A 56,158-nucleotide genomic window follows, 5' to 3' on the forward strand; every position below is an offset into this window, starting at 1 on the left:
CAATGAATTTTTGTGTTTTCTGTAATAGGTTAGGGGTTCGGTTAGGCAATATGCGGTTTTAGATTTTTTTATGATGTTGATAAAAAGGCTCCAGTCCTGTCTCTTTCTTATATTTTGCATATATATTTTTCCAAGGACTCCGGCATTATACATAACTGTTGAAGTTAATATATAATTGTTCTTAAGTAAATCTTGTTGGGTGACTTTATTCATGCACTTTATTTGGATCTCATTACCTTCTGACAAGCGCATATAATCCGTATAGGTAAACAAATAGTTATTGTCAACCATAAATTTGAGTTGTTTTTCCAGTTTTTCAGGAACCCAAAAATCATCATTGTCCAAAAACGCTATAAATTCACCGTTTGCTGCTTTAATCCCGGTATTTCGGGTAACAGCGGCTCCCATGTTTTTCTCAAGTTCAATTGGTCTCAGTATCCTTGAATCCTTAAACTCTTCAATCAGCATTATACTGCTGTCAGTGGATTTATCATCAACAATAACAAGCTGCCAATGAGTGTAAGTTTGATTTATGACTGAAGTGATACTTTTTTCTAAAAAATCTACGCCGTTATAGTTTGGCATTATAATGGAAACTAAAGGACGGTACTCATTTTTCATTTGAATAGGATTTTTTTTGTGCAAAAAAGAAAGAGAAAAAAAGGACAAAGAGCACAATGCCCCTATGCCTGATCAGGACAGACTCCATTAACAATACAAGGGCAAAAAAAGTCCAAAAAAAGGCAACCCAGTTTAAATTAAGAAAATATGTGGTCTTGATAATAAGAATAACAATGAAAACCGTAAGTAGAACTCCCAGCACACCCCAATCAATAAAATTGTTGATGTATTGATTATGTGCATTGTAAGTTATGGTTTTTAAATTGAAATCATCTTTGAATGTTGTACTGTATTTATGTTGTATTTCAGTACTCGCCAACCCTGAACCTGTAATCCCATAACGCCAAGAGTCCGTGAACATGGAGTATCCAACAATATAGATTTTGATTCTATTATTGACTGAATAACTGCGCTTTAATAGCAAATCCCTGTTTTCATACCATTCAAATACCTGCGAATATCTGTTAAAAACTAATGTGTCCCTATAAAAATACACTATAGAAGTTGATAAACTTAAGACCGTCAAAAACGCGACCAAATATTTAATAAACTTTCTGTTACGGAAAGAGGTGAATACCAAAAACGACAATGCAGCTAAAAGAACAGCAATTATTACAGCCCTAGACCCAAGCAGAACAATGTGTAGTAATAGGTAAGAGACAAAAACCAAGCGTAGTCCGTTGCTTTTTATGAGTTTATATTGTTGTAGTAGGACAATTGACAGCAATGAGTATATTCCCAAATATATATGATTAAAATAACCTAGGGTGTACCTTGTATAAAGAAAACGATAATAAAGCCTTCCTTCACTTTCAACATATAAAGACCTTGATGCCATCATGTCATTGATTGCCAACATATCTAAAAAAAGTAAGAAGAGGATGTTTGCAAAAACAAAAGTTTTTAATGTGTAGCCTTGATTGCCTTTAAAAGAATGGAAGTAATAAAGAAAAAGTGGAGACAAACAGAATGGAAGTAATCTGAGAACATAATTTGAATTTGAACTTGGATTTATTATAAGCCCAAATACTGCCAAAAAAAAGTAAATCAATAAAGGGGTACAGAACAACAACCCCCTTTTAATATTTTTTTTTCTATCCTTAAAAAGAATATAGAAAGCCATAACAATTGAAAAGGCAACAATAAATAAGGAGTTAAAGTTTTCTTTTAAAAAGAGGGAAGCCATGACTCCACACCCTAAAAATAAAAGCAAGTTCTGTATATTAAGCTGTTTGAACATTCTTTAAGCGTAAAAGAGGTATTATTAAAAGAAAAAATAGATTAAATATTGCCAACCCCATTCTGAGGACACTTGTAGTGGAAAATTCGGCCATTCCTGTTAAGAAAAAGAAAATAAATAGGTTCCACCATATATAGAGGTAACGCTTTTTCATATTATCTGTTCCTTTGATTATTGGAAATAATAGAATCAAATAAAACAGATAAGAAATAATGGTTAAGTAAAAGCCATACCGTACATGCAAATCTCCCAAAAACATGGTTGGTGCAGCCCCTCGGTCATTTGTGCCCGGGTATATGGCCTGAAATGTCTCTCTTTTTATCAGTTGATATTCATGCACGTTTCCAACATACAAATCCCTTCGGTCCATTGAAATTCTTGTAATAAATGCTGATCCTTGAGTGACAAAAAACCTCCTTGGCGGGGATTCAAGTAAATAATAGAAAGTTTCTTTATTGAACTCTTTGCCCTTAGTAAGGGTATAGATGCTCAACAATCCAATTAAAGCTATAAAAGAAATTAATAACCGTTTAAAATTAAACTTATATCCAGAGAATAACAAAGCGAAAATAATAAAGAAAGTCACTAACCCTTTATGTCCGCCCGATATAAGTATAAAAACTACAAGAAGGAGCAGCAAAAACTTTGAAAAATTGGATTTTAGATATTGTATGAAAAAAAAATATCCAGACGGGACAAATACCATGAAAAAGGAAGAAAAAGTATAGAATAATTTAACAGAGTCCGATTGATCTAATCTGTCTGGAAGGCTGCCGGTCAGGATGAAATTAACCAATGGAAGATGATTAAAATAAAAGATTAGGTATGCTAAAACCAGAACAAACCAAAAAATGAAATAAACAAAGGTTAAATTATCATTTCGATTGTGATATGACTCAAAGTATTTGTTAAAAACAGACTTCTTTTTATGGGCTAATAGATAAAGGAAGATTAGGTTAATACAAAAAACAATTACACCATATTTTTCGAAAAAAATCACATCTTCCCACTCAAAAGTATGTGCATATGTTGTGAAACCTAACTCATAATATATTGCTGGGCCAATGAAAATTATTGAAATAAAGAAAAAGTGAATAAAAAAGGAACTTTTGTATAAAGACCGTTTCTTTATGTAATAAAGATTTAACAAATATATGGACAGCAAGAGATATATCATACCTACTATTAGAAGAAGGATTCAGAGGCAACCAAAGACTTATAGTGTGATTCATTTCTATGTGAAAAAACCCTCGCAGGATGTCCGCCAGCTATACTTAACCTTTCAATATCACCTACAACAACACTACCCGCTTGTATAATAGCACCATCTCCTATAGTTACCCCTCCAAGAATTGTTACATCCATTCCCAACCACACATTATCCCCAATAAATACATCTTTAACTATATAAGTTTCATCATAAGGCAATTTGTTACCTTCATAGTTATGTACATCAGTTATAATCTTGCAATTTTTACCAGAATGGAAATTACTTCCAAAAAACACTTTTCCTTTACCATAAACACGCAGGCCATTAAAATGAATATTTTTACCAAAGACTACATTTTTCGTTAGAATTGTGGGACCATTAACTTTTATTCCTGCTTTGAAATTTCTACATGAAATTTTGGCAAAAAAAGTAAAAAACACAGAAAAGAGTCTCTTTAATGATTTACGAAGCAAATTCATTTTTTTTTAGGGTTGACAATTGTTTTTCCAGCAGTAGGTATAGCAACAGATATGAAATCAAAGTCGACAAAGCGGCGCCTAAAATTCCCAAAAACCTAATACAAATGTAATTTAATATAAGATTAATTAGTGCCGTAATCATAGATAACTTGGCCACAAGCAGCGTCTTTTCTCTATAAAACAACTGATTTACCTTAAAGCGATATAAACCATTGAATATATATGCGACCAATAGAGAGACATAAACAGAACGGTCAACTAAATAATCTGCACCTACATAATAGGTATAAATTAAAGGCATAAACAAAAACAGAAAAAGCCCAAACAACAATAGCCCACCGATATAGTATCTGAATGTTTTTTCCACAATTAAATTAAAGTTGTTCATGTGTGTATCCATCATGTTTTTCATATAATATGGTGCCCAGGCCATGTTAAAGGAATTAATCACTAAACTCATCACCATGCACAACTGATAGGCTACAGCATATTTGCCAAGCATTGAAGTTCCTTCAAATACATTAATAAAAAACCGATCTGCATAATTTAAAATACTAGCAAAAAAAGTATGGAATATTAATGGGTAAGAATATTGGAAAACTCTTGTTACAATACTTTTGTCATACTCAAACCTAATACCAGAAGTGCGAGTTAAAATAACCACTACAACAATTGAACTTATTACCGCAGATGACAAAATTGCACATATTCTCGCCCAATAGTCTTTAAAATAATATATCAGCACAACAGTCAGGATTATTTCAAGAAAAGACTTTAGCAAGCGTATAAAGGCAAATTGCTTGAGATTTTCTTGGTTTCTGTTAAGCAACAAAAACCCCTCAATTAAAAGATTGATGAAAACATAGAAAACAATAGAAAGAACCAGTAATCGTTTTTCATCTGTTATAGTTACTAGATTGGTTGCATAAAGGACAAAAAGGGTTAATAAGAATGCTAAGCACCCAAGGCTAAACACACATGTAAATAATACAGATATGTATTTTTCTTTATCCTTAAAAACAAAATATAATTTGCTAATTGATTGAATTAGGGACAAACCAATGATTGGCATTAAAAAAATCGTAGAAGAATTAAAAAGATCTAGTAGGCCAATGTCATAGGAAGATAAATTATGGGTCAATATTGGTAGGACAATAAAAGGGGTAAGGGAATTGAATAGGTTAATGATGGTGTAGCCGCTAAAATTGAGCAGCAATGATTTATTCTGAATTTTCATCTTCTTTTTGTTTGCCTAAACTCTTAGTGGCATATAGCGTGTAAAAATAGGGACATTTGACAGCTATTTTGTTTCTTTGCCAAGAATATCGTTAGTGGCAACCCATAATTATATATGTCTGCAAATCAAAGAAAATTTTTTGGAATAAGAAGAACACTTGAATATGTGTTGGATTTGTTGACCATTAACCTATTGGCTTATTCGTTGCCCGTATATTTCCACAACCCAATTTTTTTCTACCCTTATATATCATTGGTTTGGATTATTATATCCCAGAGGTGTAGGTTTTATGAGGTTTATAGGTATACGAAGGTAACCTATATCTTAGGGCTTGTTTTTAGACAATTTGTTTACATGTTTCTTGCGCTCTACGCCTATTTAGGGTTTTTTAAGCAGCCTAATGTAAGTAGATTGTATTTGGGGATATTTTTTCTTTTAATGGTGATTGTCATTACAACACTTAAGATTTCAAAGTATTTTTTCCTTAGGCACTATAGGAAAACGGGCAAGAGTGATTTACGGAATGTGGTCGTTATTGGCAAAAATCAAAAAATAAACCAGTTGGTTGAAGTATTTAATAATGAGAAAAGTTACGGGTATCGGGTTTTTAGGCAATTTTCAACCTTGAAAGGAGAGTTTGTCTTAGAGGAGTGTCTAAACTATGTGGTTGAAAATAAAATTGATGAAATCTATTGTTCGATTGAAGGGTTGAAGGATAGTCAGATATTTAAACTAATAGATTTTGCGGACAAAAATTTCAAAACAGTAAAATTTGTTCCAGATAACAAACAAATTTTTTCTAAGAAATTGAATTTTGAATACTATGATTACGTACCAGTTGTATCATTAAAGGAAATACCTTTGAAAATAAGAACCAATTATATTCTTAAGAGGACTTTTGACGTTGTTTTTTCTACACTAGTGATTGTTTTTCTTTTGTCTTGGTTTACCCCCTTAATGGCCATTATTATAAGGTTGGAGTCCAAGGGGCCAATATTTTTTAGGCAATATCGAAAAGGAAATGATTTTAACTTGTTTGCATGCTATAAGTTTAGGTCAATGGCCATGAACAAACAAAGCGACCAACAACAAGCGACAAAAAATGACATGAGGATTACAAAAGTTGGAAGGTTTATCAGGAAGACCAGTATAGATGAACTACCGCAATTCTACAACGTCTTGATGGGAAATATGTCTGTTGTGGGGCCAAGGCCTTTGTTGTTAAAACACACCAATGATTACATGAACAAAGTAAGTAGGTTTATGCTAAGGCACCATGTTAAACCAGGGATAACAGGCTTGGCACAAGTAAAAGGGTATAGGGGTGAAATAGAAAAGGATTTGGATATGAAGAATAGGGTTCGGTTCGATATTTTTTATGTTGAAAACTGGTCTTTTTTTTTAGATTTTAAAATAATAGTTCAAACTGTTATAAACGTAATTAAAGGAGAGGAAAAAGCGTATTGAGTCGAGAATTTGATGTCAGTTGACCAGAAAAGTTTTTGGTCTGGATCTATATGGCCTATGTTTGCTTTGCTTGAAGAAAACAATTTATATAAAGAATAAATGAAAAGAATCCTTATCACCGGGGCAGCAGGTTTTTTGGGCTCCCATCTTTGTGACAGGTTTATTGCCGAAGGCTTTGATGTCATTGCAATGGACAACCTTATCACCGGAGACCTTAAAAACATAGAGCACTTGTTCCCATTGGAGCGATTTACATTCTATAATCACGATGTGACCAATTTTGTCCATGTTCCGGGAGAACTGGATTACATTCTTCATTTTGCTTCACCGGCAAGTCCTATCGACTATCTTAAAATCCCAATACAAACCCTTAAGGTAGGTGCTTTGGGAACCCATAACTTGCTTGGTCTTGCCAAAGAGAAGAAGGCACGCTTTATGATAGCCTCCACCTCTGAAATTTATGGTGATCCTTTGGTACACCCTCAAACAGAGGAGTACTATGGCAATGTAAACACTATAGGACCAAGAGGGGTGTATGACGAGGCCAAACGTTTTCAGGAGTCCATAACCATGGCGTATCACCGTTTCCACGGTTTGGATACACGGATTGTGCGGATATTCAATACCTATGGTCCGCGAATGAGACTGAATGATGGCCGTGTGATCCCTGCTTTTATGGGACAAGCACTTCGTGGAGAAGACTTGACTGTTTTCGGGGATGGTTCACAGACCCGATCGTTCTGCTTTGTGGATGATGAAATAGAAGGCATCTACCGTTTGTTGATGAGTGATTATACTTTACCGGTAAACATTGGAAACCCCAATGAGATTTCCATTAAGGATTTTGCCGAAGAAATCATTAAACTTACCGGCACCGACCAGAAAATCATATACAAGCCATTGCCTAAAGATGACCCAATGCAACGTCAACCCGACATCACCAAAGCAAGGGAAATTTTAGGTTGGGAACCCAAAGTGGGACGTGAAGAGGGAATGCGAAAAACATTCGAGTTTTTCAAAGGGTTAACTAAGGAAGAACTTAAAAAAACCGAACACAGGGATTTTACGACCCATAACAAAAAGTAATTCATTTGCAATTTCGAAGAAGCGCAGTAATTGAGAAATCTATTGTATGTTTTTCAGATACCTGCCCGTTCCTGTCTCGCTTGCAAGTGTGTCAACTAGAAAGCACCAGATCATTTGTAAATAACCCTCAAATTAAATTTGAATTGAGTTATTTTTGCCAAAATTCAGATTCATGAACATTTTGGTCCTGGGTTCTGGTGGACGAGAACATGCCATTGCCCTTAAAGTCTCACAAAGCCCTAAGACAAAACAACTGTTTGTAGCACCTGGCAATGCCGGAACTTCCACAATCGCCACCAATGTTGAGGTGGGCGTCAATGATTTTCCAGCCATCAAACAATTGGTGCTCAAGGAGAATGTCGATTTGGTGGTTGTTGGACCAGAAGACCCTTTGGTGAATGGCGTTCATGATTTTTTCCTGAATGATGCAGAGCTCAAGAACATTCCAGTAATTGGCCCACAAAAAGCCGCCGCCGCTTTGGAAGGTAGTAAGGAGTTTGCCAAGGAGTTCATGATGCGCCACCATATTCCCACAGCAGCGTATGAAAGTTTTACAGCTGAAACTTTGGAAAAAGGGTATGCTTTTTTGGAAACGCTCAATCCACCGTATGTCCTCAAAGCAGATGGACTGGCAGCTGGAAAAGGCGTGCTGATCCTTCAAGATTTACAAGAAGCCAAGGATGAGTTGAAATCCATGCTGGTCGATTCCAAATTCGGAAACGCAAGTGCCACAGTGGTCATTGAAGAGTTTTTGGATGGCATCGAATTGAGCTGTTTTGTGCTTACGGATGGATCTAACTATAAAATCCTTCCCACCGCAAAAGACTACAAACGTATCGGTGAGGGAGACACTGGGCTCAATACAGGGGGCATGGGAGCCATTTCTCCCGTTCCGTTTGCCGATTCCGCATTTCTGGAGAAGATAGAGCGGCAAATTGTGAAACCTACGGTAGACGGCCTTAAAAAGGATAAGCTGCCCTATGTTGGTTTTATTTTTATCGGGTTGATAAAAGTTGGTGATGAACCCAAGGTAATCGAGTACAACGTGCGGATGGGCGACCCAGAGACCGAAGTGGTCATGCCAAGACTGAAAAGTGATTTGGTAGAAGTGCTTGTGGCGATGGCGAATGGTACTTTGGATCAAATCGACCTTGACATCGATGAAAGGACAGCGACAACCGTTATGGCGGTTTCAGGAGGCTACCCAGAAGCCTATGAAAAGGGAAAAGAGATAACCGGAGCCGAAAACATTGAAGATTCCCTAGTGTTCCATGCAGGAACAAAACTTTCCAATGGAAAAGTGGTCACCAATGGAGGGCGTGTCATAGCCGTTACGTCCTTTGGTAAAGACTTTAAGGAAGCCCTACAAAAATCCTATCAAAATATGGAAAAGCTCCATTTTGACGGGATGTACTACAGAAAAGATCTTGGTTTTGATCTATAGGTAAGAGTGGGAGCTAATGCTCTTGTCCTCTTCGCCGTTGTCGTTGAAAATTTTCAACTGCTTCATCCAGTATACTGCGGCCACCAAACCTATGACAAAGAAAATCCAATTCAGGGTGTTGGAAGCCCACCAACTCTCCATAAAGCGGAAAAAATCGTAGGGGGCAAAAAGGTAGTTTACAAATAAGTCTTCTATACCGTAAAAAAACTTGCTCATCTTGGCTATATTTACTTTGCAAAAGTAGCAAAAGATAGGATGATTTCAAGCTTTTTCGGAAAAACAAAACCCATAAATTACATTGTCCTTGGCATTTTTTTGTTCCTTTTCCATTCCATCAACGTCTTTTTTGGTTTTGGAGAGCAAGATGTAGATCAGATTATACCATTTGAATTACTGGCTTTTGCGGTTTTACTGTTGGCCCTATTTATCATCAACCAAATTGTACGGACAGAGAAGGTAACGGACTTCAACTCCTACGCCATGCTGTTTTTTGTGCTGTTGTTGGTGGCCTTCTCCGAAACCTTGTTCAACAAAAATGTCATTTTCACCAACTTTTTTCTGTTGTTGGCCTTTTGGCGATTGTTGTCCGTTAAATCCATCCGATTTGTAAAACACAAGATTTTTGATGCTTCCCTTTTGATCGGTATTGCCAGTCTCTTTTATGATTGGTCGCTTGTTTATTTACTGCTTGTCTTTGCGGTCATCAACGTGTATGACAGAAAGAACTATAAGAACTGGCTCGTCCCTTTCGTGGGCATTGCCACGGTCTTTATTATTGCATTCGCCACACTTAGGCTAACGGGGTCAACGGAATTTTTTGGCAATCACTATATATTTTCAACAGGATTTCGCACAATGGAAACCCTGGGCCAGGTCATCAACATAAAGGCAATGATCTTTATACTGCTCATATTGTTGATCATGGCTGGTGTTTTTGTGAGGGTCCGGAATATGGGGGGAGGCAAGTTGGTATTACTGCGAATTGTACTTTTTATTTTTATCCTTGGAGTGGCCCTAGCACTTTTCACCCCGGCAGGTTCTTCCCCGCTTCTGTTTACCTTTTTCCCGGCAGCGGTTTTTATGGCCAATTATCTGGAGGGGATTAAAAAGAACAAGTTGCAGGAATTGTTTTTGGGCCTTTGTATAGCAGTTCCGCTCCTGCTTTTTATCATAGAGGTCAATCAATAAGCCATAAAGCAATATCTTTGCCCAAAATGTATAGCGATGTTCAGCGAATTTGCCTTCAACATATTTCAAAAAAGTATAGACACCTACCACATCAAGGATGATGTGTACCAAGAATTTGTGAATCCCTATCCGAAGGAAAAAGTGGAACATTTGCTCTACAGAAAAAATTGGATCGATACCGTTCAGTGGCATTATGAAGACATTATCCGTGACCCGGACATTGAGCCCGTGGCCGCACTGGACCTGAAACGAAAGATTGATGCCAGCAACCAGGACCGTACCGATTTGGTGGAATATATCGATAGCTATTTCTTGAACAAATACAAGTCCGTAGAGGTTAAGGACAATGCCACCATCAATACAGAAAGCCCAGCTTGGGCCATTGACCGACTTTCCATTTTGGCCCTGAAGATCTATCACATGCAGGAAGAGGTCAACCGTACCGATGCTTCACCAGAGCACATCAAAAAATGCAGTGAGAAGTTGGCCGTGCTTTTGGAGCAGAAAAAGGACCTGTCCATGGCCATAGATCAGTTGCTAGCCGATATTGAAGCCGGAAACAAGTACATGAAAGTCTACAAACAGATGAAAATGTACAACGACGACGAATTAAACCCGGTACTCCGTGAACAAAAAGGGTAAACCCACCCATATCCTTATCATTCGGTTCTCCGCCATGGGCGATGTGGCCATGACCGTTCCTGTGATTGGCACATTGATCAAAAAGTATCCCGATGTACAGCTGACCGTACTCACCAAGAAACACTTTATCCCCATTTTTCATGGACTGGACAGGGTAACCGTGGTTGAGGCCGATGTAAAAAAAAGGCATAAAGGCCTTATGGGGCTTTGGCGGTTGTACCAAGAGTTGAAACCACTGCAATTTGATGCGGTAGCCGACCTCCACAATGTGTTGCGCAGCCGGGTGCTGAAGAAGTATTTTGCACTGGATAGGATTCCCTTTGTGCAAATTGATAAAGGACGAAGGGAGAAAAAGGCACTTACCCGTTCCAAGAACAAAAAGTTTCAACAGCTCAAGACCACCCACCAGCGTTATGCTGATGTTTTTGGGGAACTCGGTTTTCCGATTGATTTATCCCATACCAAACCCCTAGAACGAGTTGAACTTTCGGAAAAAGTGCTGGACTTGGTGCAGCAGGATACCAAAAAATGGGTAGGCATTGCTCCTTTTGCTGCCCACGAAGGTAAAATGTATCCGTTGGAATCCATGGAAGCGGTGATCAAGACCCTGAACGATACCGATAAGTATAAAATATTGCTTTTTGGCGGCGGGGATAAGGAAGTGGAAGCGTTGGAGCGTCTTTCGAATACCTATGAAAATGCTTTGTGCATGGCCGGAAAGCTAAATCTGGCCGAAGAACTGCAATTGATTTCCAACTTGGATGTGATGCTGTCCATGGACAGTGGCAATGCCCACTTGGCAGCCAATTACGGAATTCCGGTGGTAACGTTGTGGGGCGTTACCCATCCGTTTGCTGGGTTTTATCCGTTCCATCAACCTTCAGAAAATGCATTGCTGGCCAATCGGGAGGAGTATCCGCTGATACCCACATCAATCTATGGAAACAAGCTGCCCCCGGGATATGAATCAGCCATGAAGAGCATTCAACCCCAACACATCTTGGAGAAACTCACTGAAGTTTTAGACGGCTAGGCTGTTTGAGTTGCCGAAATCGACTTAAAGTATTGCTTTAATTGTTGGATGTATTGGTATTTTAACTGGCGGTTACTACTGTCCGTCATTAAAGAGCGCATTCCCAAATACGAAGCGATGATATAGGTGGCCGTTCCCTCACAATCCACATGGCGGGCAATATGGCCATCCAATTTCCCTCTTTTCAATACAGCGACCAGGTTGACCTCCCAAACACTGATAATGTTTTTAAGGTAGCCGCAGATTTCTTCGTTGCGCTTATTGAATTCGGTCAAGAAATCGTTGAGCATAAAACCGTAGGCCATTTCATTCTTCTTGCCGGGCTCCAAGGCGTTTTCCAAGCTTTCGATGATTACGGGCAGGGGATTCTCATCCGTGTCCAGTGGCTCAATCAAAAGTGCGTAGACTTTTTGCACAATAAGGTTCTGCACAATATTGATAAAGTAGTCTTCCTTGGATTTAAAGTGATGGTAAAAGGCACCTTTGGATAGGGACAGTTCGGTGAGGATATCATCCAAACTGGTGTTGTAATAGCCTTTTTCACTGAAGATTTCGAGGCCTTTCCCGCACAAGCGGTGCATGGTCTCCCTTCGTTTGAGGGTCATTTCCATAAGATTTGGGTTTAGACTGTTGGGTCTGTAACAAAGATTGATCGGAAAAGGGCCAAACCAAAGAATTCAAGATGTACTTCCCTATAAAATCGGTAAAGTGTTTAAAAATCGGTGAACCGCCAAAATCACAAAATCCAAACCGACTCGTGGGTCGGTCAAACGATAGGATGGACTCGTCAAAAGGAGAGGGCAGGGCGTAAATTGTGGATGGATTTTTAAGCTAAAAATCGTTAACTTCACTCCTGTCTGCCGACAGGCAGGTACCTGTGCTGAACGCAGTTGAAGTATTAAAAACGAATCATATCTTTAAACGTTAGCGGTCATATAGACCAAAAAAATCTGAAATAAATGAAAAAATATCTCTCCAAAATAATTTTCCTGCAAGTCCTCTTCACATATATGATTTCTTGTTCCGATGAACAAAGCGAAAATCAAGACATACCGCTCACTGCAGAATTCGAAACTTTTGACAACATATGTTCCGAAGGAAACGATGGAAGAATCTCTATTTCGGTAATAGGCGGAGAACCTCCATACAGTTATTCATGGTCTAATGGTGAAATAACAGAAGACATATCGCAACTTAAAGCAGGTAGTTATTCGGTAACCATCTTGGATTCAGCAGGTGAAACTGAAGTATTGGGAGAAATACAAATATTCGATATTAATGATGAAATATCTATTGAGGAAAACATTACACATATTGATGAAAACGAAAATGCAGCGACCATTAATATTTCCATATCTGGAGGATCACCTCCTTATTCCTATCTGTGGTCAAATGGTTCAACGTCCAAAGATCTTAGTGATATTTTGGAAGATGGGATTTACGAAATAATGGTAACAGACGACAATGGATGCAAAAAAAGTAAAAGCATGCGAGTTTATAAAACCATTCTAGATATTGATGGTAATACTTATCGAGTTGCGACTTTTGGTTCCCAGACTTGGATGGTCGATAATTTAAAGGTAACCAGATTCAATGATGGAACAATGATACCTCTCGTCACTATCGAAAATGAATGGGTGAATGCTGGAGACACGGCCCCGTTCACTGAAGCTTATACTTGGTATGAGTACAATTATGAAACTTATGGTGCATTTTATGGTGCATTATATAATTTCTACACTGTTAATAAAAACAACTTGTGCCCCTCGGGTTGGCGAATACCGAATACATCAGATTGGTTCAACTTAATAGATTTCGCTGGAGATAGTCAATCCCAAGCTGAGAATCTTCTAGAAGAAAGCTTTGGTTTTCTTCCTGTTAAAGGAGGGTATTTGTTAAACTATGATGGTAGTGCCACCTTTTCAAATATTAATAATAGAGGATATTGGTGGTCAAGCGAAAGTTATTCAGGCGGTGAAGCTTGGTCAATGCACATTCCTGGGGTAAGTGACGGATTGGTTTGGATAAATGGCAAAGGAGATGGCTTGTGTGTTCGATGTATTAAAGAGTGAAAATGTTAAAATACAACCGCTAACGATGGCTATAAATAATTGCTTGTTCTGGTCTACTTCTGAAAATCCTAGCGGATTTTCAGTTTGGTGTTTACTTGCAAAGTTAAGTGCTAACCCGCGCAACTACTCATAGCCGAGACCGACAAGTGAAATCACTCAAACCTAATCTAAAAAATCAAGCCACCGTCCCCTTGGCAACCACTTCTTGCCCATGTACCCGGATCATTAAGCCAAAAAACGTTAACTTAACTCCTGTTTGCCGATAGGCAGGTAAATAGTTTAACGACCTGTTCTTCAAGAATGGAGAACCCGAAATAAAAACAGATGAACCTCAAGATCAATTCGCTGCAACTAATTGTCTTGGTACTTATAGCTTTTCAAACAAAAGCCCAAGATTTAGTACCACCAACCTCAAAAATATACCCCGGACCCAACGGAAAACTTGTCTACGTAAAAGATGATAAGGGAAATCAAATTCCAGATTTTTCCAATGCCGGGTATAAAGGCGGAGGAGAGGCACTCCCCTATGTGCCCGTAAAGGAAACAGTGTGGCCCGTACTTGGGGATAATTCCGGCAGCATCCAGGCTGCCATAGACAGGGTGTCGGCCCTGCCTTTGGATGAAAATGGATTCAGAGGCGCTGTACTCTTAAAAATGGGATTTTATCAGATGGATAAAGAAATTTACATCCGAAAATCCGGTGTAGTCTTAAGAGGCGAAGGCCAAAGTGATATTGGCACCATTCTTTACGGCAAGATTCCTACACCACCAGAAGGTAATGGCAGAAGATTTTGGAGACCTGCTCTTATCAAGATAGAGGGAGAAGAAGGCATCAGCTTGATTGAAGATTCAAAAACGACCCTAACGGACGATTATGTGGCTGTAGGGGCCACTACGTTCCAGGTGAAATCAGCTAAAGGTTTCAAAGTTGGCGACCAAGTATCCATCAAAAGAATTGGGAATGAAGAATGGATTGAAGAAATTGGACTGGATAGCGCAACTGTTGGCAGAAATCGGTGGAAACCCTTTGACATCACCTTCGACCGCATCATTAAAAACATCAGTGGAAATACCATTACGGTTGATGCCCCTATTTTCACCGCAATTGAAAGTCAATGGGGTGGTGGTGAAGTAACCAAATACACGGACAACAGAATAGAAAATGTAGGGGTGGAAAACCTAAGAGGAATATCGGAATACGATCCTTCTGTGCGCCAAACTGCTTATGGGAACATGGACCGTGATGACCTTGGTGAAGAGCACCGATACCATGGAGAGGAGTATTTTTCGGATGAGAAACATTATTCAAACTTCATCAATCTCACCAATGCAAAAAATGCCTGGGTGCGAAATATGACCGCTTTACATTTTGCCAACAGTGTGGTTCAGGCCAATGCCGGCACCAAATGGATCACCGTTCAGGATTGTACGTCTCTGGAGCCCGTTTCCCAACGATGGGGAGGCAGAAGATTTACTTTCCAAATGAACGGTCAATTTTGCCTGGTACAACGATGTGTTTCCCAAAAAGGGCGTCACTCCTTTGTGCTTCAGGGGTCGGAAGCAAGTGGAAATGTGTATTTGGAATGCACCGCCATAAATCCGTATTCTTCAAGTGAGCCACACAACCGCTGGGTAAATGGAGTTTTATACGATAATGTAAAAGCTCCGCTCACGGCCCGGTTTTGGGATTATATTATTGGCTGGGCCGGAGCCAATATTGTTTTCTGGAACTGTGAGGGCGACTACCTCATTCAAAGTCCGCCGACTGCTGAAAACTACTCATTCGGTCATATTGGGGTAAATGCAGTGGTCTATAATGCAGCACTACAAGATGTAACCAAGCCCAATGGCTTTGTGGAATCTACCGATAAGCACGTTACGCCAAAGAGTCTTTACCTGACCCAACTCAAAGAAAGACTTGGGGAACAAGCGGTATTGAATACCATGAAGACCGGTTATTGATTTGAATTACTCCTAGTAAAAAAAACCTCCAAGATTTTCTTGGAGGTTTTTTTATTTCGTTTTGTAAAACTGCTTATCTCATCTCCACTCGGAGAAGCTTATCGGTAGCGGTTATGTAAAGCGTTTTTTCGTCAGGAGAAAGCGCCACATTTGCAGCTGTAAGTCCATTGACTTTTATCTTACCGATCAATTTCCCTTTTTTGGTAAAAATCCACACGCCACCAGGACCTGTAGCAAACACATTTTCTTTCTTGTCGATTTTTAACCCATCGCAGCCACCGGGAGCTTTTATATCCCCTGGAGACGCAAATACTTTTCCATTTGATACACTTCCGTCAGAAGCAATATCATACGAATACCATCCTCTTTTTGGTCCCGCGGTATTTGAAACCAATAAGGTTTTTCCATCAGGGAATATGGAGATTCCATTTGGAGTTGACAATGAATCGATCAACACGGTAAGCTCACCAGATTTACTCAATTTGTAAACTCCCTGAAATTCCAATTCCTTCTTTGGGTCACTTGGACCATTCTCAAAACCGTAGGCCGGATCTGTGAAATACAAATCACCAGCTTCGGTAAGGAAAAGGTCATTGGGGCTGTTCAATCCTTTGCCTTCATACGCTCCAATTACCGTGGTGAATTTGGCTTCAGGGGCATCCAAGGGTGCATCAAGCTCAGCTATTCTTCGATCGCCATGCTGACAAATCCATAAGTTGCCCTTGTGGTTTAAGATCATGCCATTTGGTCCCATAAAACCCCCTCTTGGAGCTGGGTCTGTATAGCCTCCCGGTTTTACAAAAACAGAGGCTCCATCCTTCTCGGTCCATTGGTAGATGGTATTTGCCGGTACGTCAGAAAACAAAAGCATTTTTTTGTCCGCTACCCAGAGCGGTCCTTCCGTAAACTGAAATCCATCAGCGATGACCTCGATTTCGGCGTCCTTTTTTACAATTTTCGCCAGTTCATCGGAAACTACTTCGATTTCGCCCACTTCTTGAGCGAATCCATGGTAGCCGATGCTTAAGGAAAGAATTCCTGCAATCAAAAAATTTCTATTCATGGTTTTGAGATTGTTCTTATAGATAGTTAATATATCCTGTTTTATTTGTTTCGATTTTGTAAACTTGGCTATAGCTTACCATGTAGAGCGTTTTCATATCTTCTCCACCAAAGCAAAGGCTTACGGGGAAAGAAGGCAGGTTGATCATCCCAACGAAAGTGCCCTCCGAGTTAAAAATCTGTACGCCGTAGTACGTGGCCACATAAAGGTTTCCATCGGTATCAATGGCCATTCCATCTGCGCTGGTGGATTTCCCTTTTCTGTCCAGAACATTTCCGGTAAGGAACACCTCTGCAAATTGCCTTCCGTTGCTTATGGTTCCATCATCATTTACATCATATGCCCAGATAAAATTATCCTTTTCACTATCCACGGGATACCAAGACTCATTGTCATAGCAGTTGTTGATATACAGGGTTTTGCCATCAGGTGATAGGACTATCCCGTTTGGCATGGCAAATTCATTGGGTTCTACGATCCGTGTGATTTCACCTTCTGGAGACACATAGTAAACCGCTCGACCGGGTTGGAATTTTTCAGCCTCCATGGTAAACTGTGGATCTGTAAAATAAATCCCACCCTTGGCATCCGTGATGATATCATTTGGACCATCAATAGGTTTTCCGTCATAAGAATCCACCACAGTTCGAACAATTCTTCCATCCGTGGTCATTTCCAGCACTCTGTGGCCGATCATATCACAAACCAAAAGATTGCCATTTTTATAAGGGTAAAGCCCATTGGTTTGGATCCCCTCCTTGATATTTCTGTAGGTACCATCTGGATCCATTTCCACAGTGGAGCTCTTACTGGGGTCTGCATTCCAGGCAGCATCAAAGAACATATTGGATAGATAAATCTTTCCATCCATCCATTTGGGTCCTTCTGTGAAATACAGTGGCGGCTCCGTTTCACTGCCATCAGCGATCAATTCAGGTTCAGCCCCTTCCGGAATAATTTCCCGGTAGGCTTCGAGGGCCGCCTTTTCTTTATCCAAATAATCCTGACGAGCAGGCCAGAATATATCCAAAGCATCGGTACCCAATTCACCAATCTCTGCGCCGTGCACCATGTTGCCAGGGATACGAACAACACTATTGGGCGTCATTTTTTGTTTGGTGTCCAATAAGATTTCCTCACACTCCCCTCTAAGGGCAAACATCATTTGTTCCTGAGGATGGATGTGATGAGGGAACGCAGATCCGGGACCCATGGAAATAAAGCTCAATTGTGTATTTCTGCCTGAAACAAGTCTTGAGTAAGCCCCGTCAGCCAGTTGCGTCAACTGAAAATCATAAAGATCATAGACTGTATTAGGTTCTACGTTTGGAGGCATGGTGGTGGCTACATCCGAAATGGTTTCAGGAAGATTTGATATTCCAGCCTTTTCAAGATAGTCCAGTCGTAGCGGTGAATACACTTCCAATAACTGCGCTCCGGATTCACCGGCGGTTACTCCACTTTCCGTTCCTTTTTCCAGATAAACAAAGTCAATTCTGGGAGTGGCGCTATGCACGCCATCCGGCGCTTCCCTTTCTCTTGAAATAAGTGTGACAGGATTTCCATCTATCATCTGCTCAATGGATCCTTCCATAACAAAGACAAAGCGATCAGCAGGGAGTTCTTCGGCTGGTATTTCAGCATTGGGAGAAAGCTCCAACACACTTACCATATTTCCCGTTCCCCAAAACATTGATGCCGTGATTCCCGGATACAACTCCAAGGTGGTCAACGTCTCCAGATCGGTTACCTCACCTGCTTCCAGATTTGATTCAATTTTATGTTCGGGTAAGTCCGATAGTTCGCGAACCGTAAGATCATGTTCGGCAATCAATGCGTCGTTTTTTTCCTTCCATTTAGGTCCAGATGGGGAGCATCCTACCAGTACGATGGTAAGTGCAGCAATACAACTGCTATAAATAAAGTGTTTGGTCAATTTCCAATTCATGGGTGCTTGGTTTTTATACATTGATATCATTTTGTTAGGTCATAAAACAACAGAGGCGATACGTAAGGCTATGAAAAACCCCCGCCATTCCCAAAAATACACGAAATAATCAATGATGTAGAATATATTGTGTGATTATAACACCTCAATCGTTCAAACCCTAAAAACAAACAGGCTTATGGGTCGGTCAAACGATAGGGTGGATGCGTTGAAAGGGATGACGTAACCATCAATTGGCCCCGGAAATCTATAGCTAAAAATGCTAATTTCATTCCTGTCTGCCGACAGTTAGGTACTTGTGCTGAACCAGCCCAACCCACAGACGGGCCTGTTTCGGTTTCGGTCGATTTAATTCATTTAAAATTGAATCATACCTTAGAACGTTGCCCTCCATTAAGAAAAAGTAAAAATGACAGCAAAAGAGAGTATAGAAAATCTTTACGAAACATTCAAAAAGTATAAATTGAATGGAAAGATTGCAAAATGTCCCTGCGGCTGTATTTCGGATGAAGACGAGAAAAAAATATATTCAAAACCCCTCAGAGACTTAGAAGCTGATGATATTGGATTTTACAATGCAAAGGCAATGACAACATGGGGAAATGTAGAAAATTACAAACACTTTCTTCCCAGAATCATTGAAATTTATAAAGAAGGAAAAGGAAAAGGATGGATAGATTTAGATACGATTCACAACAAACTGGAACATGCAAATTGGAAAGAATGGGAGGAAGAAGAGCAAAAACAGATAAATAAATTTGTTGAAATTGATTGGAAAGAATTAGTCAATAAATCTGAAAACAAAATTTGGATTGGAGATTTTGAATCATATCTAAATTACTTCAATTTTGAAGAACTATTCAAAATGTGGGAATTTCCAGAGAATAAAATTGCCTTAAAAAATTTCGTTGAATTCTTCTATATGAATGGAAACGAAATTTTGTATTCTGATAAAATAATCAAGTCCAATGACAAAGACAGACGAAGTAAATTATTGAATCTTCTCGAAAGAGATAATTTGACAATAGGATTGGAAGAAGAATTCTTTGATCATGAAATGGATGATAAAGAATATGCAGATAAGGTTTCAACAGTTTTACAAATGATTGAAAATGGGTTGTAAAAAAAAACGAAAGGCAACATTGTGTAAATGCTCATTTTTGGTAAGGGCCCAGAAAGCCAGTTTAGATGAGACCGATAAATGAAAAACACTTCCTAGAAACCCAAGCCACCATCCTGGGCAACTACTTCCCACACTTCCCGTACACCCATAACAATGTTGTGAAATCATAATTTCACGATGATCCTGTCCCTTCCATATATGTTTAAAAATGAGTGGTTTACAATATAATTTGTTACAAACAAAACAATTGTGTTGAATATACACTTTATTCAAATTTTCATAACGCATAATTGCTATATTTAGTATTCCGCAATTTTTTAAGTTAAAAATTGTCAAACTCTCTATCAACAACCTCAATTTATGAAACAATGAAAACAAGAGCTTTTAGTACCCTGGGGATAGTTTTGCTATTCTTGGTATTTGCATGTTCCAAGGATAGCTTGGAATCTTCAGAAGAATTACAGCCAGAGCTGTTGACGGCCAAGCACAAAAAAAAGGACTTGGATTGGAGCGTAGAGGCCGAAATCTATGACCCCTATTCCTTGATTTCGCCAAGTGCCCATGATGAATTGACCCCTATCCAAAATGGTTTTGGGTTTACGGAAGGTCCGGCAGTGGACAAACACGGCAATGTCTTTTTTACAGACCAACCCAACGACAGAATTTATAAGTGGTCCGCTAGAAGCGGTCACGTATCACTGTTCTTGGAAGGAACAGGACGTGCCAATGGTATGGCTTTTGACAAGGATGGAAACTTAATTGCCTGTGCCGACCTTCACGGGGAACTGTGGAAAATTTTTCCAGACGGAACCCATGAAGTCCTTATCGACAACTACAACGGCAAACTCCTGAATGGGCCAAACGATGTATGGATCAATCCTATAACGGGGGGCATGTATATCACCGATCCTATTTTTCCACGGGACTATTGGGAAGAGGGTGATCCAAGAATACAGCCTTGGGAGCCTACCCATTCCGAGCAGGCCGAAACGGGCAAAGGGGGCCATGTGTATTATCTGGCGCCCGGTGCTTCAGAATTGGTCAGGGTAACCACAATGGCCGAATGGAACGATGATTCCTGGCCAAATGGTGTGGTCGGTAGTCCTGATGGCACCAAACTCTATGTCAACCAATGGCATTATGATGGTACTGGGGGCGTCTTTGTTTTTGATATTAACCCAGACGGAAGTTTGTCCAACTTGCAGGATTTTGTCCCGGGATTGAACTTCTGTGATGGCATGTCCATGGACGATGAAGGAAATGTCTACGTAAGCAGCGGAGGCATTAAGGTATACGCCCCGGATGGTGAAAATATTATGAACATTGATATGCCCGATGGCGCGACCAACAATGTTTTTGCCGGACAGAACAATAAAGAGTTGTTCATTACCTCCGTACCCTTTGTATCCTCCATTAAAATGAATGTAAAAGGGGTAGAAAAATTTTCTGGCCGAAGTGGACATGGTAATGGCGGTCACCACCACCATGGAAACCATAGGCGAGGGCGAGGCGGAAGAGGCCGCTAGCAGACAGCAAACTAAACTAGCTTACTGCAATATCCCGAAATCTTGAAATAGTTTCGGGATATTTTTTTGGCTGACCTTAGCCAAATTTCTAGGCCATATTGACCATCCTACGACGTATTGTGAAAAGTTAAGCCACCATCCCTTGGCAACTACTTCCGGCCCCTGCTGCGCAACCGCAACAGTGTTGTGAAATAACGATCTCCCGGCCATTCAATAATCCCATTATTATATAAAGTTTTCGACGTGCAAAATTCCAAAGAAACCAACCGACTAATAGGTCGATTAATCAGCTAAAATCTTGTGTTCAAATATAACAAAGGGCAAGGCAGAGATTTCTACATCAGCATGGGTTGTAACAAAATGAAATGTTCTCGCTCTTTATGAAGTTGAATATAACCAAAACCTTAATATTTAAATTATGATGGTACGATTAGCTAAAACCTTGATTGTTCTTTTTCTGTTGTCCCTAGTTTTTCATAAAGCCAATGCCCAAGTAGAGAAGAATACGGCACTATTTAATAAAATAAGAGCATTGGACAGCATTATTTTTGAGAGGGGATTTAACGCTTGTGCAATTTCTGAAATTGAGCCTTTTATTGCCGATGATCTTGAGTTTTATCATGATGAAGCTGGAATTACCCAGGGCAAAGAGGCTTTCCTATCAACAATAAGACAAAATATTTGTTCAAATACCAAGAGCAAGCCAATAAGAAAATTAGGCAAAGATGATTTTAAAGTATATCCGCTTTTTGAAGATGGTGTTTTGTATGGCGCAGTGCAGAATGGAGAGCATGAGTTTTATAGTAAAGAAGATGGAAAAGAACCCTACTTGACAAGTACCGCGCTATATTCTCATTTATGGATAAAGAAGGACAACATATGGAAACTTAAAAGAGTTTTGAGTTTTGATCACCAACCTCCTAAACAGCAAAATACTCCTAAGGAAATATGTGTTCCCACTTCTGTTTTGAAGACTTATGTGGGGGAGTATAAGAGCAAGAATACTCAGGCGCACATATCAACAATGGAAAATACACTGATTATGAAATCAGGTACTATGGAAATCACCATCTATCCAGCATCTGAAATATTGTTTTATGCCAAACAGGCTCCCTTAACTTTTGAATTTGAAAATATTGAGGGTTCAAAAATTAAGATGGCGGTTCTCGAAAATGGAAAAAAAGTAGATATTTTGACCAAAGTACAATGACTATGCCACCGTCCCCTGACAACTGCTCCCTGCCCCAGCTGTACACCCATAACAGTGTTGTGAAATCACAATCTCCCGATCATTCAACAAGTCTTCGTTGTAGTCTTTAATGTGTTTTACCTTACTGGCGACCTTTAGGTCGAGCATCTGGTTAAAATCGCAATCGTACAACCAACCATCCCAACTCACCGAAATGGTATTGGTGCACATCACGTTTTCCACCGCAGCGGGATTATAGGCCTCGACCAAGGCGTACATATAATCCTCATAATTGTCCGAAGCGATCAAATAATCCAAAAAGCGGGAAATGGGCAGGTTGGTAATCGCAAACAGATTATGGAACTCAATATCAAAATCTTCCTTCAACGCTTTTTTAAAATCGCGTTCCATGGCCGCTTGGTCGCCCGGCAAAAATGCCCCGGAGGGATTATAGACCAAATCCAACCGCAGGTTGCTGTCCGGCATGCCATAACCCACAGCGTTAAGTTCTTGCAAGGCTTGTATGGATTTATCAAAGACCCCATCCCCACGTTGCTTGTCCGTTTTGCCCCGAGTGTAATGCGGCATGGACGAGATTACGTGCACATTGTGCTTTTTAAAGAACTCCGGGAGGTCATGGTATTTTTTATTGGCCCGGATAATCGTCAAATTGGAACGCACAATAAAATCCTGGATACCCGCTTTGGAGGCTTCTTCCACAAACCAACGGAAATCAGGATTCATTTCGGGTGCACCTCCAGTGAGGTCCAAGGTGTGCGCTCCCGTATTTCGGATGACCTCCAAACACTGCTCCATGGTCTCGCGGGTCATGATTTCCTTTCGGTCGGGACCAGCATCCACATGGCAGTGCTCACAAACCTGATTGCACATATACCCCACATTGATCTGCAGGATCTCCAAGGTTTTGGGCTTAAGTGGAAAGTGACCAATCTGGGCAATCTTGTCTTTGAAGAAAGGAAGTTCGCCATCCGCAAAAAGGCCACCATTGAGGATGTCCAATTGTTTGGTGGTATTGGCGAGTTCATTTTCCCGTGCCTTCAACGACTTTTTGGCCGCTTTTTTAATATCTGATAATATACTTTGTCCCATTTTTAGTTTCTAAAATTGTACACTGGCTTTCTAACATCGCAAAAGCGAAGCGGTCTCATGTCTAAAAAAGTAGCGTTCCAGCCTACATGGAGAGTTTGTTGTACTTGTTCATCATCTGTACGCCATGCACCAAGGTAGCACCACTTTCAATGGCGGCACCGGCGTGTACCGCTTCCATCATTTCCTCTTTGGTGATGCCACGTTGCAATCCATCTTTGGTATAGGCATCAATGCAGTAGGGGCATTTCACTACGTGGGCCACCGCAAGCGCGATCAATGATTTCTCTCTTGCACTTAGTGCACCTTCTTCGAAAACCTTACCATAATAATCAAAAAATTTGTTGCCCAGTTCTTCACTCCATTCGGTGATGGAACCAAATTTTCTCAGGTCAGCTGGGTCATAATATGAGTTTGCCATGTTTTGTTTTTTAGCGGTTTATCGACATGTACCTATATGGCATTCGCATGTCGGAATTAAATAATTAAGGGGGCCAAGTTCAAAGACTCGGCATTGATAAATCAGGCAAACGAGAAGGGAGACCCTTTATTAAAAGGAATGTGTAGAAAAATATTTTTATCGGCGATAAGGCCAATTTCCTGAAATCGGATGGTTTGCCGCAACAGTTTTGAAAAAAGTACCAGCCATGCATCAACTATAGTTGAGACGTGATTGGAAAGACGTTTTATATCGGTGGTGGAATCAATATCGATTAATCGGTCCAATGAAAAAACCGTACAGCCGGCGGATTCAAAATACTGTTCCGTTGCTTTGAACAACGAGCTTACTTGCCACGGAAGTGCTTTAAAAGAACACTCGTGAAAGTTGGATTGGTGCAGCCCCAACAAATAAAAACCACCGTCCACAGCAGGGCCAAGAACGGTCTTGCCAAGCCGTAACTGCTGGTGTGCTTCCAGCAGATGTCGGGTCTTCAGTTGCGGGCTATCGTTCCCAATGGCGATGATGTTGGCAAAACCCTTATCATAAACCGATTGAAGGGCATTGGAGAAACGTTCCCCAAACGTCTGCCCGTGTTGTTCCTTTTCCGTAAAATGAAAATAAGGCAGTCCAGTTGCCTTTACAATGGAAAAAATATGTGCATTGAGGGCATCAAAAAGGGAAGTGTCCGCACCAATTTTTTTGATATGGCTATCCTTCGTCGCAGAATTTGCGAAGATTAAAATAGCGGTATCTTGAAATGGTTTTTCGCGCAAGCTATTCGATGTTTATCCTAAACATACAACAATTATTACTACTTGTTTTGGTCGGATCACATCAATTTGAATTACAGTTTTAGGGAGAGCCACCTCAACTTTAACATTCCGACCCACCAGTCTGTTTTGAAAATGAGCGGGTTAGTAACTACCGATGTACCCTAAAAATAGTTCGACAAAAAACGTTAAACTACAAGCAAACAAAAATTTACCGACCGCTCAGTCGGTGAAACAGCGCCTTATAAAATGAATGTGAGTTATAAAGATGATGATTTTTTAACCGAAATCATGGGCTTTGGCAATGTCACCCACACGGTAATACCATAACTTAGCGTTTTGTTGATTTGATAATTAAAATGTTTGAAGATAAATCCATTGGTTTGGTTCTCTCCGGCGGCGGTGTTCGGGGGATGGCCCATATTGGGTTGATCAAGGCCATGCGCGAACACGGACTGGAGGCACAAATGGTTTCGGGATCCAGCGTAGGGGCATTGGTCGGGGCCCTGTATGCCAATGGGAATTCTGTGGAGAGCATGCTGGACTTTTTCAGAAAGACGCCCCTGTTCCAATACAGCTTTTTTGCCATCAACAAACCGGGATTTATAGATACGGAACGCTATTTCAGCATTTTTAAGGGCTATTTTCCCAATGACTCTTTTGAAAGTTTGGGCAAGCCCTTGTATGTGGTGGCCACGGATTTGTTGAGTGGTGCGGAAAAGGCCTTCCACAGGGGCGAATTGATTTTACCGCTGTTGGCTTCTGCTGCACTCACCCCTGTTTTTAGCCCAGTGGAGATTAAAGGTGTCCTTTATGCCGATGGGGGGATCATGAACAACTTTCCAAAAGAATATTTGGAGGATAAAGTGGACTTTCTCATTGGAAGCAATGTTTCCATAGCGGCCGAAGTACAAAAAACCGATCTACGAAACTCCCTTCAATTGGCCGGAAGGGTCACCAATTTGATGATCTATGCTTCCAACAAAGGAAAGCTGGAGCAATGCCACCTGCATATAGAACCCAAAGAACTGGACAAAATTGGTGTTTTGGACAAAAAGGGCATAGAAAACGCCTTTTCCATTGGTTATGAACATGCCAGCAGGGCCATTGAAAAACTATTGGCCTCCAAAGACTAGACGTCGTCGTAGTCTATCTTTAATGTTGGGGTCAATGGGTGGGCCTGACAGGTTAAGATAAATCCTTCGGCCACTTCACCATCGGTCAGGATTTGGTTTTTGGCCATCTCAGCCTTTCCTTCTATAATTCGTGCAATGCAGGTACTGCAAACCCCACCTTGACAGGAATAGGGGGCGTCAATGTTTTCTTTCAGGACAGCGTCCAGTACCACTTGTTTCCGATCCATCACAAGCGAAAAGGTTTCATCATCCAAAATCACCTCAACCTTGGTTTTTCCTTCAAGGTTTTCGGCCAATTCATCTTCCTCATCGGAGCTGGTGAACAGTTCAAAATGAATTTTATCCCCAGAAACACCATTATCTTTAAGCGTATCCGATACGGCATGGATCATTTCTTCGGGTCCACAGAGATAAAAAGCATCAAAAGGAGTCTCCTTAAACTTGTTTTTCACCACAAAATTGACGGTAGAGCGCTCAATCCGCCCAAAAAGGGCATCGTCCTCATGTGCTTTACTGTAGACATATTGGACAAAAAACCGTTCGGAATATTGTTCCTTAAGTGCCTGTATTTTCTGAAAATACATGGTTTCTTCCGGGTTCTGGTTCCCAAAAACCAGCACAAAAGTGTTTTCGGGATGGCTTTCCAAAACTGCTTCGGCAATGCTCATGATGGGGGTTATGCCGCTACCGGCAGCAAAGGCTGCAACGCTTTTTTCCCCAGAACTTGGTTCAAACACAAAACGTCCTTCTGGGCGCATCACCTCCAGAGCATCACCGGCCCTTAGATTCTCATTGGCAAACACGGAAAATGTACCATCTGGCATTTTCTTGATGCCAACGGTCAATTTTCCGGAGGAAGGAGCCGAAGAAATGGAATAGGCCCTGCGGAGTTCCTTTCCGTTCAATGGGTATTTTATGGTAATGTACTGGCCCGCTTTAAAGGTATAGGTGTCCTTAAGTTCCTGCGGAACCTCAAAGGTAAGTGCCACCGCGTTCGGGGTTAATCGATCTACTGCAGAGATTTTTAACGCATGGGAATCGCTCATGAAAACAATTTTGCTGCAAAACTAAGGATTACCCTTATTTTTTTGCCCCATTTTTTCAAAAAGGATGCGTATTGTAACAAATCACCTACTTTGCATACTAACAAAAAAACAACCAACCATGTTCAAACGTTTCATTGGACTTCAATGGAAATCTTTTTTTAGGGCGGCATCATTCAAAACAGAGATTTGGATAAAGATCTTAATGGGGATCGGGGCCCTTTATTTTATCCTGGTCTTTCTTGGGCTGGGTTTTGGCTCCTATTTTATGATCAAGGAAGCGGGTTGGGGAGATCCCCTACGGATCGTGAACCAGTATATGGTCTATTATTTGGCATTTGACCTTGTTCTACGATATATGCTCCAAAAGATGCCGGTGACCAATATTAAGCCACTGTTGTATTTGCCCATCAACAAAAGTAAAGTGGTGAACTATTCCCTTGGTAAAACGGTGGTTTCCTTTTTCAATATCATGCATGCGTTTTTCTTTGTGCCTTTTAGCGTTGTTTTGCTCATGGAAGGCTACTCCATTGTTTCTGTTGTGGGTTGGCACCTGGGGTTTATGGCCCTTATTTTTGTGAATAACTTCATCAATGTAATGGTCAACAACAAGGACAGCATCTTTTATGTTTTTGGGGGACTGTTTTTGTTGGCCGGAATTTCCCAATATTATCAGTGGTTTGATATCACCCTTTACACCCAACCCATTTTTGATTTGTTCTTTGACTTGCCGTGGACGGCGATTGTTCCCTGGCTCGTGCTGATTGGCTTATATGTTTTGTCCTTTTCCTATTTCAAAAAACACATGTATCTGGATGGGGGTCTGGCCACCAAACAATCCGAAGCCAAAACAGAAAATCTGGATTGGTTGAACCGTTTTGGGAATCTGGGCACCTTTTTAAAGAACGACATCAAACTCATCAAACGAAACAAACGGTCCCGAACCTCGGTCATCGCCGGCTTCTTTTTTATTTTTTATGGATTGCTCTTTTTTACCGGTGCCATTGAGGCCTATGAAAGTCCCTTTTGGAACATTTTTGCCGGAATCTTTGTCACGGGCGGTTTCCTCTTCAGCTTTGGGCAGTACGTGCCAAGTTGGGACAGCAGTTATTATCCGCTGATGATGAGTCAGAACATTCAATATAAGGAGTATCTCACCTCAAAATGGTATTTGGTCATCATCGCCACCATCATTTCCACTGTTTTGGCGTCTTTTTATATATACTTTGGATGGGAGGCCTATGCCGCTGTATTGGTAGGTGCTATATATAATATAGGAATCAACAGCTATTTGGTGCTTTGGGGTGGGGCATATGTAAAGACACCCATAGACCTTACCTCCAACAAAAAGGCCTTCGGAGACAAACAGGCATTCAATGCAAAGACCTTGCTGCTGACCTTGCCCAAAGTTGTTTTGCCCATTATCATCTATGCCATAGGCCACCTTTTGATCAATCCCTTGGCCGGATATCTCTTTGTTGCCATAGCTGGAATGTTGGGCTTTGTGTTCAAGAACAAGGCCTTTAAAATGATAGAGGGCATCTATAAAAAAGAGAAGTACAAAACCTTACTGGCCTACAAACAGAAATAAAAATCAGTTACAAAATACAGCACATGATCACAGCTCAAAACCTGACAAAAACCTACAGTTCACAAACTGTGTTGAATATTGATCATTTGGAAATTCCAAAAGGCCAAAGTTTTGGTCTTGTGGGAAACAATGGTGCAGGAAAAACCACCCTGTTCAGTTTGTTGTTGGATTTGACCCAACCTTCCACAGGGTACATTATCAACAACGAAGTGCAGGTGGACCAAAGTGAAGCGTGGAAACCCTTTACTTCTGCATTCATTGATGAGACTTTCCTGATCGGCTACCTTACTCCAGAGGAGTATTTCTATTTTATCGGGGAACTTCGGGGCAGAAACAAGGCCGATGTGGATGCCTTGTTGTCCAACTATGACGATTTTTTCCACGGTGAGATTTTGGGCCAAAAGAAATATCTGCGGGACCTTTCCAAAGGAAATCAAAAAAAGGTGGGCATTGTGGCCAGCTTTATTGGCAATCCGGAAGTGGTGATCTTGGACGAGCCTTTTGCCAATTTGGACCCTACAACCCAAATACGGTTAAAGGCCATCATCAAAGATTTGGCAGCCAAGGAAGGAGTGACGGTGCTGGTCTCCAGTCACGATTTGATCCATGTCACCGAAGTCTGTGAACGTATTGTGGTGCTCAACAAAGGAGAAATTGTAAAAGACATTAAAACCTCAACCCAGACCTTAAAGGAATTGGAAGCTTTTTTTGGGGGATAAAAAAGAGGCTCTCTTAAAAATTATGAAACTGCGTCATTCTGAATTCCTGCCTGCCGGCAGGCAAGGCATTTCAGAATCTCATCATACTTATAAACAAAGCACTATGTGAACCTGAATCCTGCCCGTCCGGCAGGCGGGCAAGCTCAGGTTGACGAAATCCTACATTTTAAACAGCCTTATGAATTTGAATACGCTTGGAGATTGCGTTAGCACATGGCCGAGGTATCATAATGAAACGATACTTTTTTGATCTTTCCATCCTGCACTTGGTACAGGGCAACTTCCTCCATGTTCATTCGGTTGCCATCCTTAAAGGTAACATCGCTGGTCATGGCCACGGCAAAATGATTGCCCGCCACAACGGGATCGCCAACCGTGCCATCATGGGTTTCCTGGATGCCCTCCATCCATTGCTCAAAGCATTGTAGGATGTTGTCCAATCCCTCCGTCACCTCATTGGGCATATTGGGCATTTCTAAACTCACTGCGTCTTGGGCATAAAGGCCATACGCTTCTTGGTATTTGCCTTCCCTGCAAAAGGCAACCAATTTGTCTGCAACTTCTTGTGTGGTCATGTTGTTTCTGTTTTTATGATTAATGAATAAACTTCTTATCAATTAAATGAACTTTTAAAATCCATATTAGGCTAAGCTACAAAAGCATAAAACCTAAGGCCAAGGGCAAATACGACACTTTAAAGGGTTGTTTCTGCCACGGATATCTACTACATTTATCACTCGTAAATTCATGGCTATGAAACACGTAAGTATTTTGGTGCCCAAGGGCAATGCTATTTTGAGCAGTGTAGTGGGGCCGTACAAGATTTTATCCGCAGCCAATCGGTTTTTGCAGAAGGCCGGTGTTAGAAATGACAATTTTTTTGACATTCATTTAGTGGGATTGGATGGCGACCAATCACTCTACAATGGACTGTTCAGCATCCATTGCGATAAGACCATTGATGAGGTAAACAAGACGGACCTTATCCTGATTCCGGCCTTACGCACGGATAAATTAATGGAAGACCTCAAACAGAACGAACCCTTTGTGGATTGGATCATGAACCAGCGAAACAGGAACAATGCCGATGTGGCCAGCATGTGCCTGGGGGCTTTTGTCTTGGCCCGCACGGGTTTGGTGGATAGGAAGCAGTGCTCGACACATTGGGCGGCCATGGAGCTGTTTAAAAGGATGTACCCCCAAGTGAATCTGGTTTCCAACAAAATTGTTACTGAAGAGGATGGCATTTACACCAGTGGTGGGGCCTATTCTTTTTTGAACCTTATGATCCACCTGATTGAAAAATTCTGTGGTCGCGAAGCCGCCATTTATATCTCCAAATATTTTGAAATTGAAATTGATCGGGAAGACCAGAACCAATTTGTCATTTTTCAAGGCCAGAAAGAGCACGATGATACCGCCATCAAAGCGGCTCAAAATTATATTGAGGACAATGTAAACGATAAAATATCAGTGGAAGAACTGGCCCAAAAATTTGCGATCAGCAATAGAAACTTTGTCAGGCGGTTTAAAAAAGCCACCCAGAACACCCCATTGGAGTACATTCAACGGGTAAAGATAGAAGCGGCCAAACGCAGTTTGGAAACCACCCAACAAAACGTGAACGAGATCATGTACCAAGTGGGCTACGCCGACCAAAAAGCGTTCCGAACCGTGTTCAAAAAATATGTGGGGTTATCTCCGGTGGCCTACAAAACAAAATACAACCGGGCCCAACTAAAATATGACCGGCCCATGGCCTAGTGACCGGGCATAGGTACTTCAACCGAGTGGGCAAATAAAAAATCTTGTATTTTATCGATGAGCCTTATAATAATCTGTGTTTTTTTCAGTTAAGGTTACACACGATTATCGATAATTTTGAAGCTTCAACATACACTTATCATCGCCATGGTTCTGGGAGGGCTGCTCTTCAATTCCTGCTCTACCCAAAAGGACAAGTTCATCAACCGAAATTGGCATGCCCTCAACACCAAGTACAACACCCTGTACAATGGCAATATCGCTTTTGAACAGGGCCGGGAGGAGTTAAATGCCAGTTACAGGGACGATTATTGGGAAATCCTCCCCGTGGAACGCTTGGAAGTGACCGACGAGATAAAGCTCGATTCCGAGGACAACAACCCCAATTTCATCATTGCTGAGGAGAAGGCCACCAAGGCCATCCAAAAGCACAGCATGGATATTAAGGATGAAGAACGAAATCCGCAGACGGACGAAGCTTTCCTCCTTTTGGGCAAGTCGCGCTATTTTGACCAACGCTATATTCCCGCTTTGGAAGCCTTCAATTATATCCTCAGAAAATATGTGGAGAGCGATAAATTGAACGAGGCCACCATTTGGCGTGAAAAGACCAATATGCGGTTGGACAATCCGGAAGTGGCCATTAAAAACCTGAAACGGTTGTTCAAATATGAATCGCTCAAGGATCAGGAGTATGCCGATGCCAATGCGGTTTTGGCCCAGTGCTACATCAACCTGAATGTTCCGGACACGGCCATCCAAAAATTAAAGGTTGCCCAAGCCTACACCAAAAAGAACCCCGAAAAAGGAAGATACTTGTTCATCATTGGGCAGTTGTACAATCAATTGGGGCATAAGGACAGTGCCAATTATGCTTTTGACAAGGTCATCGATTTAAATCGAAAATCGCCTCGGGTATATATGATCAATGCCCACCTCCAAAAAATTCAGAACACGGAAATCACGGATGCCAATGAGGAGGAAATGTTGGAATACCTGACCGATTTGGAAGAGAATCGGGAAAACCGACCTTTTTTGGATAAGATCTATCGCGAAGTGGCCCAGTTCCACCTGGCCAACGAACGGGATAGTTTGGCCTTGGCGTATTACAATAAATCCATCCGCGCCACACAAGGTGAACGGAAACTGAATGCCCTCAACTACCAAAGTCTCGCAGATTACTATTTTGATGAGGATGAATACAAAACGGCAGGGGCTTATTACGACAGCACCTTGACCAACCTGACCGAAAACACCAGAAAGCACAGGGACATTAAAAAGAGGTTGGATAATTTGGAAGATGTCATCAAATACGAGGACATTGTTCAGTATACGGATAGCGTAATCACGGTTTACCAGATGCCCGAGGCGGAGCGAAAAGCTTATTTTGAGGACCACATTGCAGAACTGAAGCGCAAAGCCGAAGAGGAGGAAGCCAAGAAACAGCAACAAGCAGCGGCTGGTTTTGCCGCCTTTGAAAAGACGAAGGGCGGGAAAGATAATAAGGGGAAGTTCTACTTTTATAACATCACCAGTTTAGGGTACGGCAAAAATGACTTTAGGACCCGATGGGGCGAACGCACCCTGGAAGACGATTGGCGTTGGAGCAACAAATCCAGAACATTGGTGTCCGAGGCTGCCGGGGAACAAGTTGCAGGCAACGACCCATCAACAGAAAACCTTACCGAAGACCAAAAATATTCAGTGGATTTCTATCTGAACCAAATTCCTACGGATGTAGCTGTAATTGACAGTCTGTGGACCGAGCGGAATTTCGCCAATTATCAACTGGGGTTGATCTATAAGGAAAAATTCAAGGACAACCTTTTGGCGGCTGCTAAGTTGGAGCGGGTTTTGGCTTCCAATCCAGAGGAACGGTTAATTCTTCCCTCAAAATACAACTTGTACAAAATTTATGAGGAAAGCGGCAGTCCGTTGGCCCAAAACATGAAACAGGATATCATCAACAACCATCCGGACACCCGTTATGCTGAGATATTATTGAACCCACAGGCGGTTCTGGAAGGCAATACCGATAGTCCTGATGCACGCTATGCAGCATTGTTCAAACTATACGAACAGCAAGAATATCTGCGGGTCATTACCATGTCCGAAGAATACATCAATACGTTCACGGGGGATCCCATCGTACCAAAATTTGAAATGTTGAAGGCCAACGCCATTGGCCGCTTGCAGGGGTTTGAACCTTTTAAGGAAGCCTTGAACTATGTGGCCCTGACCTACCCCAACAATCCCGAAGGGAAAAAAGCGGAGCAAATTGTGGATGAACAATTGCCCAAATTGGAAAACAAGGAATTTTCCCCGGAAACGGGTTCATCGGGAACCGCAAATTGGAAAGTGGTCTTTCCGTTTAAAATAAGGGACAATGAAAAGGCATTGGTATTGAAGAAGCGTCTTGAAGAGGCCATAAAAGAATTGAACTACCGAAACATTGTTTCCAAGGACATTTATAATCTGGAAGATCAGTTTGTGGTGGTGCATGGATTCCGGTCCAAAGATTTTGCCCTGGGCTTTGCAGAGCTTATTAAAAACAACAAAGACTACCGCATTAAAGATGAGAATTTTGTAGTTTTATCAGACAATTACAAGATTGTACAGGTCCACAAGAATTTAGAATCATACAAAGAACATATTTTAACCCCAAAACCCTAGAACACAATGTTTTCTGACAACAAAAAACCACGACCTATGAATGAATTTGGCGGACAGCCCAACAGAATTGAAAAGAACACCAAGATAAAAGGTGACATTACTTCCGAAGCTGACTTTAGAATTGATGGCAAGCTTGAAGGGAATGTAAAAACATCAGGAAAAGTGGTCATTGGAAAAGATGGCTACATCAACGGAAAAGTGGAGTGCGTAAATGCTGATATTGAAGGAAAGTTCAATGGTGAGCTCTCTGTAAAGGAGTTGCTTTCGCTCAAGGCCTCTGCCATTATTGAAGGCACCGTAACCGTGGCCAAATTGGCGGTTGAGCCTGGTGCCACGTTCAATGCGGCCTGTACCATGGGCAAAGGTGCAACCACGACCACTTCGTCCACAGCCGCACCAAAATTGGAGTCCACAAAAAGCAATGAGCCAGCAAAAGCCTCCTAAAAAGAAGAACAACTTTAGAAATGCCGCCATCCTAACAGGCATTGGTTTTGAAATGGGGGCCATTATTTATTTGTCCGTCCAAGGCGGAAAATGGTTGGACGCCGAATATCAAAATGAAAAGAATATTTTTACGGTAATTGCCACTTTATTGGGAGTGGCAATTTCTATTTGGCTAGTTTTGCAGCAGTTAAAACGTATTAAATATTGATGTTCAAGCTTAATCTGTTCACCCAGTTCCTTATTCTCCTTTTGGTATTATTGATTCTTGCTTTTGCAGGGCATTTGTTTGTTTTATCCAGCAAGGGTTTCCCACTTTACGGCAACTTGATTGTGCGTTCCTACATAATCAATGGGATTTTGGCCGCTGTCATTTTTGGGTTGCTTTTCCGTTTTAGGGAGCGGTTAAAAAACCAAATCGGATTTTTGTTCATGGCGGGAAGCTTGGTAAAATTTGTCTTTTTCTTCATCTTTTTTTATCCCACTTATATTAGAAATGGGGACATGTCGGGTCAGGAATTCGCCGCTTTTTTTGTCCCGTATGCCATCGCTCTTTTTCTGGAGACCTTTTTTGCTTCCAGAATGCTCAAAATTTTGGAGGAATCCCCTGAAGATTAGTCGGCTCAAAATCCTCAAAAATAAAAGTTTGAAAGCTTTTTTCTTTTTGGAAGAATGGCTTACATTTGCACCGATTTTGAGAGACCGATATTTTGAGCGAAATGCGAAAGACTTTTTTTACGAGAATACTTCTTGTCGGAACACTATTGTTGGCCCAGTTCACTTTTGCCAAAGAACAGGAACACGAAACTGAAGAACACGGCAAGGACCTAAAGACTGAAATTAAGGAGTACATTTCCCATCACCTTAAGGATTCTCACGACTTTTCCTTATTCTCTTACACTGCGGAAAATGGAGAGCACAAATATGTTGGTTTTCCTTTGCCCGTTATCTTGATCGATGATGGACTACAGGTTTTCTCCTCTTCAAAATTCCATCATGGCGAGACCGTGGCCGAAGTGGACGGCAATCACTACAAGCTGTACCACGGTAAAATTTACAAGACCGATGCCGAGGGCACCATCAATTACGATGAAAAGCACCATCCCACCAATGTAAAACCTTTGGATTTTTCCATCACCAAGAATGTGGTAATGATCATTGTCACAGGAGCATTGATGTTGTGGTTGTTCACCAGCTTGGCCAAATCCTATGCAAAGAACAACGGTGTTCCCACTGGGGTAGGCCGTTTCTTTGAGCCCATTATATTATATGTAAGGGATGACATCGCCAGACCCAACATCGGAGAAAAGCGATACAAAAAATACATGCCCTACTTGTTGACCATCTTCTTCTTTATTTGGTTCTTGAACATGTTTGGCCTTACCCCACTGGGGATCAACGTTACAGGAAACATTGCCATTACTTTTGCATTGGCCTTGATGACCTTTTTATTGACCAACCTTACCGGAACAAAAGATTATTGGATGCACCAATTCAATCCACTTGGTGATTCCATGCCTTGGTACGCCAAGATACCTTTATACATTATCTTGGTGCCCATTGAAATATTGGGATTGTTCATCAAACCGTTTTCCCTGTTGATTCGTTTGTATGCGAACATGCAGGCAGGTCACATTGTATTGATGAGCTTGATCGGATTGATGTTCATTTTTAAAAGCTGGTTGGGAAGTCCATTGTCCTTCGGACTGGCCTTTGCCATTTCATTGATAGAAGTATTGGTAGCATTGCTACAAGCCTATATTTTCACCATGTTGAGTGCGTTGTACTTCGGATTTGCCTCCGAGGACCATCATGCAGAAGGTCATGAAGATGACCCAGAGTTGGTGCATTTATAACAGTTGTCATTCCCGCGGAGGCGGGAATCCAGTAAGTTGAATTTTAATTTTTAAACTAGATAGATATGGAAATTCCAGTAATGGTAGGTGCAGGTTTGGTTGTTATCGGTGCAGGTATCGGTATCGGTAAGATTGGTGGTTCCGCAATGGAGGCCATCGCTCGTCAGCCTGAGGCTTACGGAAAAATCCAAACAGCGATGTTGATTGCAGCAGCGTTGATTGAAGGTATTGGTTTTGCTGCTCTTTTTGCAGTGTAATCAAAAAAACCCAGAGCAAAAGTTGTAACGGTTGGTTGCAACTTTTGCTTGATTAATAGTTTAAAAAAGTACAAGAATAAAGCATAGATATGGAAAAGTTATTGGAAGAGTTTTCGTTGGGACTGTTTTTTTGGCAAACCGTGTTGTTCGGATTGTTGCTGTTCCTATTGTACAAGTTTGCATGGAAACCTATCCTTAAAGCGGTAAATGATCGTGAAGAAGGCATTAAAAATGCTTTGGATGCTGCCGATGCTGCCAAAAAGGAAATGCAAAACGTTACTGCCGATAGCGAAAAATTGCTGAAAGAGGCCAGAGCGGAGCGCGATGCGTTGTTGAAGGAAGCCAGGGAAATCAAAGAAGGCATTGTTTCCGAAGCCAAGGAACAGGCCAAGGTTGAAGGGGATAAAATGATCAAGCAGGCCCAGGCCACCATCGAAAGTGAAAAGAAAGCCGCCGTTGCAGAGATAAAAGCACAAGTGGCCAACCTTTCTTTGGAAATCGCGGAAAAAGTCATCAAAGAAGAATTGTCCGACAAGAAGAAACAACAGAAGTTGGTGGATGATATGTTGGGCGACATCAAATTGAACTAAAACAAAAGGTATTGGTTTGCTAAGGCGTGGTTGTCGCATAGTTTCAACATTAGCCTTTCACCATTAACCCAATAACCTAAAGAATATGAACCAAAACAGGGCAGCCATACGCTACGCAAAAGCAACCTTGGATTTCGCTATCGAAAAGAAAGCGGCAGAAGCCGTGGAAAACGATATGCGGAATATTTCAGCGACGATTTCTGAAAGTGACGAGTTGGAAAAACTTTTGGAGAGCCCCATTGTAAATAATGTGGTAAAGAAAAATGCATTGCTTGAAATTTTCAAGGACTCCTCTGAGATCACCAAGGGACTTATCGGTACATTGATAAGCAACAAACGTATAGCCATGTTGCAGGAAGTGGCCTTTAAGTACATCATCCTTCATGAGAAATTGAAAGGAGAGGATGTGGCTTATGTGACCACGGCAATTCCCTTGACCGCGGATTTAGAAAAGAAAATATTGGCCGAGGTGAAAAAGATCACCGGAAACAAGGTCACCATAGAAAACAGGATCGACGAAAGCATCATTGGAGGCTTTGTATTGCGCGTGGGCGATTTACAGTATGATGCCAGCATCGCAAACAAATTGAACAATTTAAAAAGAGAATTTACAAATAGTCTATAAATAAAGAGAATCAATGCGTCTGACGTCTTGGTTCTTATTTCTTATATCTAAACTATGGCAGGAGTAAAAGCCGCTGAGGTATCAGCAATTTTGAAAAAACAGTTATCAGGTTTTGAGGCCACCGCTTCCTTGGACGAAGTAGGTACCGTATTGCAAGTAGGGGATGGTATTGCCCGTGTGTACGGACTTTCCAATGCCCAATACGGCGAGTTGGTGGAGTTTGATGGTGGAATGGAAGGTATCGTTCTAAACCTTGAAGAAGATAACGTTGGTGTGGTTTTGTTGGGTCCAACCAAAGAAATCGTGGAAGGAGCTACCGTAAAGCGTACACAACGTATCGCATCCATTAAGGTGGGTGAAGGAATTGTTGGTCGTGTGGTGGATACCTTGGGAACTCCCATTGATGGGAAAGGACCTATTGCTGGCGAAACCTACGAGATGCCTTTGGAGCGCAAAGCCCCTGGTGTAATTTTTAGACAACCTGTAAACGAGCCATTGCAGACAGGAATCAAGGCGATTGATGCCATGATTCCAATTGGTCGTGGACAAAGGGAGTTGGTGATCGGGGATAAGCAAACCGGTAAGACCACCGTTTGTATCGACACCATCTTGAACCAAAAAGAATTTTACGATGCCGGTGAGCCCGTATATTGTATTTATGTGGCCGTTGGTCAGAAAGCATCCACAGTTGCGGCTATTGCCAAAACTTTGGAAGATAGAGGGGCATTGGCCTATACCACCATTGTAGCGGCGAATGCATCAGACCCTGCTCCTATGCAGGTGTATGCTCCTTTTGCCGGTGCAGCGATTGGAGAGTACTTCAGAGACACAGGTCGTCCTGCTTTGATCATCTATGATGATTTGTCAAAACAAGCGGTTGCCTATCGTGAAGTATCCTTGTTGTTGAGAAGACCTCCAGGACGTGAAGCCTACCCTGGTGACGTATTCTACTTGCACTCCAGATTGTTGGAGCGTGCGGCTAAAGTCATTGCAGATGATGGTATTGCAAAGAACATGAACGACCTTCCAGAGGTGTTGAAGCCTATGGTAAAAGGTGGAGGTTCATTAACGGCATTGCCAATTATTGAAACACAGGCAGGTGACGTATCGGCCTATATCCCTACCAACGTAATTTCCATTACGGATGGTCAGATATTCTTGGAGCAAGATTTGTTCAACCAAGGGGTGCGTCCTGCGATCAACGTGGGTATCTCTGTATCTCGTGTGGGGGGTTCCGCGCAGATCAAATCCATGAAGAAAGTGGCCGGTACCTTGAAATTGGACCAAGCCCAGTTCCGTGAACTGGAAGCTTTTGCCAAGTTCGGTTCCGATTTGGATGCCGCTACATTGAACGTCATTGAAAAGGGTAGAAGAAACGTTGAAATCTTAAAACAAGGTCAGAACGATCCTTTTACCGTAGAAGATCAGGTGGCCATCATCTTTGCAGGTTCCAAGAACTTGTTGCGTGATGTTCCTGTGGATAAAGTAAAAGAATTTGAAAGGGATTATTTGGAGTTCTTGAATGCCAAGCACAGGGATGTATTGGATGCCCTTAAGGCCGGTAAATTGACTGATGAGGTTACCGACACCCTTACTGCGGTTGCGAAAGACCTTTCAGGGAGATATAGAGCATAATAAGAATTGTCATTCCTGCTAGCACCCTGAGCGTAGTCGAAGGGAAGCAGGAATCCATAACCAAAAAGATTCCGCATCAAGTGCGGAATGACAAATAAGAAAATGGCGAATCTAAAGGAAATACGGAACAGGATATCATCCATCTCTTCAACGATGCAGATTACCAGTGCCATGAAAATGGTATCGGCTGCCAAGTTGAAGAAAGCCCAGGATGCCATTACGGCCATGCGTCCTTATTCGGATAAACTTACCGAACTGTTGCAAAGCCTTAGTGCGAGTTTGGATGGTGATGCGGGCAGTGCATTCACGGACAACCGGCCCGTCAATAAAGTTTTGGTGGTGGCCATCACCTCTAACAGGGGGTTGTGTGGAGCATTCAACACCAACATCATTAAACAGAGCAGAACTTTGGTGGGGCAAACCTACGCAGGAAAGCAGGTGGATTTTGTGACCATTGGAAAGAAAGCCAACGATATCCTCCGCAAAAAGAACACCATCGTTGCAAATCATAGTGATGTCTATGACGATTTGACATTTGAAAACGTTGCTGAAATAGCCGAGTTCTTAATGGCTCAATTTACGGAGGGCAAGTATGACCGAATTGATTTGGTCTACAACAAGTTCAAGAATGCGGCCACCCAAATTGTGATGTCCGAGCAGTTCTTGCCCATTGCTATTTCTGATGAGAAAGCCTCCAGTGTTTCAGATTACATTTTTGAGCCATCCAAGGCGGAGATTGTGGAGCAGTTGATACCAAAATCATTGAAGACCCAATTGTTCAAAGCTATCCGGGATTCCTTTGCCAGTGAGCACGGGGCCCGTATGACGGCGATGCACAAGGCAACCGACAACGCCAAAGACCTTAGGGATCAATTAAAATTGACCTATAATAAGGCAAGACAGGCCGCCATTACCAATGAAATTTTGGAAATTGTTGGTGGGGCCGAGGCGTTGAACGATTAGAGTTGATTCGATAAAAATTATAAAAGCCGCAAACTAAGCGGCTTTTTTTGGCTCCAAACCTTTTATCATATATGGAATAAAGCGTTTTATGTAACTTGTGACCACCTAAAAGAGGTTTTTAAAGAACACGCACCTATTGAACCCATTAAAAAGGCTTTTTAAACAGACTTTTATTTATGGCCTGGCTACGGTAATGCCCCGGGTCATTTCCTTTTTTCTGTTACCACTCTATACCGCTGTTTTTGAAAATGCAGCGGGGTACGGGCAGTATACCAATATCTATGCTTGGATAGCTATTTTCAATGTCTTTTTGGCCTATGGCATGGAGACCGCTTTTTTTAGGTTTTACCATAAAACGGACGACAAGAAAAAGATCATATCCACTTCGCTGATATCCCTTTTGGCCTCTTCCCTCTTGTTTTTGATCATTGCGCTGTCCGTAAAACAGTGGTTGTCCAATGTAACCAACATCAATGCGGATTATATTAAGTTCACCACTTTTATCTTGGTGTTGGATGCTTTGGTCATTGTTCCGTTTGCCTTGTTGAGGGCCCAGGAAAAACCCATGAAATATGCCGTCCTAAAGACCATTAATGTGGCCATAAATTTGGCCTTTAATGTGTTTTTCTTGCTTGTTTTGCCCAAAATGGCGCAAGAAAATCAGTCGGAGTTTTTTAATGCCATCTACAGGGAAAATTGGGAAATCCATTATGTGTTGCTTTCAAATGTGATTGCCAGTGGTATTACGCTTTTGATTTTGTTGCCCACATATATCAAGGTCCCATACCTATTTGATACTGATGTGTGGAAGCAGATGATGAAATATGCAGGTCCCGTAATGTTGGCCGGGGTTGCGTTTACGGTCAATGAAGTGCTGGACAAGATTTTACTGACCGAGATATTGCCAGCGGACATTGCAGAAACCGAAGTGGGAAAATATGGCGCATGCTATAAATTGGCGCTGTTCATGACCCTGTTCGGAACTGCGTTCCGGATGGGGGTGGAACCCTTTTTCTTCAGTCACGCCAAAACGGAGAAACCACAAAGGACCTACGCACAGATCACCAATTATTTTGTGATTCTGGGGAGCATTATCCTTTTGGGCGTTGTGGTCTACATTGATATTTTGGGCAAGCTTCTGATTCGCAATCCTGTTTATTGGGAAGCTCTTGATGTTGTCCCCATTATTTTATTGGGCAGTTTCTGTTTGGGCATATACCATAACCTTTCCGTTTGGTACAAAGTAACGGACCAGACCAAATTTGGGGCCTACATTTCATCTGTTGGCGCATTGATTACCCTGGTCACCAACATAGGGCTCATTCCCAAAATAGGCTATATGGCTTCAGCTTTGGCTACCTTGGCCGCTTATGGTAGTATGATGGTGCTGTCCTATTTCTTCGGAAGAAAATATTACCCGGTACCCTACAACATGCGGAAGATTGGGTTCTATCTTTCCGTTTCAATTCTATTTTCAGCCCTTTCCTTCTACGTTTTTAATAGAAATTTAATAGGGGGCAGCCTACTTCTTTTGTTATTTTTGGGATTGATTTACAAAATGGAAGGAGAAAATCTAAGAACCCTATTTTTAAGACGTGAAGATTAAGATCATCAACAAGTCAAGCCATGTATTGCCCCATTACGAAACCTTGGCTTCCGCAGGAATGGACCTTAGGGCAAACATTGAGTTGCCCATTGTATTAAAACCCTTGGAAAGGGCCATTGTCCCTACAGGAATTTATATGGAACTTCCCTTGGGGTATGAAGCCCAAGTAAGGCCGCGGAGTGGATTGGCGGCAAAAAAAGGAATCTCGGTACTGAATGCCCCTGGCACCATTGATGCAGATTATCGGGGTGAGGTAGGCGTGATTCTGGTGAACCTTTCATCCGAAGAATTTACTATTGAGAATGGAGAACGTATTGCCCAAATGGTCATTGCCAAGCACGAACGTGCCGAATGGGAAGAAGTGGAATCCCTTTCGGAAACGGATAGGGGAGCTGGTGGATTTGGCAGTACGGGAACAAATTAAATTCCTGCGAAGGCAGGAATCTCTTTGAAACAATCATTAGCCATTGGAGTTAGGATGCTCATAGCAAGTTGGATAAACTCAACCAAATAAATGAAGTGTTGGACTGTCCAAATAATGATCAATCGACCTAACGGAGTGCTTTATGTTGATGTTACGGATAATCTGGATGAAAGAGTAAAAGAGCATAAGTTAAAATTATATCCAAGGTCTTTTACCGCTAAATACAATTGTGACAAACTTGTTTATTTTGAAGAGTTTGATGATGGACAGGAGGCAGTAAAACGAGAAAGGCAAATGAAAAAATGGAAAAGGGTTTGGAAGGTCAAATTAATAGAAAATTTTAATCCAAACTGGGTTGATATCAGCCTTAACTGGAAATTGAATTATAATAAATCAAGATAAATCTTGTTGGAGTACTTAGAAAACAAGCAAAGTTTAACCGCAAAAAATAGACACCTGCCTTCGCAGGTGTGTGAAATATGAAAATAATCGTACCCATGGCGGGAAGAGGTTCCCGATTACGACCACACACTTTAACCGTACCAAAACCACTCATTCCCGTTGCTGGAAAACCCATTGTGCACCGTTTGGTGAGCGATATTGCCAAGGTGTTGGGGGAACCCATCGAGGAGGTAGCCTTTATTCTGGGGGACCCTGCTTTTTTTGGTGATGATGTAGTGGATAGTTTGATGCGATTGGCAAAAGAATTGGGCGCAAAAGGTTCAATATACCGGCAAGACCAACCCTTGGGAACAGGCCATGCCATTATGAGTGCCAAGGAATCGTTGAGCGGTCCTGCGGTAATTGCTTATGCGGATACGTTGATCCGTGCCGATTTTGATCTGGACAAATCTGCTGACAGCGTTATTTGGGTGAAGCAGGTTGACCACCCCGAAGCCTATGGTGTGGTAAAATTGAATGATGCCAATGAAATAGTTGAGCTGGTAGAAAAACCAAAGGAGTTCGTCTCGGATTTAGCGGTAATAGGCATCTACTATTTTAAGGATGTCGGGATTCTTAAAAATGAGCTACAACACGTTTTGGACAACGATATAACCCATGGAGGGGAGTATCAAATCAATGATGGGATTAAACGCATGATGGAAAAGGGCATGAAATTTGTTCCTGGTAAAGTGGATGAATGGATGGATTGTGGCAACAAAAATGTGACCGTGGAGACCAACCAACGCATGTTGGATTTTTTGGAAAAAGACGGGGAAAATCTGATTGCTGATTCAGTAAAACAAGAGAATGCCAATATTATTGAGCCCTGTTTTATTGGTGAGAATGTTGTGATCAAAAACAGTACGGTGGGACCTTATGTGTCCGTGGGGGCCAATACGGTTCTGGAGAATACAACCATTAAGAACAGTCTTGTACAAAACAATAGTAAAATATACAATGCAAATTTAGACAATGCCATGATTGGCAATTATGTTGTTTTTAATGGTAATTTTGAAACCATAAGTATTGGGGATTATTCCGTTTTGGAATAAGGCAATATGTCTTTTATTGATATAATGGCGTTAGGGATAGTATGAATGGAAAGTTTCTTTTTTGGATGTGCTTAGTTGTGTCCACGCTGACATGGTATCCCACCTATGCCCAAGAAGAACAGGAAAGCGCGGAAGTATACCTCGAAGAATATACCGATAAGTTTCAAGAGAATTTCTTTGAGGCTCTCAAACAAAAAGGCATCCAAAATTATGACAGGGCCATTGATTTGTTGTTAAAGTGCAAACAATTGGATCCATCCAACAGTGTGGTGGATTATGAATTGGCCAAAGCCTATGCAATGGACAAGCAATATGTGCAGGCCCAAGAATATGCCGTGAAAGCCCTGAATGCAGAACCAACCGATTTTTGGTATTTGGACAACCTTCTCCATGTATTGGAAAAAGAAGGGAGCCCTCTGGAAGCAGTTAAACAGGAGATTCCTTTTGCCAATCAAAAGTTACAGCAAAACCTTGCTTTGGGATATTTCAAAATGAGAAAATACAACGATGCCCTCAAGGTTTTGGAAGGATTGGGCAGTTCTGCATTTGCTGAGGAACTGACCTCAAAAATAAAAGACTCCCTTCAAACTAAAAAGGAGGAAAGAACAGTTTCACCCGTGGTAACAAGTCCAAAAAAGGATGACCCCACGGCGCAATATCGATCACAAATAGAACAGCTGTTATCTGCATCAGATTATGGCCAATTATTGGCCATTTCCAAGGAGGCACAGGATTCCTATCCGTTGCAACCCTATTTTTATTATGCGTATGGAGCAGCATTGAACAACACCTCCAATGCCAATAAGGCCATTGAGGTTTTGGAAAGTGGGTTGGATTACCTTTTGGACGATGATCAATTGGCCAACAAGATGTACAGCGAGCTGTCCAAGGCATATACAAGTATTGGCAATGCATCCAAAGCCAATGAATATTTGAACAAGATAAAACCGGGATTATAATGGTTGGGTTGAAAGACATAGGAGGAGAGAAACGGTTGTGGGTATTGATTTTATCAATGCTGACACTTGGTGCATGCAAAAGTACCAAGACGGTTACCGGAGGGGAAGTGGATTCCCGGATGTCCGCCAAAAACATCATTGACAACCATTATACCAATCAACCCAATTTCAAGACCTTGAGTGGGCGCATCAAAATTGATTACTCCAATGGGGATGAAAGTCAAGGTGTAAATGTCAGTCTTCGGATGGAAAAAGACAAGGTCATTTGGATGAGTGCACCGCTGGGTATGGTCAAGGCACATATTACACCAAATAAAGTATCATTCTATAACAAACTACAGAACGAATATTTTGATGGTGACTTCAGTTATCTGAGCCATGTTTTGGGAACCGAACTCGATTTTGAAAAGGTCCAAAACCTACTTCTTGGCAATGCGGTTCTCGACCTGAGAAAGGAAAGATTCTCCTCTTCCGTCACTCAGGGCAACTATCAATTGAAACCAAAAAAGGCTAAGGACTTGTTCAAAATCTTATTTCAGGTGGAGCCCAAAAACTTTAAGATTGCCGCCCAACAAATTTCACAACCGGATAGTTTACGACAGCTCCTGGCAAAATATACCTATCAGAATGTTTCTGGAAATGTGCTTCCAGAGGAAATTAAGATTTTGGCAGAGGACAAAGGCGAATTAACAACCATTGACCTGAGTTTTCGGAACCTGGAACTGAACAAATCCATGAGTTTTCCTTATAAAGTACCAAAGGGATTTGATAAAATTACATTAAAGTAATATGGCAAATAAAGTTTCATATTGCATTTATTATCTGATTTTTACGATTTTTATTTCCTTTTCTGGACATGCACAGACCAGTGAACAGAAGGCGCTGGAGGCCAAAAGGGAGCGGTTGCAGGAGGAAATCAAGGAAATCAATAGATTGCTCTTTGCCGAACGCAAGGAAAAAGGCACCATTTTGGATCAAATGGAGGCATTGGACAACAAAATCAATGTCCGGCAAGAGCTCATTCGGGTCACAAACCAACAGTCCAATTTGCTCAACAGACAGATCAATGTCAATATCAGAAACATCAGTAAACTCCGGGAAGACCTAAACATATTGAAGGAGGACTATGCCAACCTCATTCAAAAGACCTATCAAAACAAATCCCAGAGCAATAGGTTGATGTTCTTGTTGTCTGCCGAGAACTTCTTTCAAGCCTTTAAACGGTTGCAATACATGCAGCAATATGCCAAGCACAGAAAAAAGCAGGGCGAGGGCATTATCAAAAAAACGGAGGAGTTGGCCAAATTGAACCAGGATTTGGTGGAGCAGCGAAAGCAAAAGGATCAACTTGTAGCCGAAAACACCAAAGCCAAGAATGAACTTTCCAAAGAGGTTGAATCACAGCGGGACTTACTGAGAAGCATACGGCAAAACGAGGCAAAATATACCGCCGCCATTGCCGAAAAGCAAAAAGAGGCCCGCAGGATTGAACGAGAAATTGAGCGGTTGATACGGACGGCCATTGCAAGTTCAAATAAAAGTTCCGGCAAGTCCAGTAGCAGCACCACTTTTTCCCTTACCCCTGAAGCCAAATTGCTGGCAGACAACTTTTCGGCCAATAAAGGGAGACTTATTTGGCCCGTGGAGAAAGGAATAAAAAGTCAGGGCTATGGGATTTATGCCGATAAAATTTATCCCGGGATCAAACATCAGAACAACGGAGTCACAATCGCCACTGACAAGGGCAGCCAAGCCAGGGCCATTTTTGAAGGGGAGGTCATTGCCATTATCTCGGTTCCCGGAGGAAGTAAAGGTGTTACCATAAAACACGGGAATTATATCAGCACCTACTACAATCTATCCACATTGTATGTGAAAAAAGGGGATAAGGTAGCTGCAAAAGAGGTGTTGGGCGACATTTACACCAATCGGTTTGACGGCACTACAAAACTGAAGTTTTATTTGTACCAAGATTCCAATCGTTTAAATCCGGAAGATTGGATATATCAATTATAACACATGAAGAAAATTACCAACCTACAAGGAACTTTTGAATTGCACAACGGGGTCCAGATGCCCTATTTGGGACTGGGCGTCTATCTGTCCGAGGATGGCAGTGAGGTCATCAATGCGGTAAAAGAAGCCCTTAATCATGGGTATCGGCACATCGATACCGCCTCTTTTTACCACAATGAAAATGGTGTGGGCACCGGAATCAAGGAAAGTGATGTGGACCGTAAAGATGTTTTCTTGGTCACCAAGGTTTGGAACACGGAGCAAGGGTACGAGAACACCTTAAAAGCGTTTGATGCAAGCTTGAAACGTTTGGGTACGGATTATCTCGACCTGTATTTGGTTCATTGGCCTAAAGAAGGGCTTTATAAGGAAACTTGGAAAGCCTTGGAGAAACTTTATAAGGAAAAAAGAGTCCGAGCCATCGGCGTGAGCAACTTTTTACAGTACCATTTGGAAGATCTGTTGACCTCTGCGGAAATTGTTCCCATGGTCAACCAAATGGAGTTTCATCCATATTTGGTGCAGCAAGACCTTATCGATTTTTGCACATCAAAAGGCATCCAATATGAGGCTTGGTCTCCCCTTATGCAGGGCAATATCTTTGATTTGGACATCATGAAGGACTTGGCGGCCAAATACAACAAGACCATTGCCCAGATTGTACTGCGGTGGGATCTTCAAAAAGGGGTGATCACCATTCCAAAATCATCCAATAAAAATCGAATTATGGCCAACGCCGACCTTTTCGATTTTGAACTCAGCGAGGAAGATGTACAACTTTTGGATGGCCTGGACCGTGGAAAACGTTTTGGTCCAGATCCGGACAATTTTGATTTCTAATTTCGTTCAAGCAGGGGTTTGATAAAAGGATGGGTTCTACAACTGGAAAATATCCACATCAGTATTCCAAAGGTTCTTTTTTGGCATATCTGACTCTCAAGATATACACAGCAGTTTTCTCAACAAGATAAGATATCCGATAGGAGTGCCTTTCATAAGCCCTGACATTTCCTTTATTGTCCCGCTTCAGCACATCAAGTTTGTAAATTTCGGGGTTGGTGGTCAAAATGTTGACGGAATTATAAATTTCTGTAATGACCCTTATGGTTGTTTCAATGGACTTTGACTCTTCCAACAAATTTAGAAATGCTAGGTTCAAGTCTGTTTCGGCCCGGTGTGTCCAGATTATTTTTTTGCCCATTTTTTGATATGCTCACCCACGTCCTCATGGGTGTATAGCTCCCCTTTCCCTATTTGGGCAATGGACTCGTCCAGTTCCTTATTGTATTGTTCCAGACTGATACGTTCGTCATCGTCAGCATAACTGTCGGCCATGGCCTTAACGAGCCTCAAGAACCTGTGATCGGCCTTCTTAACGTATTCCAGTACACTTTGTCTCAAATCCAAGGTTGCCATACTGTTCTGTGTTTGCTATAGTAAAGGTACAATTTTCATTCTATAGCTTTTATGTTTATTGTACAGAGGCTGATTTCTAAGTAGTAAACAAAGCCTTCAACTCTGTGGCATCGCTAGGTTTCATTTTCCCGGCCAGGACCAAGCTCAATTGTTTGCGCCTAAGGGCAGCGGCATAGCGTTCCTTTTCCAAATCCGTTTCAGGTTCCAGAGGGGGCACTTCCGTGGGCTTTCCGGTATCATCTACCGCCACAAAGGTGTAAATGGCTTCATTGGCCTTGGTACGCTCCCCTGTAAAACGATCCTCGATCCAAACATCAATAAAGATTTCCATGGAGGTTTTGAAGGCTCTAGAAACAGCGGCTTCCACGGTTACCACACTTCCCAAAGGCACGGCACGGTTAAAGGCCACATGGTTCACCGAAGCGGTCACGGTAATCCTTCGGCTATGCCGACGGGCCGCTATGCTGGCTGCCCTGTCCATTCGGGCCAAGAGCTCCCCTCCAAAGAGATTGTTCAAAGGGTTGGTCTCGCTGGGCAAAACCAAATCGGTCATTACCGTTCGTGATTCATTGGGAGTTTTAGCACGCATACCTGTAATTTTGCGCAAAGATATTGAAGTACGGTATCGTTTTAAAGAAAAGAAGGCTTATTTCTCGGAAAGCAACCAAGCATCGCGGGATTCCGTAGCTTTTACCTTTCTGAGGAACACCAAGGCATCCTTGGGATCCTCAAAGCTGTCATAAGCCACTTGATGAAGCCCATATTTGTTCACCCCTAAATAAAAGGCACGATATCCCTTTTCCTTGAGTTGGTTCACCCGTTTTTCAGCATTTTCTTCCATGCGGTAGGCACCGGCAATAACATGGTGTTTGCCCAGTTGTCTTTTGTTGACATTGATGTTGATGGCAGGCAGCTCCAAGGGATCACTTTCAAAGAAAGTGGCTTCCTGGATCAAACGGGAAACTTCATGTTGTGCATCTTGTTGGGCGGCCACCTCTTTTTGTTGAAGGTCGCCATAGGTTCGGTACGAAGTAACGCCCAAAGAAATGGCCAAAAGGAAGATGGCGGCATATTTCAACCAGGGCCTGAATGAGGACTCTTCACGTTTTTCAGGCGTGATGATGAACGGAATCTTTTCTTCCAACTCCTCAACTTCTTCCTTCAACACTTCACGTTGAATGGGTGTTGCTGCGAATGCAGAGAACCCAAATGAGGATGTCAAATAATTGACCCTGTTCTCGGGTTGAAATTGAATACGTTGTTCTCGGTTGAGCCAAAGCTTGCCAATTCCAAAAAGTTCCAGACTTTCACCAAGCTGCAATTTTTTGTTCCACTCCTCGGCCACATTTTCCACTTCGTGGAGCAATTCCTCATAGCCCAGTTTCTTTTCCTTGGCAATATGCGATACCAATAGGCCGTCATTTTTGCTCAATTGGGCATTAAAGGAAATGGACTTGGAAGGCGGAATCAGCGTATTGGTCGCCGTATCGATTTCTGCGGATTTTCCATGCGCCAAGAAAGCCCCAAAACCGGGAACCACGACACAATTGTATTCAAACAGTAATTTTTCTATGTAGGAATCAATACGCATAGCCACAAATATTGTAAAAAAAGCAAGAGCAGAAAATAAGCCGGATAACTTTTTATTAACATTTGAAAATCTGTATTTTGTGGACAACTTTGATGCCCAAATCAAATGACTGAACCTGAAATTATTGCGGCACTTCGCCTGCAGGCCATTCCCAATATTGGCGATATTACGGCCAAAAAATTAATTGCCCATTGTGGTAGTCCAGCAGCTGTTTTTGAGGACAAAATCCAACATCTTTTAAAAATTGATGGGGTTGGCCGATTTACTTTGAACGGTCTTCACGATGCTTCTTATTTGGATGAGGCCGAAGAGGAATATGAATTTATATCCAAAGAAGACATTTCCCTATCCTATTTTTTGGATAAGGATTATCCGGCCTATCTGAAGCATTGCGTGGACGGCCCCATTGTGCTTTTTCAACGGGGAAACATCAACCTGAACCAAAAAAGGATCATTAGCGTGGTGGGCACCCGAAATATTACCAACTATGGCAGTGCATTTTGTGAGAAGTTTATAGAGGAGATTGCCCCACTGAATCCCATTATTGTGAGCGGCTTTGCTTATGGAGTTGATATCACTGTTCAAAAAGCAGCGATGGATCATGGACTCCAGACCATTGCCTGCCTGGCCCATGGATTGAACCAAATCTATCCCAAGGCGCACAAAAAATTTGCTTCCAAGTTGGAACAGAACGGTGGGTTCATTACTGAATTTTGGAGTTCCAGCAACCCAGACCGGGAGAACTTCCTCAAACGAAACCGAATCATTGCGGGTATCAGCGAAGCTACAATTGTGGTTGAGTCAGCTGAAAAAGGAGGGAGTTTGGTCACTGCAGATTTGGCCAATGGATATAATCGGGAGGTGTTTGCCGTACCGGGCAGATGTTCGGACAAGTTCAGTAAGGGGTGCAATGACCTCATCAAACAGCAAAAGTCCCATTTGTTGACCTCAGCTGCGGAATTGGTCTATCTTTTGAACTGGGATTTGGACGAAAATAAGGAGGAATCTCCCGTACAAAAACAGTTGTTCATCGAATTGGATGAAACAGAACAGTCAATCTACTCCTACTTGCAATTGAACGGAAAGCAGTTACTGGACACCGTGGCCTTGGAGTGCAATCTGCCCATTTTTAAAACCTCTTCCACACTTTTGGGCATGGAAATGAAGGGAGTGATCCGGCCACTGCCCGGCAAACTGTTTGAAGCGATTTGATGAAGGTCATTTTGAGCTGTCATCCTGAGCAAAGCGAAGAATCTTTTTGATGATGATGGAATAAGAGGGATTCTTCACCTCCGTTTTACTCCGGTTCAGAATGACAGGGTAGTTTGTCATACTGAACGCAGTGAAGTATCTCCAGTAATAAGTAAATGAATAATAATGGCCAAATACTATGTTTACATTCTGACCAATCGACACAAAACAGTGCTCTACACAGGAATGACAAATAATCTGTCAAGGCGATTAATGGAACATAAGGAGAATATTCAATTGATCAAAAAAAACCTTTGCCGCCAAATACAAATGCAAGCACTTGCTCTATTATGAAAAGTATACCTGGGTGCAAGATGCCATTACTCGTGAAAAGGAAATAAAAGGATGGATTAGGGCCAAAAAGATTGAATTGATACAAACCACTAATCCAAATATGGATTTCTTGGAAGGAGAATTTCTTTTTGAATAAAAATGTCATGCTGAGCGTAGCGAAGCATCTTTTGGATGTCTGCCGGATGCATTACGTGGGATTCTTCACCTTCGGTTCAGAATGACATAAAATATAATTAATACCCCAACTTCTCCCGCACGCGTCCCAAAACACCATTGGCCACTTTCTTGGCCTTTTCCGCACCAAAGGTCAGTGCCTCGTCCACCTCGTTCAGGTGGTTCATGTAGTAATCAAACTTTTCCCGGGGTTCTTCAAATGTTGACAAAATGAGCTCATACAAGGCCTGTTTTGCATGTCCGTAGCCATAATTCCCGGCAAGATAGTTGGCGCTCATTTCTTCAATCTGTTCTTGGTTGGCCAACAGTTTGTAGAGTGCAAATACATTGTCCTTGCTGGGATCTTTGGGTTCTTCCATGGGCGTACTGTCCGTGACGATACCCATGATCTGTTTGCGCAGTTTTTTATCCGGTTGAAAAATATTGATGAGGTTACCGCGACTCTTGCTCATTTTTTCCCCGTCCGTTCCGGGAACGTACATGGTCTGTTCATGGACTTTGGCTTCGGGAATTACAAAGGTTTCTCCCATCTGGTTGTGGAAACGAGAAGCCACATCACGGGTCATTTCCAAATGCTGAAGTTGATCTTTCCCTACGGGAACAATATTGGCATCGTAAAGCAAAATATCCGCGGCCATGAGCATGGGATAGGTGAACAGCCCGGCATTTACATCTTCCAGCCGATCTGCCTTGTCCTTAAAGGAGTGGGCCAAAGTCAACCGTTGATAGGGAAAAAAACAGCTAAGGTACCAGGCCAGTTCGGCCGTTTGGGGTACATCGCTCTGACGGTAAAAAACAGTTTTTTCAATATCAAGGCCAAAGGCAAGCCACGCAGCCGCAATGGCATAGGTATTGCTTCGCAACAGTTCCCCATCTTTGATTTGGGTAAGGGAATGCATATCAGCAATAAAAAGAAACGAATCATTTTTGGGATCTTGGGCCATTTCAATGGCGGGGATGATTGCTCCCAAGATATTTCCCAAGTGGGGCGTTCCAGTACTTTGGATTCCGGTCAGAATTCGGGCCATGCTTTATTTTTGCCCGTAAAAGTAAGCATCCCGCTCATATAAAAAAAGCGGCCTTGGCCGCTTATAATTGGATTTTTCTACAACTCATTTTTTAAAGAGGCCGGCAATAAAAAGAATTACCACGGCACCTATGACCCCTGTTATGAGGTCTCCGAGAACACCGGACGCCACATGGACCCCCAATGTGGAGAACAGCCAATTGCCTATTACACCCCCAACAATTCCCAAAATAATGTTTATAAGGGCTCCAAATCCACCGCCTTTCATAATTTTGCCCGCAAGCCATCCGGCGAGGGCACCAATCAATAAAGCATACAAAATACCCATATCCTAAGTTTTAATGGTTAGTCCTCTAAAGATATTCAAAAATTCTACTTTTGAGGTATGCATGTAGCAATCAAAAATGTGGGGCATTTGTTGTATAGGGTGTGGTTCTATATTTTGGTTACCGTTCCCATTTTTTTGTTTTTCCCCATCTTGTTGCTACTGACCATTTCTGAACAAACCTATCCCCAATTTTTTTGGATGGCAAGGAATTTTTGGGCCAGGCCCATAGTGTACGGTATGGGGTGTTTTCCAAAAATTGAACGGGAACAGCATATGGAAAACGGGAAAAGCTATATGTTGGTCGCCAACCATACCAGCATGTTGGATATTATGCTGATGCTTTTGGTGAGTAGAAATCCTTTCGTGTTTGTGGGCAAAAAGGAGTTGGTGAACATTCCCATTTTTGGATTTTTCTACAAACGGGTCTGTATTATGGTGGACAGGGACAACGTTCGCAGCAGAACAGGGGTGTATCGCCGAGCTCAAAGAAGATTGGATCAAGGGTTGAGCATCTGTATATTCCCGGAAGGTGGGGTGCCCGAAGAGCATGTTGTTTTGGATGAGTTTAAGGATGGGGCCTTTAAAATGGCCATTGCCCATAAGATTCCTGTGGTACCCATTACTTTTTATGACAACAAAAAGCGGTTTTCATTTACTTTTTTTAGCGGAGGACCGGGAAGGATACGGGCCAAAGTGCACCAATTTTTTGAAACAGGAATTCTGGCAGAGGAAGACAAATCAACGCTTCGGGAAGAGGTAAGGGAGGTCATTCTAAAAGAGCTTACAGGTTAAGGTTGGGAAGTTTTATGGAGATAATGCCCTCGTACTGCCCATTGTTGTCCGTTATGGAGACATCATTGGTTATGTGGTAGTCTTTCACAGCATTCAAAAGCCGCACATGATCCTGCCACTTCAAGATTCCTTCCCTATATTCGGGTTGGTTGGCCATATTTGATTTGGTACCTGGACATTGATGTAGCACTTTTAAGGCCACTTCACTTTCCGAAATGGTGAAGGTTACATTGAAAAAGTGGTTTTTTTCAATGTTTGACATGGCCTTCTCTATGATGTTCTCAAAAAGGGTCTGGATTATAAAGGAAGGAATAATGGCATCATTCATCGATTTTGGGCTAGACTCCATATTGATGGCATATTCAAAAGAACCATCGTACCGAAGTTTTTGAAGCTTAAGATAGCCATGCAGCATTTCTATTTCATCAGCCAGCACAACCGTATCATGCTCTATGTGGTTCAGATAAAACCGGATAAGTTTGCTGAATGTTGACAAGTATTCCATGGCCATCCTTTTCTTCTCGGAGGCAACAAAATATTGGATAGCGTTCAGTGCATTGAACACAAAATGTGGGTTCATCTGCGAGTTCAGTGCTCTTAGCTTCAGCCCCAACATTTCTTCCTTTATTTTATAAAGCCTGTCCTGCTCGTCCAAGAGCGCTTTTGTGGCACGCACACTTTTGATCTTAATTGCGCAGATGGATGCTATGGCCGAAAGCATTTTCAGGTGATGGAGGTTAAAAAAATTGATGTCGGGGTGCTCACAATCTATAACACCATAAATAGTGTTTTCATAAGTGATGGGCACACAGATTTCAGAGAGCCGCATCTCATCGTCCTTTATATATCGGGGGTCTATGGAAGTGTCATTAACAATTTCCGCTACGCCTGTCTGGGCCACATGACCGGTTATTCCCTCCCCGATAGAAATTTCAACAGGATTGTACAGCGTTTGGTCCTTAGGGTTTTTGGGGCCATAGGCCGCTTTTTGGATCAGTAGGTTGTTGTCATAGTCAATGAGGTAGATCACACAATCCACAAAATCTAATTTTGAAATACAGTTTTTGGCCAGATCCCACAAGATCTCGGTCTCGTTTTCCTTTCCCAACAATGATTTTGAGAAATATATAAGGATATCTTCAAACTGCTTGTTTTTCAAACTGATATGATTTAGTGCTAAGCTGTAATAAAGTAACAAATTTTTAAAACAACTTGCTTTTATTGGGAACTGATTATCAATTTCTTGGGAAAAACATTCTAAAAAAAGAAAACGCCCCGTCAATAGAACAGGGCGCTAATTTGATTGCCTAAAGGGGCAATCTTCCTAACCAACATTTTAAATCTCTAAAACTTAAAGCTTACACCACTGTATATTCCAATGGAGAAGGGTTGAAATTCACCCGCAGTTTTAGAAAACGTATTCATTTGATATTTAAAAACAGGCTCTACACTAAGCTGTACTTTGGGAGAGAAGTCGTAGTTGAGCCCCATTCCAAAATTGGCACTAAAGTTTACATCGTTTGCATTGGTGGCCTCGCCCACTTCGGTCACTAAACCTTCAGACTCTACCAAAACAGAGTTGTCCACAAGGAACAGGGAGCTCACCCCACCGATGAGGTCAACGCCAAATTTCCTGTCAAGGATAGCATAGTTTAGCTCAACAGGCACTTCTATGTAGCCCAGTTGCTGTACCATTTTTCCATCCAAAACGGGAATTTCATTGGAAGAAAGTTCCAAGAATGCATCGGTTGGGATGTTGTTTGGGAGGCTATTTTTACTTTGGACCACAAGGGTCTCGGATTTTTGACTGTAATTGATATTGTCAAGCTTGTCATTGGATGCAATTCTTGAAGAAGAGGAAAATAGTACATCATTGGTGTCGTATCCATAATTTACACGATGCACCCCAGAACGTATCTTCAACTTTTTGCCAATTTCATAGGCCACGGAAAGACCATAACTTAAATTAAGGTTCCCCGATTTGGAGTTTGAGGCGAAATCCGAATGGATGGGGGAGCCTTTTCCGGAGGCACTTGTATATACTGGAGCTACCGATGGGCCAACCGACCATTTCCCAGAAGAGGTGTTGTCCGCGACCACTTCTTCCGCTTCCTGCTCCTTTATGGCATCAAAAATGGACTTCTTTTCAATTTCATCTTCTCTTTCTTCATTGATGGCTACGGCCTCTTCTTTTTGCTGTTCCTGTCTATCTTCAACGGATTGTTTCTGCAATTCGCTATTCTGGGACAGGTCTTGCGCAATAGCCTTGTCATTGTCAGAAACAGGGTTGGCAAGGTTTTCCTCTTCAACAGTTTTATCAGACATGGCCAAAGCAGCTGCTTCCTTTGTGTTTTGAATAGGGGAAAGGTCATCTTGTGTTTTGGTGCGATTTTTTTCCACCAAGTCAGTTTCAGCCACTTGCTGCCTGGAGGTAAGGCTTTGGTTGGGGTTCATGGGGCCCTGTGCATCCTGATTTTCACCTTCCTCAGTTTTGGAAGAGGTCTCAACCAATCCATCTGCATTATTGTTGATGGAAGAAGGGTCCATTTCTTCTCTGCCTTTTTCTGTTTGATTTTCTTGAATTGAAGGATCTACTACATGGGTTTCGGTATCCGTTACAATGATCTCATTTTGTTGCTGTG

General features: G+C 41.8%; 60 protein-coding genes and 1 pseudogene (1 of these 61 cut by a window edge). 38 read left to right on the forward strand and 23 right to left on the reverse strand.

Going from position 1 to position 56,158, the window contains the following annotated elements; all coding sequences use genetic code 11:
• Positions 1–621: glycosyltransferase family 2 protein (locus A7D14_RS02660; RefSeq protein WP_067029655.1), on the reverse strand; the 621-nt coding region annotated here is incomplete at its 3' end.
• Positions 611–1,861, reverse strand: a complete 1,251-nt coding sequence (locus A7D14_RS02665) for an O-antigen ligase family protein (RefSeq protein ID WP_067029657.1) — start codon at positions 1,859–1,861, stop codon at positions 611–613. The genes A7D14_RS02660 and A7D14_RS02665, both read right to left, overlap by 11 nt.
• Positions 1,862–2,346: 485 nt before the next feature.
• Here A7D14_RS02665 and A7D14_RS19800 point away from each other — a divergent pair, with 485 nt between their 5' ends.
• The gene (locus A7D14_RS19800) at positions 2,347–2,589 is read left to right on the forward strand and encodes a hypothetical protein (protein ID WP_141673200.1); all 243 of its coding nucleotides are present in this window, start codon (positions 2,347–2,349) and stop codon (positions 2,587–2,589) included.
• Between the two features lie 457 nt (positions 2,590–3,046).
• On the opposite strand, the gene A7D14_RS02675 is transcribed toward A7D14_RS19800, so the two are convergent.
• Together A7D14_RS02675 and A7D14_RS02680 are read right to left on the reverse strand one after the other, a co-directional pair.
• Entirely contained in the window at positions 3,047–3,550 is a 504-nt protein-coding gene (locus tag A7D14_RS02675; RefSeq protein ID WP_067029661.1) for an acyltransferase, read from the reverse strand.
• Positions 3,534–4,787, reverse strand: a complete 1,254-nt coding sequence (locus A7D14_RS02680) for a lipopolysaccharide biosynthesis protein (protein WP_083157949.1) — start codon at positions 4,785–4,787, stop codon at positions 3,534–3,536. Before A7D14_RS02680 ends, A7D14_RS02675 begins: the two co-directional genes overlap by 17 nt.
• Before the next feature lie 114 nt (positions 4,788–4,901).
• Here A7D14_RS02680 and A7D14_RS02685 point away from each other — a divergent pair, with 114 nt between their 5' ends.
• The 3 genes from A7D14_RS02685 to purD all read left to right on the forward strand — a co-directional run bounded on the left by A7D14_RS02685 (position 4,902) and on the right by purD (position 8,784).
• Complete coding sequence (locus A7D14_RS02685; protein WP_067029665.1) at positions 4,902–6,254, forward strand: exopolysaccharide biosynthesis polyprenyl glycosylphosphotransferase; 1,353 nt, start codon at positions 4,902–4,904, stop codon at positions 6,252–6,254.
• A gap of 99 nt (positions 6,255–6,353) precedes the next feature.
• Positions 6,354–7,340, forward strand: a complete 987-nt coding sequence (locus A7D14_RS02690; RefSeq protein ID WP_067029667.1) for a UDP-glucuronic acid decarboxylase family protein — start codon at positions 6,354–6,356, stop codon at positions 7,338–7,340.
• A 172-nt stretch (positions 7,341–7,512) separates the two neighbouring features.
• Complete coding sequence (purD, locus tag A7D14_RS02695; RefSeq protein ID WP_067029669.1) at positions 7,513–8,784, forward strand: phosphoribosylamine--glycine ligase; 1,272 nt, start codon at positions 7,513–7,515, stop codon at positions 8,782–8,784.
• Here purD and A7D14_RS02700 read toward each other — a convergent pair.
• Positions 8,779–9,000: a DUF6341 family protein gene (locus A7D14_RS02700; protein WP_067029671.1), complete on the reverse strand. Its 222-nt coding sequence runs from the start codon at positions 8,998–9,000 to the stop codon at positions 8,779–8,781. The two genes, purD and A7D14_RS02700, sit on opposite strands and share 6 nt — an antisense overlap.
• 39 nt (positions 9,001–9,039) lie before the next feature.
• Here A7D14_RS02700 and A7D14_RS02705 point away from each other — a divergent pair, with 39 nt between their 5' ends.
• From A7D14_RS02705 to A7D14_RS02715, 3 genes are read left to right on the forward strand one after another with little or no spacing between them, the layout of a single operon-like run.
• On the forward strand, positions 9,040–9,972 hold the full coding sequence (locus A7D14_RS02705; RefSeq protein WP_067029673.1) for a DUF6427 family protein: 933 nt from the start codon (positions 9,040–9,042) through the stop codon (positions 9,970–9,972).
• Between the two features lie 36 nt (positions 9,973–10,008).
• Positions 10,009–10,614 (forward strand): DUF4254 domain-containing protein, encoded by a 606-nt coding sequence (locus tag A7D14_RS02710; protein WP_067029675.1) that lies wholly within the window; start codon positions 10,009–10,011, stop codon positions 10,612–10,614.
• Positions 10,598–11,647, forward strand: coding sequence for a glycosyltransferase family 9 protein (locus A7D14_RS02715; protein ID WP_083157950.1), 1,050 nt, complete (start codon positions 10,598–10,600; stop codon positions 11,645–11,647). Before A7D14_RS02710 ends, A7D14_RS02715 begins: the two co-directional genes overlap by 17 nt.
• Here the strand turns inward: A7D14_RS02715 and A7D14_RS02720 are convergent.
• Positions 11,644–12,258: a TetR/AcrR family transcriptional regulator gene (locus A7D14_RS02720; RefSeq protein ID WP_067029677.1), complete on the reverse strand. Its 615-nt coding sequence runs from the start codon at positions 12,256–12,258 to the stop codon at positions 11,644–11,646. The genes A7D14_RS02715 and A7D14_RS02720 overlap by 4 nt on opposite strands.
• Before the next feature lie 348 nt (positions 12,259–12,606).
• Between A7D14_RS02720 and A7D14_RS02725 the strand changes: the two genes are divergently transcribed.
• Positions 12,607–13,719 (forward strand): FISUMP domain-containing protein, encoded by a 1,113-nt coding sequence (locus tag A7D14_RS02725; RefSeq protein WP_083157951.1) that lies wholly within the window; start codon positions 12,607–12,609, stop codon positions 13,717–13,719.
• Between the two features lie 324 nt (positions 13,720–14,043).
• Entirely contained in the window at positions 14,044–15,681 is a 1,638-nt protein-coding gene (locus A7D14_RS02730; RefSeq protein WP_067029681.1) for a hypothetical protein, read from the forward strand.
• Between the two features lie 73 nt (positions 15,682–15,754).
• Here the strand turns inward: A7D14_RS02730 and A7D14_RS02735 are convergent, their stop codons facing one another.
• Together A7D14_RS02735 and A7D14_RS02740 are read right to left on the reverse strand one after the other, a co-directional pair.
• A complete protein-coding gene (locus A7D14_RS02735) occupies positions 15,755–16,744 on the reverse strand; it encodes an SMP-30/gluconolactonase/LRE family protein (RefSeq protein WP_067029683.1) in 990 nt (329 codons plus the stop codon).
• A gap of 16 nt (positions 16,745–16,760) precedes the next feature.
• Entirely contained in the window at positions 16,761–18,713 is a 1,953-nt protein-coding gene (locus A7D14_RS02740) for an SMP-30/gluconolactonase/LRE family protein (RefSeq protein WP_218058499.1), read from the reverse strand.
• Positions 18,714–19,101: 388 nt separating this feature from the next.
• On the opposite strand from A7D14_RS02740, the gene A7D14_RS02745 reads away from it, so the two are divergent.
• Positions 19,102–19,815, forward strand: coding sequence for a hypothetical protein (locus A7D14_RS02745; RefSeq protein WP_067029684.1), 714 nt, complete (start codon positions 19,102–19,104; stop codon positions 19,813–19,815).
• On the opposite strand, the gene A7D14_RS20530 is transcribed toward A7D14_RS02745, so the two are convergent.
• On the reverse strand, positions 19,789–20,103 hold the full coding sequence (locus tag A7D14_RS20530) for a DUF3641 domain-containing protein (protein WP_409552661.1): 315 nt from the start codon (positions 20,101–20,103) through the stop codon (positions 19,789–19,791). The genes A7D14_RS02745 and A7D14_RS20530 overlap by 27 nt on opposite strands.
• 80 nt (positions 20,104–20,183) lie before the next feature.
• Here A7D14_RS20530 and A7D14_RS02750 point away from each other — a divergent pair, with 80 nt between their 5' ends.
• On the forward strand, positions 20,184–21,341 hold the full coding sequence (locus tag A7D14_RS02750; RefSeq protein ID WP_067029686.1) for an SMP-30/gluconolactonase/LRE family protein: 1,158 nt from the start codon (positions 20,184–20,186) through the stop codon (positions 21,339–21,341).
• A 127-nt stretch (positions 21,342–21,468) separates the two neighbouring features.
• Here A7D14_RS02750 and A7D14_RS20535 read toward each other — a convergent pair.
• Positions 21,469–21,558 (reverse strand): annotated as a pseudogene (locus A7D14_RS20535) (DUF3641 domain-containing protein); the annotation flags it as partial.
• 201 nt (positions 21,559–21,759) lie between these two features.
• Between A7D14_RS20535 and A7D14_RS02760 the strand changes: the two are divergent.
• Positions 21,760–22,551, forward strand: coding sequence for a nuclear transport factor 2 family protein (locus tag A7D14_RS02760; RefSeq protein ID WP_067029690.1), 792 nt, complete (start codon positions 21,760–21,762; stop codon positions 22,549–22,551).
• Here A7D14_RS02760 and arsS read toward each other — a convergent pair whose 3' ends face one another.
• The 3 genes from arsS to A7D14_RS02775 all read right to left on the reverse strand — a co-directional run bounded on the left by arsS (position 22,552) and on the right by A7D14_RS02775 (position 24,852).
• Positions 22,552–23,640 carry an arsenosugar biosynthesis radical SAM (seleno)protein ArsS gene (arsS, locus tag A7D14_RS02765; protein ID WP_067029692.1) on the reverse strand — a complete coding sequence of 363 codons (1,089 nt, stop codon included), beginning with the start codon at positions 23,638–23,640 and terminating at the stop codon, positions 22,552–22,554.
• Positions 23,641–23,722: 82 nt separating this feature from the next.
• A complete protein-coding gene (locus A7D14_RS02770) occupies positions 23,723–24,058 on the reverse strand; it encodes an arsenosugar biosynthesis-associated peroxidase-like protein (protein WP_067029694.1) in 336 nt (111 codons plus the stop codon).
• Between the two features lie 101 nt (positions 24,059–24,159).
• The gene (locus tag A7D14_RS02775) at positions 24,160–24,852 is read right to left on the reverse strand and encodes a DUF2064 domain-containing protein (protein ID WP_067029696.1); all 693 of its coding nucleotides are present in this window, start codon (positions 24,850–24,852) and stop codon (positions 24,160–24,162) included.
• A gap of 356 nt (positions 24,853–25,208) precedes the next feature.
• Here A7D14_RS02775 and A7D14_RS02780 point away from each other — a divergent pair, with 356 nt between their 5' ends.
• Positions 25,209–25,985, forward strand: a complete 777-nt coding sequence (locus A7D14_RS02780) for a patatin-like phospholipase family protein (protein WP_067029698.1) — start codon at positions 25,209–25,211, stop codon at positions 25,983–25,985.
• On the opposite strand, the gene A7D14_RS02785 is transcribed toward A7D14_RS02780, so the two are convergent.
• Complete coding sequence (locus A7D14_RS02785) at positions 25,982–27,031, reverse strand: ferredoxin--NADP reductase (RefSeq protein WP_067029700.1); 1,050 nt, start codon at positions 27,029–27,031, stop codon at positions 25,982–25,984. The two genes, A7D14_RS02780 and A7D14_RS02785, sit on opposite strands and share 4 nt — an antisense overlap.
• 118 nt (positions 27,032–27,149) lie before the next feature.
• Here A7D14_RS02785 and A7D14_RS02790 point away from each other — a divergent pair, with 118 nt between their 5' ends.
• Together A7D14_RS02790 and A7D14_RS02795 are read left to right on the forward strand one after the other, a co-directional pair.
• Positions 27,150–28,619, forward strand: a complete 1,470-nt coding sequence (locus tag A7D14_RS02790) for a DUF5687 family protein (RefSeq protein WP_067029701.1) — start codon at positions 27,150–27,152, stop codon at positions 28,617–28,619.
• 23 nt (positions 28,620–28,642) lie between these two features.
• Positions 28,643–29,338 carry an ABC transporter ATP-binding protein gene (locus A7D14_RS02795; protein WP_067029703.1) on the forward strand — a complete coding sequence of 232 codons (696 nt, stop codon included), beginning with the start codon at positions 28,643–28,645 and terminating at the stop codon, positions 29,336–29,338.
• 206 nt (positions 29,339–29,544) lie between these two features.
• On the opposite strand, the gene A7D14_RS02800 is transcribed toward A7D14_RS02795, so the two are convergent.
• Complete coding sequence (locus A7D14_RS02800) at positions 29,545–29,913, reverse strand: nuclear transport factor 2 family protein (protein WP_067029705.1); 369 nt, start codon at positions 29,911–29,913, stop codon at positions 29,545–29,547.
• Positions 29,914–30,091: 178 nt separating this feature from the next.
• Between A7D14_RS02800 and A7D14_RS02805 the strand changes: the two genes are divergently transcribed.
• From A7D14_RS02805 to A7D14_RS02895, 19 genes are all read left to right on the forward strand, one after another.
• On the forward strand, positions 30,092–31,102 hold the full coding sequence (locus A7D14_RS02805) for a GlxA family transcriptional regulator (protein WP_067029710.1): 1,011 nt from the start codon (positions 30,092–30,094) through the stop codon (positions 31,100–31,102).
• Between the two features lie 147 nt (positions 31,103–31,249).
• Positions 31,250–33,775: a tetratricopeptide repeat protein gene (locus tag A7D14_RS02810; RefSeq protein ID WP_083157953.1), complete on the forward strand. Its 2,526-nt coding sequence runs from the start codon at positions 31,250–31,252 to the stop codon at positions 33,773–33,775.
• A gap of 6 nt (positions 33,776–33,781) precedes the next feature.
• Positions 33,782–34,219, forward strand: coding sequence for a polymer-forming cytoskeletal protein (locus A7D14_RS02815; RefSeq protein ID WP_067029714.1), 438 nt, complete (start codon positions 33,782–33,784; stop codon positions 34,217–34,219).
• Entirely contained in the window at positions 34,197–34,427 is a 231-nt protein-coding gene (locus A7D14_RS02820; RefSeq protein ID WP_067029716.1) for an AtpZ/AtpI family protein, read from the forward strand. The genes A7D14_RS02815 and A7D14_RS02820 overlap by 23 nt, the downstream gene beginning before the upstream one ends.
• The gene (locus A7D14_RS02825) at positions 34,427–34,834 is read left to right on the forward strand and encodes a hypothetical protein (protein WP_067029726.1); all 408 of its coding nucleotides are present in this window, start codon (positions 34,427–34,429) and stop codon (positions 34,832–34,834) included. The genes A7D14_RS02820 and A7D14_RS02825 overlap by 1 nt, the downstream gene beginning before the upstream one ends.
• A gap of 101 nt (positions 34,835–34,935) precedes the next feature.
• Complete coding sequence (gene atpB, locus A7D14_RS02830; RefSeq protein ID WP_067029728.1) at positions 34,936–36,072, forward strand: F0F1 ATP synthase subunit A; 1,137 nt, start codon at positions 34,936–34,938, stop codon at positions 36,070–36,072.
• Positions 36,073–36,137: 65 nt separating this feature from the next.
• Positions 36,138–36,329: an ATP synthase F0 subunit C gene (atpE, locus tag A7D14_RS02835; protein ID WP_067029729.1), complete on the forward strand. Its 192-nt coding sequence runs from the start codon at positions 36,138–36,140 to the stop codon at positions 36,327–36,329.
• Between the two features lie 89 nt (positions 36,330–36,418).
• Complete coding sequence (locus A7D14_RS02840; RefSeq protein WP_067029731.1) at positions 36,419–36,919, forward strand: F0F1 ATP synthase subunit B; 501 nt, start codon at positions 36,419–36,421, stop codon at positions 36,917–36,919.
• Positions 36,920–37,004: 85 nt separating this feature from the next.
• The gene (gene atpH, locus A7D14_RS02845; protein WP_067029733.1) at positions 37,005–37,544 is read left to right on the forward strand and encodes an ATP synthase F1 subunit delta; all 540 of its coding nucleotides are present in this window, start codon (positions 37,005–37,007) and stop codon (positions 37,542–37,544) included.
• A gap of 54 nt (positions 37,545–37,598) precedes the next feature.
• A complete protein-coding gene (gene atpA, locus A7D14_RS02850; protein WP_067029735.1) occupies positions 37,599–39,179 on the forward strand; it encodes a F0F1 ATP synthase subunit alpha in 1,581 nt (526 codons plus the stop codon).
• 102 nt (positions 39,180–39,281) lie between these two features.
• Positions 39,282–40,142 (forward strand): ATP synthase F1 subunit gamma, encoded by an 861-nt coding sequence (gene atpG / locus A7D14_RS02855; protein ID WP_067030199.1) that lies wholly within the window; start codon positions 39,282–39,284, stop codon positions 40,140–40,142.
• A gap of 136 nt (positions 40,143–40,278) precedes the next feature.
• Complete coding sequence (locus A7D14_RS02860) at positions 40,279–41,748, forward strand: lipopolysaccharide biosynthesis protein (protein ID WP_067029737.1); 1,470 nt, start codon at positions 40,279–40,281, stop codon at positions 41,746–41,748.
• Positions 41,738–42,172, forward strand: a complete 435-nt coding sequence (gene dut, locus A7D14_RS02865) for a dUTP diphosphatase (RefSeq protein ID WP_067029739.1) — start codon at positions 41,738–41,740, stop codon at positions 42,170–42,172. The genes A7D14_RS02860 and dut overlap by 11 nt, the downstream gene beginning before the upstream one ends.
• 90 nt (positions 42,173–42,262) lie before the next feature.
• Entirely contained in the window at positions 42,263–42,574 is a 312-nt protein-coding gene (locus tag A7D14_RS02870; protein WP_067029741.1) for a GIY-YIG nuclease family protein, read from the forward strand.
• Positions 42,575–42,651: 77 nt separating this feature from the next.
• Entirely contained in the window at positions 42,652–43,668 is a 1,017-nt protein-coding gene (locus A7D14_RS02875) for a sugar phosphate nucleotidyltransferase (protein ID WP_067029743.1), read from the forward strand.
• 65 nt (positions 43,669–43,733) lie between these two features.
• Entirely contained in the window at positions 43,734–44,627 is an 894-nt protein-coding gene (locus A7D14_RS02880; protein ID WP_141673202.1) for a tetratricopeptide repeat protein, read from the forward strand.
• Entirely contained in the window at positions 44,627–45,415 is a 789-nt protein-coding gene (locus tag A7D14_RS02885; protein ID WP_067029747.1) for a DUF4292 domain-containing protein, read from the forward strand. Before A7D14_RS02880 ends, A7D14_RS02885 begins: the two co-directional genes overlap by 1 nt.
• Position 45,416: 1 nt before the next feature.
• Complete coding sequence (locus tag A7D14_RS02890; RefSeq protein WP_067029749.1) at positions 45,417–46,643, forward strand: murein hydrolase activator EnvC family protein; 1,227 nt, start codon at positions 45,417–45,419, stop codon at positions 46,641–46,643.
• A 3-nt stretch (positions 46,644–46,646) separates the two neighbouring features.
• A complete protein-coding gene (locus A7D14_RS02895) occupies positions 46,647–47,483 on the forward strand; it encodes an aldo/keto reductase (RefSeq protein ID WP_067029751.1) in 837 nt (278 codons plus the stop codon).
• A 58-nt stretch (positions 47,484–47,541) separates the two neighbouring features.
• On the opposite strand, the gene A7D14_RS02900 is transcribed toward A7D14_RS02895, so the two are convergent.
• The 4 genes from A7D14_RS02900 to A7D14_RS02915 form a co-directional block, all read right to left on the reverse strand.
• Positions 47,542–47,844: a type II toxin-antitoxin system RelE/ParE family toxin gene (locus A7D14_RS02900; protein ID WP_067029752.1), complete on the reverse strand. Its 303-nt coding sequence runs from the start codon at positions 47,842–47,844 to the stop codon at positions 47,542–47,544.
• On the reverse strand, positions 47,829–48,059 hold the full coding sequence (locus tag A7D14_RS02905) for a hypothetical protein (RefSeq protein WP_067029754.1): 231 nt from the start codon (positions 48,057–48,059) through the stop codon (positions 47,829–47,831). The genes A7D14_RS02900 and A7D14_RS02905 overlap by 16 nt, the downstream gene beginning before the upstream one ends.
• A 76-nt stretch (positions 48,060–48,135) precedes the next feature.
• Positions 48,136–48,648 (reverse strand): acyl-CoA thioesterase, encoded by a 513-nt coding sequence (locus A7D14_RS02910; RefSeq protein WP_067029756.1) that lies wholly within the window; start codon positions 48,646–48,648, stop codon positions 48,136–48,138.
• Positions 48,649–48,705: 57 nt separating this feature from the next.
• The gene (locus A7D14_RS02915) at positions 48,706–49,650 is read right to left on the reverse strand and encodes an SPOR domain-containing protein (protein WP_067029758.1); all 945 of its coding nucleotides are present in this window, start codon (positions 49,648–49,650) and stop codon (positions 48,706–48,708) included.
• 105 nt (positions 49,651–49,755) lie between these two features.
• On the opposite strand from A7D14_RS02915, the gene dprA reads away from it, so the two are divergent.
• The 3 genes from dprA (at position 49,756) to A7D14_RS20500 (ending at position 51,331) form a co-directional block, all read left to right on the forward strand.
• Positions 49,756–50,862, forward strand: a complete 1,107-nt coding sequence (gene dprA, locus A7D14_RS02920) for a DNA-processing protein DprA (RefSeq protein ID WP_067029760.1) — start codon at positions 49,756–49,758, stop codon at positions 50,860–50,862.
• A 165-nt stretch (positions 50,863–51,027) separates the two neighbouring features.
• Positions 51,028–51,195, forward strand: a complete 168-nt coding sequence (locus tag A7D14_RS20495) for a GIY-YIG nuclease family protein (protein WP_313790797.1) — start codon at positions 51,028–51,030, stop codon at positions 51,193–51,195.
• Positions 51,182–51,331 carry a hypothetical protein gene (locus tag A7D14_RS20500; RefSeq protein ID WP_313790798.1) on the forward strand — a complete coding sequence of 50 codons (150 nt, stop codon included), beginning with the start codon at positions 51,182–51,184 and terminating at the stop codon, positions 51,329–51,331. The genes A7D14_RS20495 and A7D14_RS20500 overlap by 14 nt, the downstream gene beginning before the upstream one ends.
• A gap of 97 nt (positions 51,332–51,428) precedes the next feature.
• On the opposite strand, the gene trpS is transcribed toward A7D14_RS20500, so the two are convergent.
• Both trpS and A7D14_RS02935 read right to left on the reverse strand, forming a co-directional pair.
• Complete coding sequence (gene trpS, locus A7D14_RS02930) at positions 51,429–52,397, reverse strand: tryptophan--tRNA ligase (protein ID WP_067029762.1); 969 nt, start codon at positions 52,395–52,397, stop codon at positions 51,429–51,431.
• 84 nt (positions 52,398–52,481) lie between these two features.
• A complete protein-coding gene (locus A7D14_RS02935) occupies positions 52,482–52,724 on the reverse strand; it encodes a GlsB/YeaQ/YmgE family stress response membrane protein (RefSeq protein WP_067029764.1) in 243 nt (80 codons plus the stop codon).
• Between the two features lie 57 nt (positions 52,725–52,781).
• Here A7D14_RS02935 and A7D14_RS02940 point away from each other — a divergent pair, with 57 nt between their 5' ends.
• Entirely contained in the window at positions 52,782–53,516 is a 735-nt protein-coding gene (locus tag A7D14_RS02940) for a lysophospholipid acyltransferase family protein (RefSeq protein ID WP_067029766.1), read from the forward strand.
• Here A7D14_RS02940 and A7D14_RS02945 read toward each other — a convergent pair.
• Both A7D14_RS02945 and A7D14_RS02950 read right to left on the reverse strand, forming a co-directional pair.
• Positions 53,506–54,675, reverse strand: a complete 1,170-nt coding sequence (locus A7D14_RS02945; RefSeq protein WP_255307372.1) for a histidine kinase — start codon at positions 54,673–54,675, stop codon at positions 53,506–53,508. The genes A7D14_RS02940 and A7D14_RS02945 overlap by 11 nt on opposite strands.
• A gap of 185 nt (positions 54,676–54,860) precedes the next feature.
• Positions 54,861–56,158, reverse strand: partial view of an outer membrane beta-barrel protein gene (locus A7D14_RS02950; protein ID WP_067029768.1) — the 3' portion only. The gene runs 205 nt beyond the window's last position; 1,298 of the gene's 1,503 nt are visible here — the last part of the coding sequence; its start codon lies beyond the right edge, outside the window — the gene reads right to left on this strand; it ends in the stop codon at positions 54,861–54,863.

This window comes from Allomuricauda sp. CP2A, from assembly GCF_001683915.1.
Classification (GTDB): Bacteria; Bacteroidota; Bacteroidia; order Flavobacteriales; family Flavobacteriaceae; genus Flagellimonas.

What these genes read in the sequence shown, in the direction of transcription:
- A7D14_RS02745 (WP_067029684.1), top strand. Translation starts at nt 19,102, where the DNA reads ATGACAGCAAAAGAGAGTATAGAAAATCTTTACGAAACATTCAAAAAG.
- atpE (WP_067029729.1), top strand. Translation starts at nt 36,138, where the DNA reads ATGGAAATTCCAGTAATGGTAGGTGCAGGTTTGGTTGTTATCGGTGCA.
- A7D14_RS02935 (WP_067029764.1), bottom strand. Translation starts at nt 52,724, where the DNA reads ATGGGTATTTTGTATGCTTTATTGATTGGTGCCCTCGCCGGATGGCTT.
- A7D14_RS02870 (WP_067029741.1), top strand. Translation starts at nt 42,263, where the DNA reads ATGAAGTGTTGGACTGTCCAAATAATGATCAATCGACCTAACGGAGTG.
- A7D14_RS02685 (WP_067029665.1), top strand. Translation starts at nt 4,902, where the DNA reads ATGTCTGCAAATCAAAGAAAATTTTTTGGAATAAGAAGAACACTTGAA.
- A7D14_RS02700 (WP_067029671.1), bottom strand. Translation starts at nt 9,000, where the DNA reads ATGAGCAAGTTTTTTTACGGTATAGAAGACTTATTTGTAAACTACCTT.
- A7D14_RS02675 (WP_067029661.1), bottom strand. Translation starts at nt 3,550, where the DNA reads ATGAATTTGCTTCGTAAATCATTAAAGAGACTCTTTTCTGTGTTTTTT.
- A7D14_RS02760 (WP_067029690.1), top strand. Translation starts at nt 21,760, where the DNA reads ATGATGGTACGATTAGCTAAAACCTTGATTGTTCTTTTTCTGTTGTCC.
- A7D14_RS02880 (WP_141673202.1), top strand. Translation starts at nt 43,734, where the DNA reads ATGTGCTTAGTTGTGTCCACGCTGACATGGTATCCCACCTATGCCCAA.
- A7D14_RS02875 (WP_067029743.1), top strand. Translation starts at nt 42,652, where the DNA reads ATGAAAATAATCGTACCCATGGCGGGAAGAGGTTCCCGATTACGACCA.
- A7D14_RS02730 (WP_067029681.1), top strand. Translation starts at nt 14,044, where the DNA reads ATGAACCTCAAGATCAATTCGCTGCAACTAATTGTCTTGGTACTTATA.
- A7D14_RS02740 (WP_218058499.1), bottom strand. Translation starts at nt 18,713, where the DNA reads ATGTATAAAAACCAAGCACCCATGAATTGGAAATTGACCAAACACTTT.
- atpG (WP_067030199.1), top strand. Translation starts at nt 39,282, where the DNA reads ATGGCGAATCTAAAGGAAATACGGAACAGGATATCATCCATCTCTTCA.
- A7D14_RS20530 (WP_409552661.1), bottom strand. Translation starts at nt 20,103, where the DNA reads ATGCGTTATGAAAATTTGAATAAAGTGTATATTCAACACAATTGTTTT.
- A7D14_RS02795 (WP_067029703.1), top strand. Translation starts at nt 28,643, where the DNA reads ATGATCACAGCTCAAAACCTGACAAAAACCTACAGTTCACAAACTGTG.
- A7D14_RS02735 (WP_067029683.1), bottom strand. Translation starts at nt 16,744, where the DNA reads ATGAATAGAAATTTTTTGATTGCAGGAATTCTTTCCTTAAGCATCGGC.
- A7D14_RS02710 (WP_067029675.1), top strand. Translation starts at nt 10,009, where the DNA reads ATGTTCAGCGAATTTGCCTTCAACATATTTCAAAAAAGTATAGACACC.
- atpH (WP_067029733.1), top strand. Translation starts at nt 37,005, where the DNA reads ATGAACCAAAACAGGGCAGCCATACGCTACGCAAAAGCAACCTTGGAT.
- A7D14_RS02840 (WP_067029731.1), top strand. Translation starts at nt 36,419, where the DNA reads ATGGAAAAGTTATTGGAAGAGTTTTCGTTGGGACTGTTTTTTTGGCAA.
- A7D14_RS02690 (WP_067029667.1), top strand. Translation starts at nt 6,354, where the DNA reads ATGAAAAGAATCCTTATCACCGGGGCAGCAGGTTTTTTGGGCTCCCAT.
- trpS (WP_067029762.1), bottom strand. Translation starts at nt 52,397, where the DNA reads ATGGCCCGAATTCTGACCGGAATCCAAAGTACTGGAACGCCCCACTTG.
- A7D14_RS02725 (WP_083157951.1), top strand. Translation starts at nt 12,607, where the DNA reads ATGAAAAAATATCTCTCCAAAATAATTTTCCTGCAAGTCCTCTTCACA.
- A7D14_RS02780 (WP_067029698.1), top strand. Translation starts at nt 25,209, where the DNA reads ATGTTTGAAGATAAATCCATTGGTTTGGTTCTCTCCGGCGGCGGTGTT.
- A7D14_RS02790 (WP_067029701.1), top strand. Translation starts at nt 27,150, where the DNA reads ATGTTCAAACGTTTCATTGGACTTCAATGGAAATCTTTTTTTAGGGCG.
- A7D14_RS02890 (WP_067029749.1), top strand. Translation starts at nt 45,417, where the DNA reads ATGGCAAATAAAGTTTCATATTGCATTTATTATCTGATTTTTACGATT.
- A7D14_RS02885 (WP_067029747.1), top strand. Translation starts at nt 44,627, where the DNA reads ATGGTTGGGTTGAAAGACATAGGAGGAGAGAAACGGTTGTGGGTATTG.
- A7D14_RS02810 (WP_083157953.1), top strand. Translation starts at nt 31,250, where the DNA reads ATGGTTCTGGGAGGGCTGCTCTTCAATTCCTGCTCTACCCAAAAGGAC.
- A7D14_RS02825 (WP_067029726.1), top strand. Translation starts at nt 34,427, where the DNA reads ATGTTCAAGCTTAATCTGTTCACCCAGTTCCTTATTCTCCTTTTGGTA.
- A7D14_RS02905 (WP_067029754.1), bottom strand. Translation starts at nt 48,059, where the DNA reads ATGGCAACCTTGGATTTGAGACAAAGTGTACTGGAATACGTTAAGAAG.
- A7D14_RS02770 (WP_067029694.1), bottom strand. Translation starts at nt 24,058, where the DNA reads ATGGCAAACTCATATTATGACCCAGCTGACCTGAGAAAATTTGGTTCC.
- A7D14_RS02785 (WP_067029700.1), bottom strand. Translation starts at nt 27,031, where the DNA reads ATGAGCGATTCCCATGCGTTAAAAATCTCTGCAGTAGATCGATTAACC.
- atpB (WP_067029728.1), top strand. Translation starts at nt 34,936, where the DNA reads ATGCGAAAGACTTTTTTTACGAGAATACTTCTTGTCGGAACACTATTG.
- A7D14_RS02910 (WP_067029756.1), bottom strand. Translation starts at nt 48,648, where the DNA reads ATGCGTGCTAAAACTCCCAATGAATCACGAACGGTAATGACCGATTTG.
- A7D14_RS02800 (WP_067029705.1), bottom strand. Translation starts at nt 29,913, where the DNA reads ATGACCACACAAGAAGTTGCAGACAAATTGGTTGCCTTTTGCAGGGAA.
- A7D14_RS02665 (WP_067029657.1), bottom strand. Translation starts at nt 1,861, where the DNA reads ATGTTCAAACAGCTTAATATACAGAACTTGCTTTTATTTTTAGGGTGT.
- A7D14_RS02750 (WP_067029686.1), top strand. Translation starts at nt 20,184, where the DNA reads ATGAAAACAAGAGCTTTTAGTACCCTGGGGATAGTTTTGCTATTCTTG.
- A7D14_RS02805 (WP_067029710.1), top strand. Translation starts at nt 30,092, where the DNA reads ATGAAACACGTAAGTATTTTGGTGCCCAAGGGCAATGCTATTTTGAGC.
- A7D14_RS19800 (WP_141673200.1), top strand. Translation starts at nt 2,347, where the DNA reads ATGCTCAACAATCCAATTAAAGCTATAAAAGAAATTAATAACCGTTTA.
- A7D14_RS02940 (WP_067029766.1), top strand. Translation starts at nt 52,782, where the DNA reads ATGCATGTAGCAATCAAAAATGTGGGGCATTTGTTGTATAGGGTGTGG.
- A7D14_RS02680 (WP_083157949.1), bottom strand. Translation starts at nt 4,787, where the DNA reads ATGAAAATTCAGAATAAATCATTGCTGCTCAATTTTAGCGGCTACACC.
- arsS (WP_067029692.1), bottom strand. Translation starts at nt 23,640, where the DNA reads ATGGGACAAAGTATATTATCAGATATTAAAAAAGCGGCCAAAAAGTCG.
- atpA (WP_067029735.1), top strand. Translation starts at nt 37,599, where the DNA reads ATGGCAGGAGTAAAAGCCGCTGAGGTATCAGCAATTTTGAAAAAACAG.
- A7D14_RS02820 (WP_067029716.1), top strand. Translation starts at nt 34,197, where the DNA reads ATGAGCCAGCAAAAGCCTCCTAAAAAGAAGAACAACTTTAGAAATGCC.
- purD (WP_067029669.1), top strand. Translation starts at nt 7,513, where the DNA reads ATGAACATTTTGGTCCTGGGTTCTGGTGGACGAGAACATGCCATTGCC.
- A7D14_RS02895 (WP_067029751.1), top strand. Translation starts at nt 46,647, where the DNA reads ATGAAGAAAATTACCAACCTACAAGGAACTTTTGAATTGCACAACGGG.
- dprA (WP_067029760.1), top strand. Translation starts at nt 49,756, where the DNA reads ATGACTGAACCTGAAATTATTGCGGCACTTCGCCTGCAGGCCATTCCC.
- A7D14_RS02705 (WP_067029673.1), top strand. Translation starts at nt 9,040, where the DNA reads ATGATTTCAAGCTTTTTCGGAAAAACAAAACCCATAAATTACATTGTC.
- A7D14_RS20495 (WP_313790797.1), top strand. Translation starts at nt 51,028, where the DNA reads ATGGCCAAATACTATGTTTACATTCTGACCAATCGACACAAAACAGTG.
- A7D14_RS02900 (WP_067029752.1), bottom strand. Translation starts at nt 47,844, where the DNA reads ATGGGCAAAAAAATAATCTGGACACACCGGGCCGAAACAGACTTGAAC.
- A7D14_RS02915 (WP_067029758.1), bottom strand. Translation starts at nt 49,650, where the DNA reads ATGCGTATTGATTCCTACATAGAAAAATTACTGTTTGAATACAATTGT.
- A7D14_RS02720 (WP_067029677.1), bottom strand. Translation starts at nt 12,258, where the DNA reads ATGGAAATGACCCTCAAACGAAGGGAGACCATGCACCGCTTGTGCGGG.
- A7D14_RS02815 (WP_067029714.1), top strand. Translation starts at nt 33,782, where the DNA reads ATGTTTTCTGACAACAAAAAACCACGACCTATGAATGAATTTGGCGGA.